Origin of the sequence: Proteus sp. NMG38-2 (assembly GCF_020640995.1) — a bacterium.
GTDB lineage: Bacteria > Pseudomonadota > Gammaproteobacteria > Enterobacterales > Enterobacteriaceae > Proteus.
In genome coordinates this window covers 4,263,486-4,321,156 of record NZ_CP085481.1, presented here as the reverse complement: position 1 = coordinate 4,321,156, position 57,671 = coordinate 4,263,486, and the positions used below count along the sequence as shown (strand labels likewise).

Here is a 57,671-nt window from a genome sequence, read left to right as displayed (position 1 = left end):
GTAATGGGATAGCTTCTTTCACCTAATGTGACAGTGATTTTTTCCATAACAGTGGCCTTCTTCTTATTGTCTTTACTTAACCTTATAAATAGTTGAATTAGTTTTGTTCTAATAATTCAATTATTTGATTGGCTACAATTTTTGCACTCTGATCATCAGTATGAATTGTGATGTCAGCAATCTCTTCATAAAGAGGATTACGTTCTTCAGCTAATGTCTCTAGGACATCACGCACAGGTTCAACACCTTGCAATAAAGGACGTTTTTTATCACGTTGGGTACGAGCGAGTTGCTTTTCAATGTTTGTTTCTAAATAAACAACCACACCACGTGCAGATAGTCTGTTACGGGTTTCTCGCGATTTCACCGAACCGCCACCTGTAGCAAGTACAATGCCTTGCTTTTCAGTGAGTTCGTTGATTATTTTCTCTTCTCGTTGACGGAAGCCTTCTTCGCCTTCTACATCAAATACCCAACCTACATCCGCACCTGTACGCCGCTCAATTTCCTGATCGGAATCATAAAACTCCATACTAAGTTGTTGAGCTAACTGACGACCAATAGTGCTTTTGCCGGCACCCATAGGCCCAACCAGAAAGATATTACGTTTCTCTGCCATGTTTTTGGTATTACTAAGATATTCGTTAATGATAACCCGCCCCGCCAAATTCATTCAGCGACGGGACCTAAACTGAAATTTATGAGTGTTTATCTAATTCACACCTGATAACATTTGTTATCTACTCTCATAATAAGACTGAGTTCTTTCAGTAGATCGCTATAAAATAACCACATGCTGTTGCAAACAACAACATAGGATAAAAATCCCTTTGCCTACAGTACATAACAAAAACTACTAAAAAAAGTAATCATCTTTGTTGGCAACGCGAAGATTCTAACACAATTTAGTCGGAAAACCGCATCTGATAATATTGTCTTTTTCGTCATCAAGCGATCAATATTACATATAAAAAGCCCTACCTCCAAGAATAGAGGAAGTGCATAAAATGTATCCGTATTATCATTGTGATGTTTCAGGTCCACTCAAATTAGCTAACCCTTGTAAGCTAAATCGTCCTCATCGTCAAATCTATAAATACTGATTATAAGAAAAAACAATGAATAACTCTCAGTTTAATCCTAGTAATAAATGGGTAACTCTTTGTATTTTGATGAAAAAATTTTTATCACATAAAAAGTTAGATTAATTTGGGTGTAATAAAAATAACCAATTCATGGCGACTGTGCTGATCTCTTTTATGGCTAAAAAGTACCCCTAATAATGGGATAGATGATAATAAAGGGATTTTTGCTGTATGCTCTTGCTGCTTTTGTTGAAATATTCCTCCTAACATAATGGTTTCTCCATCATTAATCGTGACTTCTGTACTGATCTCTTGCTTGTCGATAGAAAGGTGTTCACTACCACCTTGAACAAGGGCGATACCAGGTGTGTTTTGACTGATTTTAAGTATTAACCTTATTTTTTTATTTCTCTGAATAATTGGGGTGACTTCCATCCCTAATACAGCCTCCTTAAATTGAACACGAGTGGTTTCATTATCTCGGCTGACATAGGGAATTTCCGTTCCTTGTTTTATTGAGGCCGTTTTCTCATGAGCCGCTGTTAGTCTTGGACTTGCAATAATTGATAGCTGTTTTTCTTGTTCTAATGCACTTAACTCAAGTTCTAATAGGCGACCATTAATCCTAGCGATATTAAAGGCAATATAGTGAAGTGGGTTTTTGGTATTTTGATGAAGTGATAATGCAGACAGTGAAGGTATTGATAAAGCAGAGTTAGGAGATGTCGGCGTAGTATTAGGTATTGTTGATATTGCTTCAGTATTTGTAGTTTTTAATGCTTGCAAGCCCCATTGGGTACCTAATTCATTTAACGCTTCTTGACTGCTGCTGACGATATGCGCCGTGATATGAACTTGTTGTTGTGGAGTATCTTTTAATTTTAGCCAATCTGCGATTTCAGAAAGTGCTTTGTCATTATCGACAATTGAAAGACTATTAGAGTCACTATCAGCAATAACCCGGCCTTGTTTACTCAATAATGGGATTGCATAAGTGCTAAGTTGCTTCGCTAATGTATCTGCATCAGCATAATTTAACGGATAAAGTCGATGGTGTAATTGTTCAGTTTGCTGTGTGTCTGTCCATGGTTCTTCAGTGGGTGTTGGTAGTGTCTTTTCATGATTAATGACATCAGGAACGTCAGGGAAGAATGGATCTCTCAAGTGAGCAAAAACACAAGTTGTCATGCATAGCATCATAAAGAAAACCAATATTTTCATGATATGCCACCTTGTTCTAATGAGAGTCCTTTTAGTGCCATCAATGTGATTTGAACAGAAAGTAACTCTGTTTTTATTGGAATAATATTGAGCGAGATAAGTAATAATCCGGTTTGATTAAGGTGTTCGAGTAAAGTTAATAAGCGAGTATAAGACAAATTAAAAGTGAGCTTATATAACGAATTAGGGGCGTTTTCCCAAGTTTCAGGGATGAAATGATAAGTAATAAGTAGGTGTTGTAGTTGCTCAGGGGTTGATGGATTATTTAATGAAATATGATAATCAGCTTGTTGTGCAATAAGTGATTCAAGTGATGGTGGCGTCTCTAATATCTTTTGATAATGATGAATACGAGAGAGCCTTTGGGTTGTTTCCACTTGTTGTTGAGTTATTTCTTGCTGATAACCAGTATAAATAAAGAAGTAGTAAAGTAGAAAAATAGTAAAAGGGATTGTTAAGCTCAGTAATGTTATTTGCCACATTGCGAGAGAAACTACAAATTGTAACCATTGCACATTTATCTTCATGGTACTTCCTCGACATCTTTTTTATTCCACGGTTCGTCGATTTCCCATTTTCCTGTTAAATGCACTTCAGTATAGGACGGGGAGATTTTGCTTTGTTGTAAATAATCCAATGATAGGGTGGCAAGAATGGGATGGTGTTTAAAATGGGTTATAAAAGAGAGCGATTGTGTTTTGGGTAAAATAAGATCCAAAGAGTGGCGATTATCAGTATCAGAATAATGACTTATCCATACAGAAGCAGGGAGATAAGCTTCAATAGCCTGAAAAAAACGTATGTAATGTAAATAACGTAACCAATTTTTATAATAAAGCGAATAGCGCTGAGAGTATAAGTTGGTTTGTTTTTTCTGTTGTTGATAAATGTTGAATTGTTCGAACAAATCCTGTTCTTGTTGCTGTATTTGAATGTGTAATGCTGAGGTGGTATCTCGCTTTTGCACTAAGTGATAGGTGTAATAACCGCAAATTATCAGTGTGATAGTGATAAAAGCTAATGTTTGATAACCCCATATTGCGATTTTTTTTCTAAATAAATTGTGGCGCCAAGGTAGATAATTTACTTGATACATGATTTCTCCCAAGGGCGTAATGCTAAACCAAGAGCGATCAAAGAAAGTGTATTTTCTCTTGTGTTTGGTTGAAATAAATAATGGGAAAAGTCAGGCCAAAGAGGCATTGAATGGCTAAAATGTGTCGCATTATCGCCAGCAAAATAGCACTGTTCTTTAGACCAATTGTATTTCTCTATTAACTGATAAATAGCGGTTTGTTGTTCTTGCTGGTCTTGATAAGGAAGCGTGCCGTAATGGGGCATTTCATCATCAGATGAAACCCAAAATAGCGAGTTGTTTTTACAGTAAATAAGTTTGTTTTTAGGTGAGATATTAAGGTAAGTGGCTAAATAGCGTAGTGCACACGCGGGCAAATCTATCGCAGAGAGTGTTAAGTTTATTTGGGAAAATAAGGTTATGTACTTATCTAATACGATCTTATGACACAAATGAATAGCGAGTTTGCCGTTATTTTGCCGATAGTCAAAATTAACAGGGTTTTTTGTATTTTGTGTGTAAGATGTGGCTCGTAATTGTGCTAACCGATAACATGCTGCCGATGTAAGGGAAATAAGCGGTGGTAGTGGGATAGTCTGATAGCTTTCATAAATATCGGGTAATGAGAGAGTAATATTGTTAATAAAAGGGAGATCCTTGCGCCAGTTTATTAAGATATTTCTTAATTTTGTATCATCTGCATCGTCATTGAGAGGTAAAGGGAATTGCCAAAATGCGCTGATCTTCCATTGTTTATTCTGCTGAAATACCAAAACAGCATTGATATGATGAGTGTTAATTTCAATACCAATCTGGTAATTGTGTGTTTCCATAAATGATATCCATATCTATTGATGAGTAATTGCCTATTTTCAAAGAGGCGTTACCTTTATACTACGCACTGTTTGTTTATAAACCGCCCAATTCACACTACATGGGAAATTTAAGGTGAAGTTCTTAAAATATTTTTTCATCTTCGTTTTTGCTTGCATAATTTTGGGAGCAGCCTCGATATACGGTATGTATAAGTATGTTGAGCCTCAGTTACCCGATGTCGCGACATTAAAAGATGTTCGTTTACAAACCCCTATGCAGGTTTTGAGTGCAGACGGAGAATTAATCGCGCAATACGGTGAAAAACGTCGTTTACCGCTAACACTAGAGGAAATGCCTCCTCAATTAATTAATGCTTTTATCGCAACCGAAGATACCCGTTTTCGTGAGCATCACGGTATCGACCCCATTGGGATCTCGCGTGCGGTAGTTGTCGCATTAACATCAGGACAAGCTTCTCAAGGTGCAAGTACCATTACGCAACAGTTAGCACGAAATTTCTTTTTAACACCTGAGAAGAAATTAATGCGAAAAGTTAAAGAAGCCTTTTTGGCTATTCGCATTGAAAAAGAGTTAACCAAAGATGAAATTTTAGCGCTGTATTTAAATAAAATTTATCTGGGTAACCGTGCTTATGGTGTGGGGGCTGCGGCTTATGTTTACTTTGGTAAAAGTGTGCATGATCTTAGCCTTAATGAAATGGCAGTCATTGCTGGTTTGCCTAAAGCACCTTCTACACTAAATCCACTCTATTCTTACGATCGTGCCTTAAAACGCCGTAATGTTGTTTTACTGCGTATGTATGAAGAGAATTACATCACTCGTGCACAATATGAAAGTGCTAGAGCTGAGCCTATTGTGGCGAAATATCATGCACCTCAAATTGATTTTTCCGCCCCATACCTCACTGAAATGGTGAGAATGGAGATGTATGAGCGCTATGGTGAAAATGCTTATACTGATGGCTATAAAATTTACACTACTGTTATTCGTAAAGATCAATTAGCAGCAGAAAAAGCCTTACGCGACAATGTGATTGATTATGATATGCGCCATGGCTATCGCGGTGCTCAAGAAGTTCTTTGGAGTGAAGGGCAAACGCCTTGGGATAATGATGCGATCAGTAAGAAATTAAAAGAAATTCAAACTTATGGGCCATTGATTCCAGCCGTTGTGTTATCTGCAGATGCTAAAGAAGCGAAAGTGGTTTTAAAGAATGGCGATAACATTACCTTAGATTTAAAAGCAGTTCGTTGGGCTCGTAAGTTTATTTCAGATACTGCTCAAGGTGCGACACCAACAAAAGTTGATGCAGTAGTTAATGTTGGTGAGCAAATCTGGGTTCGTCAAAATAATGATAACAATTGGGTATTAGCGCAGCTTCCAGGTGTTAATGCAGCATTTGTTGCATTGAATCCTCTAAATGGTGGGATTATTGCCCTTGTCGGGGGATTTGATTTTGAAATCAGTAAATTTAATCGTGTTTCGCAATCATTACGCCAAGTAGGTTCGAATATTAAACCTTTCTTGTATGCTGCCGCATTAGATAAAGGCTTAACTTTGTCTACCTTACTTAATGACTTACCTATTAGTCGTTGGGATGCGGGGGCTGGTACTGATTGGCGACCTAAAAATTCACCACCAACTTACGCAGGTCCTATCCGTTTACGTCAAGGATTAGGTCAATCTAAAAACGTGGTGATGGTACGTGCAATGCGCGCAATGGGTGTGGATTATGCTGCTGATTATCTCTTACGTTTTGGTTTCCCTAATCAAAATATCGATAGAACAGAATCTTTAGCATTAGGATCACCATCATTTACACCAATGCAAATGGTACGTGGTTTTGCTGTAATGGCGAATGGTGGATATTTAATTGAACCTTACTATATCCAACGTATTGAAAATGCAGAAGGTGAAGTGCTGTTTACTGCAGAGCCAAAAGTAGCATGTCCAGACTGTACAGATATACCGGTTATTTACGGCGACACCATGCGTTCTATCGCTCTATCTGATGACTATTATATGGAAAACGTTGCTCAATCTAATAAATCACAGCCTGTGGATGCAGCTCCTGAAATTGAATTAGAACAAGCTCCGTTAGCAGAGACTGTTAAAGAAAGCCCTTACGCACCACACGTTATCAGCACACCACTGGCTTACTTAATGCATGATGCATTAAGAACAAACCTTGTGGGTGAGCCCGGATGGTCTGGTACAGGTTGGCGAGCCGTTCGTGATCTAAAACGCCAAGATATTGGTGGTAAAACAGGAACAACCAACAGTTCTAAAGATGCATGGTTCTCGGGTTATGGTGCGAATATTGTTGGTACCGCTTGGATTGGCTTTGATGATAGTAGCCGTAACTTAGGACGTACCGCGGCCAGTGGTGGTGAAGCAGGTGCTAAAACAGCGCAACCTATTTGGAATGACTTTATGAAAGTCGCACTTGATGGTGTGCCTGTGAATATGATGCCAGCACCAAAAGGTGTTGTTGCTGTTCAAATAGATAGAAGAACGGGCAAACTCGCCGGTGATGGTCCTTCAATGAAAGAGTATTTTATTGAGGGTACACAACCTACAGAAAGAGCAAAAAGCGAAGTGGGAACACAGATTTTTGAGGATAATGGCGAATCTAACGAATTATTCTAATTAATCGATAAAAACCGGATGTAAAAATCCGGTTTTTATTATCTATTTATTTACTCAGTAAATAGCGCTGCGCGAGAAAGAGGGCACTGACACTACGTGCTTCAGTAAAATCGGGATGATCCAGTAAGTCCATCATTTTAGCGATAGGCCAACGTACTTGAATTAGTGGTTCAGGTTCATCGCCTTCCAGTTGTTCAGGGTAAAGATCATGGGCAATGACGATATTCATTTTGCTGGAAAAATAAGAAGGAGCCATAGAAAGCTTTGCTATTTCTGTTAAAGAGTGGGCACCATAACCAATTTCTTCTTTGAGTTCTCGGTTTGCTGCTTGTAAAGCATTTTCGCCAGGATCAATGGCGCCTTTAGGAAAACCGAAGTCATAATTTTCGATACCGACAGCGTATTCACGAATAAGGATAAGGTTGTCATCAATGATCGGAACAATCATAACGGCTTCACGGTTCGCCGGTTTCATGCGTTCATAAATGCGTTTTTCCCCGTTACTGAACTCCAGATTAACGGATTGGATCTGAAATAATCGAGAACGGGCGATGTTATCAATGTTTAATATATTGGGTTTTTTAAGTTCTTTCATAACAGCCCCTGGCAGAATAGAGATTAACCTGAATTTAACACATTAATGACAAAATAAATCTAACAATTAGATTTAGCTTTTAAGTGAAAATTGAGTACACTCCGCTACTAAACCTAGTTATTTATTGATTTTTTGAGAATATTATTATTTATTGATCCGCTATTTTACCTGAAGATAGCGTTGTTAGTGGATATAAAATTGATAAGATAAATAAATTATAACGCGCCGACAAAAATATAATCTATTGTATTTAAATAAAAAATAGAACAAAAGAATAGGAATTGCCTTATGTTAGGCAGGGTTTTAAATTTGGTATTGTTACTACGCAGCATCAGTATAAGCATGGGGAAAAAATGAGATTATCAGTCATTATATTGGCTATCTTGATGATAAGCCTATTTATAATGGCCGCCTTTCTATTCTTTAAAAGAAGGCGGCTTGATGACTCACATCATCTCCCATCTCTTGCCAAACCAACGTATCGTAAGCTCACTTCAGATGACTATGGGCTTATTAGTGATTATTTATCTTATTTTGGTACGTCTGATTTTTCTTCTGGATATTCATTACAAAACTTCCCCGAAATGCCAATTAAAGGCGAAGTCGTTACGACATTAAGAAATATCGTTAACCGTTTTGCTGGCTCATCGGAAGGGTTAAATCATTGGCGTTACTATATTGATGCTGTAGAAATTCATATTCCCCCGCTGCTTGTTCCTTATCTTCAACAAGAAAATGTCCTCGATGTTGTGTGTACGCCATCTATTCCCATCGTAATTGGTGTTAATGGACATTTTTTAAAAGATGAAAAAATTCATTTTTCTGCGCTGAGTTTAAAGCAACTTTCTGAACCTATCTTGGCAAATGGTTCATCCACGATCCAAAAGAATGAAGGTGATGCTGCTCACCTCCTGCAAATTAGAGAAGAGACTAACGAAGAATACCGATTACATAACTCATCTGGCTTTTGGGATGGTTCTTTTGTTTGTATAGGGCTTACATTATGGTTAACGGCCCTAATGATGCCTCAGGTTTTTCTTCCTTGGATCTTAGCGATAGGAAGCTCATTTCTTGCCATCGGTATTTTCCTTATTCACAATCCTTTGATTAAACCTCGTAAGCAAGAAGTCCATTGTTTTAAAGGACGTTTAAAACGCTGGGGGCTTTTCGGCAATTTTGATCATGGGCAGGTGAAAAATGTTTCTTTAGGGGGTATTGATCTTATTTATCCACCTCATTGGGAGCCTTATATTCAAGGTGATATTGATAAAGTCACCTATTTAGAAATGTATCCTAGTCATCATGTTATAAAGCAAGGAAGTTATCTTTCATTACATGACGAAGAAAAAAATTATCCTTATAAACGGTACATTAAAAATATTATTTTCGTTTTTTGGAGCTTATTTATTATTGGCATGTTGTATCTTTATCAGCCACTTTCTCTTTCAATGAAACTCAGTTTTTCATGGCTTAAAGATACAGAACCTCATTTAGTCACTAATTTTACCGAATTGGAAACAACCGATTTGCATGTTGGAGATATTATTCAGGCGAAAGGGGTGGGTATGTGTTATATGCCACCTAATCTATCAAGTAAGAATAATAAAACCATTTTTGCACCTTTTGATTGTTCGGGCATTTACTGGAATAACAGCAATCCAATGCCAATGCCTGAGTCGAGCACAATCGAAAAAGCAGCTGCTTTATTACATATGGTTGAAGAGCAGCTTCATCCCGTTTCTAATAACCGAGTTAACCCAAGTTTAGGTCAAGCCATTACTAAATCAGGAATGAATCTTTTAGATAATTTCGATGGTATTGTGTTGAAAACACAGGATTTATGCCCACGAGAAAATGAATGCATCCGCTTGAAAATGGCGTTAGTTAACTTGAGTAACGTTAATGACTGGAGTGCATTAGTTCAACGTGCTGAGAGTGGTAAACTAACAGGCACCAATGTTTTATTACGTGCAGTAAGTGCGGAGGCCTTGGAAAAGCTTATCGACACCACCACATCTTCTTTTATCTATCGAGAAATAGATAAAGCCGCAATACTGTTAAATAGTCCGCCACCAGGTGGCGTGCTATTAATCAGTGATGAAAGAAAACAGCTCGTTGATTACGCGTCAAACTCAAACTCAGTGTTTGAACCCACGCCGTTAGAACAGTGGCGGGAGTTACAACGTTTATCCGATATTTTATTGCATACCCCTTTTGATACGGGTGGAGTAATAACAGGCATGGTTGTTGATGCTAATGGTACGTTACAGATATTTTTACATAGCCTACCTGATTCAATGACAATGTTATATTACATCGGTAATACGTTATTATTGTTTCTTGCTATCGGGTTCTTAGTATTGAACCTCTTTCTTATCATCCGGCGTCGGCGACAAAACAACCAACGCATGAATAAAATCAGTCTCTATTATGAGCACTGTTTTTATCGCCCTCCTCAGTAAGTCCCTTGTTGTGGAAGGCTATGTGTTTTCACTATCGCCTTCATAAAAGAAGTTGAAGTTAAGGAGAAAGGGATGAGTCAACCATCACCAGAAAGTGGTGTCCGCTTAGATAAATGGCTCTGGGCTGCGCGTTTTTATAAAACGCGTGCCATTGCTCGCACAATGATTGAAGGTGGCAAAGTTCATTACAATGGTGTGAGAGGCAAGCCAAGTAAAATCGTTGAAGAAGGCGCAGAAATACGTCTACGACAAGGTAATGATGAACGGACAGTAACCATTCTAATGGTGAGTTCACAGCGACAAGGTGCTACACAAGCACAAACACTCTATTGTGAAACACCAGAGAGTATTGCGAAAAGAGAAAAAATTGCTCTTGCGAGAAAAATGAATGCGTTAACAATGCCTCATCCTGAACGTCGCCCTGATAAAAAGGAAAGACGCACCTTACTTCGCTTCAAACAGACAAATTTACAAGAATCGGATTAACCGATTCCCTGAAATGAGAGAACGTTATGTCTAAAAAAGACTCTTTATCACGTTTTTTATTTGAAAAAAACGCGGTACGTGGTGAATTGGTCAATGTGACTGAAACCTATCAATCAATGCTTGAAAATCACCATTATCCTGAGCCAGTTCAATGTCTTCTAGGTGATTTGCTGGTGGCAACGAGTTTGTTAACAGCAACGCTTAAATTTGAAGGAGATATTACTGTTCAAATACAAGGCGATGGCCCAGTACGATTGGCTGTTATCAATGGTAATAACAATCAACAAATGCGCGGTGTTGCGCGTGTGGATGATGATGTAAAGGCTGGAAGTACATTAAAAGAGATGATCGGGAATGGTTTTATGGTCATCACAGTAACACCAGAGAAAGGTGAACGTTATCAAGGTATTGTTGCCCTTGATGGTGAAACTATTGAAGCTTGTATTGATAACTATTTTAAGCAATCAGAACAGTTACCAACTCGCGTATTTATTCGTAGTGGTATGCAAGCGGGTAAGCCTGCGGCTGCAGGAATGTTATTACAAGTATTACCAGCATCAGAAGAGTTCACGGCAGAACATACGGCGGAACATTTTGAATTACTTACACAATTAACTCACACCATTAAGGCTGAAGAGTTATTTACGCTGGATACTAAAGAGATCTTACATCGTTTATATCACGAAGAAGATGTTACTCTTTATGAGCCTCAAGCTGTTGAATTTCATTGTACTTGTTCGCGTGAACGCTGTGAAAATACATTAGTAACATTGTCTAAAGAAGATGTGAACCACCTGTTGCAAGAACAGGGCAATATCGATATGGAATGTGAGTATTGTGGAACTCATTATATCTTTACAGAGAATGATGTTAATAATATCAATAAGTTAAATGAATCAGAATTGCACTGATTCGATTTAGCAAGGTGACTTTATCAAAAGGACGCTATTTTGCGTCCTTTTTTATTCAACAATTTTTCTGTAGTTTTGTGCATTAGCTCTCGTTCTTAACATAAAAAAATTATAAATTTTCAAAATATTGATAACAATCGCTGTTAATTACTCGTAACACCCTAATATTGCTCGTAGAAAGGTCTATTTATCAGGAGCGAAACTATGAGCGTTAAAGGTCTTACCCCTAAGGATCTCCAGCAGTACGGTATTAAGGACACAAGTGAAATCATTTATAACCCAAGCTATGAGCTGTTATTTAATGAAGAAACCCAGCCTGGATTAACAGGTTATGAACGAGGCACATTAACCTCGTTAGGCGCTATTGCCGTTGATACAGGTATATTTACTGGACGTTCTCCGAAAGATAAATACATTGTTCGTGATGATGTTACTCGTGACACGGTATGGTGGGCTGATCAGGGAAAAGGTAAAAATGATAATAAGCCACTCTCACAAGAAGTGTGGTCTGACTTAAAATCGTTGGTAACCAATCAGCTATCAGGCAAACGTTTGTTTGTTGTTGATGCATTTTGTGGTGCGAATGCGGACACACGTTTAAAAGTACGTTTTATTACGGAAGTTGCTTGGCAAGCCCATTTTGTTAAAAATATGTTTATTCGTCCTGAACAAGAAGAGCTGGAAAATTTCACACCAGACTTCATTGTGATGAACGGAGCGAAATGTACAAATCCAAATTGGAAGGAACAAGGACTTAATTCTGAGAACTTCGTTGCTTTCAATTTAACTGAACGCATTCAGTTAATCGGGGGTACTTGGTATGGTGGCGAGATGAAGAAAGGTATGTTCTCTATGATGAACTACTTCCTTCCTCTTAAAGGTATGGCTTCTATGCACTGCTCCGCAAACGTTGGCGAAAGTGGTGATGTGGCTATTTTCTTTGGCTTATCCGGTACAGGTAAAACAACCCTTTCAACAGATCCTAAGCGTAAGCTAATTGGTGATGATGAGCATGGTTGGGACGATGACGGTGTGTTTAACTTTGAAGGGGGTTGTTATGCGAAAACGATCCACTTATCAAAAGAAGCAGAGCCTGATATCTATGGTGCAATTAAACGTGATGCACTATTAGAAAACGTGGTTGTGTTATCGGATGGTTCTGTTGATTTCGACGATGGCTCAAAAACAGAAAATACCCGTGTTTCTTACCCGATTTATCATATCGATAATATTGTTAAACCTGTTTCTAAAGCGGGTCACGCTAAGAAAGTGATTTTCTTAACAGCAGATGCTTTTGGTGTGTTGCCTCCTGTTTCACGTTTAACGCCAGAACAAACGCAATATCACTTCTTATCTGGTTTTACCGCTAAGCTTGCAGGAACAGAACGTGGTGTAACAGAGCCAACACCTACATTCTCAGCTTGTTTTGGTGCGGCATTCTTATCTCTGCACCCAACACAATACGCTGAAGTATTAGTAAAACGTATGCAAGCATCTGGTGCAAAAGCCTATCTGGTTAATACCGGTTGGAACGGCACAGGTAAACGTATCTCAATTAAAGATACTCGCGCTATTATTGATGCGATCTTAAATGGTGACATTGATAAAGCACCAATGAAAACATTACCTGTGTTTGATTTGGAGATCCCAACAGCACTACCAGGCGTTAACAGTGAAATTTTAGATCCTCGTGATACTTATGCTGATAAAGCGCAATGGGATGTAAAAGCAGACGATCTCGCTGATCGTTTTGTGAAGAACTTCGATAAATATACAGATACTCCAGCAGGTCAAGCACTGACAAAAGTTGGACCAAAACGTTAATTTTTTAAAGCATTAATAAAAACACCAAATTCATAGGATATGATTTTGGTGTTTTTTTATTTGAGATATTAGAGATAAAAAAATCCCTGAAATGCGAGAATATTTCAGGGAGTAAAAAGGAAATAAAGTGAAACTATCTATTAGAGAAAAAGTGGCTTTAGAGGGTGATAACCCAACTATGCTTTTACAGGAGGCAAATCAAACAATAAAACCTCACTGTCTTCATCACCAACAAAATGGATCATATCTTCATCAGCAATAGCTACACCATCACTGGTGGTCGCAATTATGTCATTAATGGCTATTTTTCCTTTTACAACTTGCAGCCAAATATTGCGTCCCGCTTCTACTTGATATTGTGCTTCTTCGCCTTTTTTCAGGTTCCAACGCCATAAGGTCATGTCTTGGAATACTTTTAAAGAGCCATCACGGGCATCTGGCGACAAAATAAGCTGTTTACTTACAGTTGTATCAAAACGACGTTGATCGTAACGTGGTGTGATACCGACAGTATTTGGCATAATCCAAATTTGGTAGAAATGCAGCCCTTGATCACTATTTGGATTATATTCTGAATGGGTGATCCCTGTACCTGCACTCATTATCTGAAACTCACCCGCAGGAACATTTTCTTTATTACCCATACTGTCTTTGTGCTCGATATTACCTTCAAGCACATAGGTTAAAATTTCCATGTCTTTATGAGGGTGGGTACCAAAGCCTTCACCAGGTATTACGCGATCTTCATTAATCACACGTAATGCAGAAAATCCCATAAAATCACGATCGTAATAGTTTGCGAAAGAGAAGGTATGCCAGCTATCTAGCCAACCATGATTAGCGTGTCCTCTTTCATTTGCTTTGCGTAGATAAATCATTATGTGTTTCCTTCTCATCAGTTGTTGAACACAGTTTACGCAATAGCACAAAGTAGAAAAGCGGAGGAATTTAACCTGAAGATCCAAATAATTTGAATAAAGGGAAACAAAAACATCGAATAAGTTTTTGAAAAGAAAAAAGCCAGCACCCGGCTGGCTAAATAAAACACTGGAAGCAATGTGAGCAATGTCGTTCTTTCATATCACCCTGAAGGTGGTGCGTCTGAAAGTGTTATTGATGATAATAGTTCTCAGTATCATTTGTAAAGCCTTTTTTTTAAGCAATATCGAAAAAAGCAATGAAAAGCTTTTAACTTACTGATTAACGAATCGTTTTATTTTAATAATTTTTTAAAATAGTAATATAACCAAATAGTTAACAATATTTTTTATAAGGTTATTCATAGAAAAAAGAACAAGAAATGCGTTATAAAACCAGAGTAAAAGAAGGGATATGAATCATTTTGAGTGGCTATTAAGCGATAAAACAAAATCCAGCTATCATAGATTGATGATAACTGGGTTTTGTTATGTATGACTTATAAGTTTATAGAATTATAAAATCAATATTTATAACTTTAACATTGGCACGTTTATTTATTATCACTCAGCAAAAGTTGATTTCGGTATTGAAATAAGGCTCTGAGCACAGGCATACGCTGAGCTCCATGCCCATTGGAAGTTATATCCACCTAACCAACCTGTTACATCCACGACTTCACCAATGAAATAGAGCCCTTTTACTTTGGTGGCTTCCATCGTTTTAGAGGAAAGGGCACGAGTATCTACGCCACCTAGAGTGACTTCCGCAGTACGATATCCTTCCGTGCCATTAGGCTGAACTTGCCATTCTTGTAGCAACACTACAATTTGAGTAATACGTTCGTTGCTAAGTTGAGTGAGGGAAATATCAGGTAACTGTTTATTTTCTATCATTATTTCAATAAAACGCTTTGGTAATAAGCGAGATAATGTATTTTTTAATGATTGATTTGGGTGTTCTTGGCGTTTTTCTTGTAGAAGGCTTTCAAGGTCAATATTTGGAAGTAAGTTAATACTTACATACTCTCCAGATTGCCAATAACTAGAGATTTGCAGAATAGCAGGGCCTGAAAGACCTCTATGAGTAAAAAGAATATTTTCTTTAAAACTTATTCCACTTTTTGCCGTCACAATAGCAGGTACAGCCACGCCGGATAGTTGACTAAATTGCTCAAGCTGAGGTTTATGTAGTGTAAAAGGCACTAAGCCCGCGCGAGTGGGTAATACCGGAAGGCCAAATTGTTCTGCGACTTTATAGCCAAAAGGAGTAGCACCTAAACCAGGCATAGAAAGCCCACCGCTGGCAATGACAACAGAAGGGGTAACAATCGCTTTCCCATCAACAAAAACAGTGAAACCTTCCTCTGTTTTCTCGATTAACGTTACCTCGCTACGTAAGCGAACACTTACTTTCCCTTTTTGACACTCAGCAAGTAATAAATCCACAATTTGCTGTGCTGAATCATCACAAAAGAGCTGGCCTAATGTTTTCTCATGATAGGCAATGTTATGTTTTTGCACTAATTCAAGAAAATCCCATTGTGTATAGCGAGCAAGTGCTGACTTACAAAAATGAGGATTCTCTGATAAATAGGCTGAAGGCTCAATATACATATTGGTAAAATTGCAACGACCGCCTCCTGACATAAGAATTTTTCGACCTGCTTTTTTACCGTTATCTAGCACTAAAACAGATAATCCTGCTTGTCCTGCTAAAGACGCACAAAAAAGCCCCGCGGCACCTGCACCTATAATTACTGTATCGTATGATCCCACAATGATGTCTCGTTCTTGGTTTTCTCTGACTATTTAATCAATGATTTTCGCGTAAGATCAGAGTATTTTTGTAAAATTATATGGAGAAATCTGCATTTTTCACCTAAATTCGTATTAGCAAGGAAAAAAATTGTCAGAAATTTACTTTTTTTTTATTTTTATTAATTAAATGATATATAAGGAATTATCTTAAAAAGACTCTAATTTTCTTGGTTATCAAATCAAAAAAAGGTTAAATTTCGCTTCCACCGTTCGCATTTGTCGCTGATAATGCGCCGCGTTCATGTCCAACTAACTGGCTTAACGTCTATGCTACATTTGTTTACTGACCTAGAATTTCATACAGGTTTAATGTTGGTTTTAGCACTGCTTTTTGTGCTATTTTATGAAGCTATTAACGGCTTCCATGATACCGCAAATGCGGTAGCAACTGTTATCTATACTCGTGCTATGCGTGCGCAATTTGCGGTCGTGATGGCGGGTGTATTTAACTTCCTTGGAGTTTTGCTCGGTGGTTTGAGTGTAGCTTATGCTATCGTTCACTTGTTACCGACAGATCTTCTGCTGAATGTGAGCTCAGGTCATGGCCTTGCTATGGTCTTCTCGTTGCTGTTAGCCGCTATTATCTGGAACTTAGGTACATGGTATTTCGGCATCCCAGCATCAAGTTCACATACGCTGATAGGTGCTATCATTGGTATTGGTTTAACAAATGCTATCGTGACAGATTCGTCTATCGTTGATGCGTTAAACATTCCAAAAATGATCAGTATCTTCCTATCTCTCATTCTTTCTCCGATTATCGGCTTGGTTATTGCAGGCGCGATGATTTTCTTACTACGCCGTTACTGGAGTGGTACGAAAAAACGTCGTCGTATTCACCTGACACCAGCTGAACGTGAAAAACAAGATGGTAAGCGTAAGCCACCATTTTGGACTCGTACTGCACTGATTTTATCTGCGGTTGGGGTTAGTTTTTCTCATGGTGCAAATGATGGGCAGAAAGGTATCGGTCTTATCATGTTGGTATTAATTGGCGTGGCGCCTGCGGGCTTTGTCGTCAATATGAGTGCTAGCGGATACGATATCACCAAAACACATGATGCCGTTGTGCACTTACAGCAGTATTATGAGAAGCATCAGCCAGCATTACAGCATGCTATCGAAAATACACCAGCAGTGTCAGCACAAACTGATCCTAGTGATACTGATTTCCATTGTAACAGCGCGAGAACGCCAATTGTTCTGAATCAAACAGAACAAATGCTGGCAAATATTAGTTCTTATGATGAACTAACAGCAGACCAGCGTGCTCAAATGCGTCGATTACTAATGTGTATCGCTGATACCGCAACAGAAGTGGCTAAATTACCTGAAACTAGCGCCCAAGATGCACGGTTCTTAAAAACATTGAGTCGTGACCTGCTAAACACTGTGGAATATGCACCGATTTGGATCATTGTTGCAGTGGCATTAGCGCTCTCTATTGGGACAATGGTAGGTTGGAAACGTGTTGCAGTAACGATTGGTGAGAAAATTGGTAAAAAAGGTATGACTTATGCTCAAGGGGTTTCTGCTCAGGTAACAGCAGCAGTGTCCATTGGTGTTGCAAGTTATACGGGTATGCCTGTATCAACAACACAAGTTTTATCATCTGCAGTTGCAGGTACAATGATTGTTGATGGTGGAGGGGTTCAAACGAAGACGGTGAAAAATATTGCACTGGCTTGGATCTTAACATTACCAGTTAGCATTGGTTTATCAGGTTTACTTTATTGGATATCACTGACATTCATTGTGAATGGCTGATAAGCAATAAACTACCCAAGTTTGTTTATAAACGGTGACTAAAAGTCACCGTTTTTTTGTTTTTGTCACCTACCAAATAAGCATCGCAATTAAGCTTGCTACAGCCAAAATACAAAAACGGCTAACAAGATAAAATTGCCGATAAATTCGCTCACAACGCATAATCACTTCAGGATTATGATGGTTGGTATATTGGCGTTGGTTGATGTAGCGGATAAGTCGCAATTGTTTTGAAAATTGCCCATGCATAGTAAAAAATCCATTACCATCTACTGATTGATAGAGTAACGGATCAGATTGGCGCAGTATTGTGAGTAATACCCGAATAGATGAAAAATAACGCATCATATTAATCAGGCAAAGAATACAGAGCGCCCAAAAGATAACAATGACATTAAACATAATCCCCTCCCTAGAATAATAGATTCAGAGATGAGAAAACCTTTACCCATAGAGGTTATTTTTTCTCTTATTTAAGTTTAGGTGAAATTAAGCAATAAACAAAAGTGACGTGTTCAAGTTGTTTCCTTTTTCAAAAAAATGGATAAAAAATAACTCTAAAAGGGTGTTTTTGTTGTTTTTTATACTCAATTCTCATTATTATGATGATATTGTCGGTGAATGACATCGTGATAATCTAAAATGGTGTATATTGTTATTTATCGATAGATGCTTTCTTGATGAATTTGACATAAGTTGTGATCAAGGCGACATCTAACTTTCATCTTAAAACGTTATATTTAATACATAGGATTTAGGCTTAACCGCCTTTCCAACCGATTAATCAGCTTATGGAAGGAGTTCACGATGGCTTATAAGCATATTCTAGTGGCAGTTGATTTATCCCCTGAGAGTAACGTCTTAGTACAGAAAGCTGTATCTATGGCAAAACCCTATAATGCCAAAGTTTCCTTAATTCACGTTGATGTTAACTATTCTGATCTTTATACCGGTCTAATTGATGTCAACCTCGGTGATATGCAACAACGTATTACTGATGAAACCCGTAACGCGTTAAAAGACCTCTCAGATAAATCAGGTTATGAAATTCAGGAAACCTTGAGTGGTAGCGGTGATTTAGGCCAAGTTCTGGTTGATGCGATTAAAAAATACGATATGGATTTAGTTGTTTGCGGTCATCACCAAGACTTCTGGAGCAAATTGATGTCATCAGCACGTCAATTAATTAATACTGTGCATGTTGATATGTTAATTGTTCCTCTGAAAGATGATGAAGAATAATCGCTTGCTTGTTTAAGCAAAAAAAATGCCTGCTTATGCAGGTATTTTTTTACCTAAAATTCCTATTTTTCCTGCTGTTAAGTAGAGTCAACCTTTTTTTTTTGTCTAATTATGAAAAAAATGTCTTGAAGTGTGAATGTATTTTAATGATATATTCAAGAAGCAAAACAACATCAACCTCACAAAACCCAAAAATATTCCGAATAAATGAGGTTATGCCAACATCACATTACACAAAAAAGGAATAGCGGAATGAATATATCTGGCTCATTGTCTTCGTTTTTAGAAGGGGTAGAAAAATATAACGCTCATCAACCTGAGTATCATCAGGCGGTTCGTGAAGTTTTTACCACTTTGTGGCCTTTTTTAGAAAAAAATCCACAATATCGTGAACAATCATTACTTGAGCGCTTAGTTGAGCCTGAACGTATTATTCAGTTTCGCGTTTGTTGGTTAGATGATAAAGGGCAAGTGCAAGTTAACCGTGCATGGCGTATCCAATTTAACTCAGCTATCGGGCCTTACAAAGGTGGTATGCGTTTTCATCCTTCTGTGAATCTCTCTATCCTAAAATTCTTAGGTTTTGAGCAAACATTTAAAAATGCCTTAACGACATTACCAATGGGTGGCGCGAAAGGTGGCTCTGACTTTAATCCTAAAGGTAAAAGTCATGGGGAAGTCATGCGTTTTTGTCAGGCTTTAATGACTGAACTTTATCGTCATTTAGGGGCTAACACAGATGTTCCAGCAGGAGATATTGGTGTAGGTGCGCGAGAAGTTGGCTTTATGGCAGGCATGATGAAAAAACTGTCTAATAGCAATGAATGTGTATTTACAGGAAAAGGTCTTTCATTCGGGGGCAGTTTAATCCGCCCAGAAGCCACTGGATATGGTTTAGTTTACTTTACTAATGCGATGCTTAAACGTCATGGTATGTCTCTTGAGGGGATGCGTGTGGCGGTTTCTGGAGCAGGTAATGTTGCACAGTTTACTATCGAAAAATGTTTAGAATTAGGCGCTAAAGTCATAACTGCATCGGATTCAGGTGGTACTGTGGTTGATGAAGCCGGATTTACTACTGAAAAACTCACACGCCTAACTGAAATTAAAAATAATTACGGTCGTGTTGAAGAGTATGCCAAAGAGTTTGGTTTAACCTATCTTGAAGGGCAACAACCTTGGGCTATTCCTGTTGATATTGCTCTACCTTGTGCAACACAAAATGAATTAGATCTAGAGGCTGCAAAAGTCTTGATCAAAAATGGTGTTAAAGCCGTTGCTGAAGGTGCGAATATGCCCACAACGATTGCAGCAACAGATGCTTTTATCGAAGCAGGTGTCCTTTTTGCACCAGGTAAAGCAGCTAATGCGGGCGGTGTTGCAACCTCTGGTTTAGAGATGGCGCAGAATGCAGCACGTTTAAGCTGGAAAGCAGAGAAAGTGGATGCTCGTTTACATCACATCATGTTAGATATTCACCATGCTTGTGTGAATTACGGTGGTGAAGGTAAGCAGACTAATTATATTCAAGGTGCGAACATTGCGGGCTTTGTCAAAGTTGCGGATGCAATGCTGGCTCAAGGCGTGCTGTAAATCTTACTGATTCTGAACGGGTGTTTAACACCCGTCAGATTTCAAATCAATTTTTTACCCTTATATGTCAGTGTTTACACACAAGGGTAAATATCAAAACGGTGATTTTTTGTTGTTACATTGGCGTGTGCAGGCTGATTATTTAATGGCTCAGCATAATCAGGACGTTTTACGACAACACGTTTTTTTGCCAAAGTGATTGCCGGTTCTAGTAGCGCATCTGCATCTTCATCTGCACCGACTAAAGATTGGAACACTCGCATCTCTTTTTTGACTAATGCACTTTTTGTTTTATGTGGGTACATCGGATCAAGATAGACAACATCAGGAGGAGGCGTGATCTCAGTGAGTGCTTGGGCAGAAGAGGCATGAATTAACGTCATTCTTTCTTGCATCCATTCACCAATGTCAGCATCAAGATAAGCACGTTTTAACCCATCTTCAAGTAATGCTGCAACTACGGGGTGACGCTCTACCATTCTGACTTTGCAACCAATAGATGCTAAGACAAATGCATCACGGCCAAGTCCTGCTGTTGCATCAACAACATCAGGCAGATAGTCTTTTTTGATCCCAACTGCTTTTGCCACCGCTTCACCTCGACCACCGCCAAATTTACGACGATGTGCCATGGTGCCTTCTACGAAATCCACATAGATGCCACCTAATTTAGGTTCATCTTGTTTGCGTAATTCAAGGTGAGTCGGCGTTAACACTAAAGCCATTGTTTGCGTTTCGTCGTGAACTAATCCCCAACGTTGCGCTAAATCTGATAAGGCGCTGTTATCAGCGCCTTCTTCACAAAGTAAACAGATATTCACATATCATCCTTTAATGCCGTAGCCTTTAAGCATAGCATCAAGTTTTGGCTCACGACCACGGAAGCGTTTAAACAGTTCCATTGGCTCTTCAGAACCGCCACGAGTTAAAATATTATCTAGGAATGATTGGCCTGTTTCGCGGTTAAAAATTCCTTCTTCGGAGAAACGAGAGAAGGCATCAGCTGCAAGCACATCAGCCCATAAATAGCTGTAATAACCTGCGGCATAACCACCTGCAAATATATGGCTAAAGGCATGAGGGAAACGAGCCCAAGGTGTTGAAGGAACAACAGATACTTGATCTTTCACACTGGTTAAGGTTTCCATTACACGAGCCCCTTTTGTGGGGTCATATTCTGCATGTAAACGGAAGTCAAATAGACCAAATTCTAGTTGGCGTAACACAAACATTGCGGACTGATAATTTTTTGCTTTAAGCATATTATCAAGCATTGCCTGTGGTAATGGTTCGCCAGTTTCATAATGGCCAGAAATAAAGGCTAATGCTTCAGGCTCCCAACACCAGTTTTCCATAAATTGGCTTGGTAATTCAACAGCATCCCATGGTACACCGTTAATGCCTGCAACATCGGCAGTATCAATTTGCGTTAACATATGATGTAAGCCATGGCCAAACTCATGGAAAAGTGTGGTGACTTCGTTATGAGTAAACAGTGCTGGTTTATCACCTATAGGCTTATTGAAGTTACAGGTGAGATAAGCAACAGGGTTTTGTAGCTTGCCATCGGCATGACGCATTCTTCCCATGCAGTCATCCATCCAAGCACCACCACGTTTGTGTTCACGCGCATACAAATCAAGATAGAAGCTACCACGCAAGGTGTTACTGTCATCGTAAAGCTCAAAGAAACGAACATCATCATGCCAAGTGTCTATGTCGTTACGTTCTTTAGCTGTTAAACCATAGATACGATGAACAACTTCAAATAAGCCACTTAAAGCACGTTGTTCAGGGAAGTAAGGACGCAGTTGCTCATCATCGATTGAGAACAGATGTTGTTTCTGTTTTTCGCTATAGTAAGCCAAATCCCATGATTCTAATTTATCAACGCCATAGTGCTCTTTTGCAAATTGTGTGAGTTCAGCTAACTCTTCTTTACCTTGTGGGTGAGCGTGTTGTGCTAAGTCAGTTAAAAAACTAAGGACTTGTTCTGGAAACTCTGCCATTTTAGTGGCGAGTGACTTTTCAGCATAATTTTTGAAACCAAGGAGTTGAGCGAGTTCGTGGCGTAATGCAAGGATTTCAGCGATAATTTCGCTATTATCCCACTGACCTGCATTTGGGCCTTGATCGGAGGCTCGCGTACTATAAGCGATACTCATCTCTTTTCTTAGTTCACGATTATCAGCATATGTCATGACAGGCAGATAGCTTGGCATATCAAGCGTTAATAGGTAGCCTTCTTGCTCTTTGGCTTGTGCAATAGCTTTTGCAGCATCAATAGCACTTTGAGGCATACCGGATAAATCTTCTACATCAGTAATTAGTTTAGACCAACCCATTGTTGCATCTAATACATTATTTCCATATTTAGCGCCTAACTCAGACATACGCGCGCTGATTTCACCAAAACGCTGCTGTTTCTCTTTGGGTAAACCGATACCTGACAATTCAAAGTCACGTAATGCGTTTTCAATTGCTTTTTTTTGTGGTTGAGTTAATGCATTAAAATCAGCACTTTCTTTAATTGATTTATAAGCTTGATATAAGCCTTCATGTTGCCCCATCCACGTACTGAACTCAGACAGCAATGGTAAACTTTGTTCATACGCTTCACGTAGTTCAGTGCTATTTTTGACAGAATTCAAATGACTGACTGGAGACCAAACACGAGAAAGTTTATCGCCTGCTTCTGCTAATGGCTGACAAAGGTTATCCCAGTTAAATTGGGTATTTTCAGCCAGTAATCTTTCAACTGTTTCACGGTAAGTTGTTAATACTTCTTTTAATGCAGGAACAACATGTTCTGGTTTGATCTGGGAAAATGCAGGTAATCCCGTTGTGCTAAGTAATGGATTTGACATAAAAAACATCCTGTATTTTGGTTTGCAGTGATGTAAAACACACCACTGAGTTTATTCGTTATAGATAGTAAGATGAGGATGAAACTGTATAAGTTCAATAGTATCGCGGTAATTATCCGAAGTTTTACTCAAAAACGGGATTATTTTATTTGAAAGGAGTTTTATTGATTTGATGCACTTGGGATTAAAAATAATTCAGCGTATAATCATCTCGTTATTTCCTTTTGACCCATTCAAAAATGGAAGATCATCGTCCCCGGTGGGGCGGCTGGACTTCAAATCCAGATGGGGCCGCCAGCGGTCCTTGGCAGGTTCGACTCCTGTGATCTTCCGCCATCTTTGGTTTCATCACTTTCCAATAAATTATCTAATTAATGTTTTCTTTGAAGGAAAACTTGTACAAAACTCAACTTGTAAACCTTTCTTACAAGTTCGAAAAGAAGGCAACCGGCAGGTTAATCGTAATACTCTACATTACAACTTTTCAATGATTGCGAGGTATTACAATATACAGGGGGTAGTAAGAAAACTGCGGATAACTGACGGTTCATAACAACGAAAAGTATATTAAGAACCTTTCAGTATTAGTCGATCATTACAGGTTTTAGTTGGATTAATTATCTAACTAGAAATCAGTCTTAGAAAAACCGGTCATTCCCTCTAGCTCCATTTCACGGCCTAATGCCGTCATTGGATGGACAATAACCAAGCCTCGCACGGCTTTCTTTAGCTTACCAATATCAGCCTGTTCTTTCTTAGTGATGAGGCGTTTGAATGGCATATCCTCTAATTTCTGCGCTTCTTTACTTAGTTTATTGTTACGTACTGCTTTCAGATGAGCAATTTCAGCTTCCAGTTCTACTTTTTCTTTCTCAAACTCTGCGTATTTCTCCGCTTTTTCTACTTCATCTGACGGAGAGATATTTGCCATCTTGTGACGAATAAGGTCTAAACGGTCGCTAAGGAGTTTAATTTTTGCTTTTTCGATTTCTTTCATTATTAATTAACCATGAACAAATTTCTTGTTGGTAAGTATACACCATTGTGCATAGGAGCGTGAAAATAGGATAGATTGTCTGCTTTGCACTAAAGCAGACATTGCATTCACTATTTCTTCTTATTGAGCATCGACTTTAAATCAGCAAAAGGATTATAGGTTGCTGCACCGACATCGTCTTGCGCATCTTCACCAGCGACAACCGTTGTGCCGTATTGGTCTGCTTCTGTGTATTTAGAGTGTTCGTGATCATGGCAAAACAGACACAATAACTCCCAGTTACTACCGTCTTCTGGGTTATTGGTATGGTCGTGATCAATATGATGAACGGTTAGTTCACGTAAATTTGAATAAACAAACTCACGAGCACAACGTCCACATACCCACGGGTAGATTTTCAGTGCTTTTTCACGGTAGCCACTTTCCAACCGTGCATAGTTTTTTGGGATCAGAGCCATTGTTAGTATTACCTGTTATAAGAGAAAGTTTGATAATAGTTTTTCCAATATACTCTGAATGCAAGGATAGGTTCAAATGTTGCTAAAACTACTCATCATGTGATTGCGAATACTTAAATATTTTATATTTATTTTCAAATCGAAAATTAGATATAAATATTTTCTCAAGTAGCAGAATTTTTAAATCAGTTTTCTTCAACATCTTTCCAATCTAATGCACTCTTAGAAATTACAGGTATAATTTCAAAAATTATTTAGCAGATTTAGGCATAAAAATGGCAAAACTTACCTTACAAGAGCAAATGTTAAAAGCAGGGCTTGTGACCAGTAAAAAAATGGCAAAAGTCCAAAGAACGGCAAAAAAATCACGTGTTCAAGCGCGAGAAGCGAGAGAAGCCGTAGAAGAAAATAAAAAAGCTCAACTTGAGCGCGATAAACTGCTTAGTGAACAACAAAAACAAGCGACTTTATCTAAAGAATATAAAGCGCAAGTTAAGCAACTTATTGAGATGAATAGAATTATGCCAGCAAAAGGCGATATTGATTTTAATTTCACTGACAATAATGTGATTAAAAAAATTGTGGTGGATAAACTGACGCAATCTCAATTAATTAGTGGGCGTCTTGCTATTGCTCGTCTGGATAATGCAGATAAAACGGAATACGCGATTATTCCAGCCAGTGTTGCGGATAAAATCACACAAAGAGACGTGGACTGTATCTTGTTGAATAATGCACTGAGCGAGACAGAACAAGATGAAGACGATCCTTATGCTGATTTTAAAATTCCAGATGATTTGATGTGGTAATGCAAAGTAGCTTATTAGCTCAAAGGCATAGTCTGTATAAGCATTGTGCTTTATACTGTATCTGGAAATTTTTGTAGATAAACGATTAAGTAGGCGATAATGGCAATGAACGGAATAATCACAAAGTGGTTTGAAGATAAAGGTTTTGGATTTATTAAAGATGAAAACGGGGATAACCGTTATTTTCATGTGATTAAAGTTGCCAACCCTGCTTTGATAAAGACAGATGCAAATGTCACGTTTGAGCCGACCACCAATACCAAAGGTCTGTCTGCGTATGCGGTTAAAGTGATCCCAGATAGCAAATATGTTTATATTGCAGGTGAGCGAGTTAAACTGACATCTATTAAATCATTTCGAATTTATAGTGAAGATGTGCCTGCAGACACGCATATTAACAAAGAAAATACCGTACTTTCTGTTGGTACGTTAATGAATAGTATCAGACCAAAATCAGCGGATGGTGCTAATAATATGCGCCCGTTGAGAAAGCTTGCGATCACCACAATGCACGGAACTGAAATAATTTTCACTGAAGATGAACTTGATATCGATGAAACAGTAAAAGCACTTAAACTGTAAATATCGACATTTAAAACGGGCTCTTGCAGTGTGCTTTTATTGGCACTTGGCTAATAGGGTGAACAAAATGAAGTTCACTCGCATGAAGCATAAGTCGCGGAGTCCCTTCAGTTCTTACCATTCCTTCAATTAAGCCTCCCTCGTACCCACCATATAAATCACAACCTAAAATAGGATGCCCTATAAACTGGCTGTGAATACGAAGTTGATGCGTTCTTCCTGTTTCAGGCGTAAATTGTATCCGTGTTAAAGGTAACAACGTTCCATCTTCTAACGTATGATAAAAACGCTCAATAACGTGATAACCAGAGCGAGCCGGTTTACCATTAATAGGGCAAATCGACATGCGTGGAAACAGAGCGGGATCTTTTGCAATCGGTGCATCAATCACTCCTTCATTCTCTTTCAAATGACCACATAGTAGTGCGTTGTATACCTTGGTGACACTGCGCTGGCTAAATTGCTGACACAAAAGGGCATTGATTGCTTTATTACGCGCAATAACCATCAATCCAGATGTCCCAAAATCAAGTCGATGAACGAGAGTACATCCCGGAAATAGCTTCACTAATCGATAATGTACCGAGTCTATATTTTGTGGATTTTTTCCTGATAAACTCAATAGCCCTGTGGGTTTATTGATAAGGACTAAATGTTCGTCTTGATAGAGGATCTCGATTTCATCATGGCAAGGTGGGGCAATAAAAGTATCGATAATCGTAGACATCAGCTTATCCGCAAAAAAGAAGAAAGTGGATGATAGCGAATTTTAGGTTAACTGGCGAATGTAGAGATATACTCTTAGTCATTCGAATACGACGAGTATTAACGTTAATCCTTGGGGAGAATTTATGAACAATGAAATCCACTTTAAATATTATGACATGGTAGAAGAGTATTCACTGGAATCAACCGATCCTGTTGCTGAGACCGAAGAAGATGCGCTTGCTCTTTACTTCCAGTTATTACTCACTAAATTAATGAATAATGAAGAAATTAGCGAATCGGCACAGCAAGAGATGGCAAAAGAAGCGGGTATTGATAAAAAACGCATTGATGATATCGCCATGTTTCTTAATCGCTGGGGTAACGAATAACACCTATTGGGCTCATTAAAAGATGGGCTCAATATTATGCTAATTCACAAAATATCACTCTGATCCTACATAACTGTATGATTTAACGTATACTCGTTATCTATTTTATTGCACATAAGCGCGCGAAAAGAACGGGCGTGCTTTTGGGATGTTCGCTCCTTTATCGGGGGTTTTATATTCAATTGGTTGGGTGAGATATGCTGGATTTCCTAAAGAATTATGACAATTTAACCATCAGCGAAAAAAAAGTATTAAAATATCTCACCGATAATATTGCAGATATACCCTATTTAAATATTAATGATTTAGTTGCCAAAACGTTTGTGTCAAAAACGGTGATCATTAATTTATCGCAAAAGTTAGGATTTAGTGGATTTAAAGAGCTTAAATTCCAAATTAATAATTATATTTTGACTCAAAATAAAGTTGAGAAAACGAGCACAGCATCTTATAAAAAGCAATTAGAAAAAAATATTAATAAAACATTTACCTTAATTAATGAAGAACAAATTCGAGAATGTGCGAAAACCTTACGTCATTCTAGGAATATTTTTATTGTGGCAAGGGGTACGAGTAAAGCAGTCGGTTATTACCTTGAACACCTTTTGTTTGCTTTAGGACTACATTGCTTTTTTATTAATGATTACAACTTATCTGACTCGTTTACTCGTCTTGTTAATGAAGATGACACAGTTATCTTTATTTCCCTTTCTGGTGGCACAAAAAAAATTATAGAAACAGCAAAAATTGTACAGTTAAAAGAAGCTAACATTATTAGCATGACAGCATTTAACACCAATGAATTAACCAGTTATGCAAGCCATGCCCTGTTTTGTTTTGCCGATAATCACGATACAAAAAAAGATGACACTAAATCACGCATTGGCTTTTTTATGCTGGTGGATTTACTGATAAATGAGCTAGAAATACTACTTTAAGTTCTAATAAACTGATAACCCTATTAATTAAATATTCTTTCTATTCTTAATGTTTAAAAATCATTAATCTATCTGATTAAAATAATCATAAGCTATTATTTAAATAACCTTCTTTTTCAATATTAATATTAAATTATAGGATCAATCTTCATTACTAAAATAAAAAATTGTTTATTATTATTAATTGAAGTATTCATTAAAAAGACCTAGGTCATAAAAAATGACTTGAGATAATATTTAAAACCGCCACGTCATTCATTTCCTATAATCCCTAAGCTAGAGTACCTCGGTAATTCTTTTATATTCGAGAAGTCATAAGGAAAAAAATATGGCCAGGAAAAAGTTCAGCGAATCTATTCAGCGCTTTGGTAGAACCCTACTTCTACCAATCGGTGTATTAGCACCTATCGGTATGATCTTGGGGATCAGTGGTGCTTTAGTTCAGTCTTATATGATTGCACGCTTTCCTTTCTTAGGAAATGAAACAGTCAATGCTTTATTAGTCAGTATCCGTTCTATTGCAGGTGTGGTGTTTGACAATATTCCACTTCTATTTGCAATGGGGGTGGCGTATGGAATGAGCCATAAAGATAAGGGGATCGCGGTCTTTGCCTCTGTGGTGGGCTATTTAACTTTGATAAGTACAATCAATATCTGGTTGGTATTGACTGGAAAACTGGCTGATCCTGCCATTATGACGCAGGTTGGGCAAATTAAGGTTCTGGGTATACAAACCATGAATATCAGTGCCGCAGGGGGGATTATCACAGGATTAATCGCTGCATGGGCTACCGATAAATTCTATAACCTTGAATTGCCAACGGCATTTGCCTTCTTCTCAGGAAAAAAATCTGTCGCCATTATTATGGTCGGATTAATGATTGGCGTAGGTGCATTGCTGCCATTTATTTGGGAAGTATTAGTCATGGGCTTAACTAAGCTCTCAGCTGTCTTCTTAAGTCCTGTTGGACCTTTCTTTACCGCAGGTGGTGAGCGTCTATTTATTCCATTTGGTTTACACCACGTCTGGAACGTTCTGTTTAGATTTACTGAAGCCGGTGGTTCTTATGTGATTGATGGGCAAACCTATGTGGGCGTTGTTCCAGCAATGACAGAAGTATTATTTAACCAAGGGCCAAGTAGTGAATATTGGGCAATGATGCCAAGTCTGACGCGTTTTATGGCTCAGCAACAAATGTTGGTTACGTTGTTCTTATTCCCTGCGATTGCATTAGCAATTTATAAAACCTCGAAAAAAGAGAACCGTGCTGAAGTTAAATCGATGCTGGTGACGATGGTCTTAACTGCAATGTTAGGTAACGTGACTGAACCTCTTGAATTCACCTTCGTCTTTATCGCACCACTACTCTATTTAATTTACGCGATTATCGTGGGTATTGGCGCGGTTCTGCTCTCTTTTGCTGGTGTTGCAATTGGTTATATCCGAGGCACCGTCTTTGACTTTACTATCTTTGGTTTACTGTACGAACACACTAACTGGATCTTCTTAGTGCTGATTGGGAGTGTGCTTGCGGTTGTGACCTACTTCATTTTCTACTGGGCTATCGTCAAATTTGATATCAAAACACCGGGTAGAGAAGAATCAAGCAATATGAAAAATACGTTAATCAAAGAAAAACGTTATGGCGAAATTGCAGAGATTTTAATCCAAGCGTTAGGTGGTAAACAAAATATTCGTAATGTTGATAACTGTATTACACGACTGCGTATCGACATTAATGAAGTTAATCAAATAGATAAAGAATTAATGTTGGAGTCTGGATGTACAGCATTCTTCTTTCCAGCAGCAAACCATGTCCATGTCGTTTATGGCCCTAAAGTCGAATTTGTTCGCAATGCTGTTGATGAAGCAATGAAGAAATAAAAGGATACATGATGAGAGCGTTATACGATTCTAAAAGTAAAACAATTGACGATCGCGGTATTAAAAATCTGCTGTCCAATGAAGCTAAATACTCAACTTGGTTGATGTTTGAAGCAATGTTAGCGCAAGCACAAGCTGAATACGGTTTTATTCCACAGTCTGCCGCAGATGAAATTAAAGAAAAGGCGATTATAGAGAATATCGATTTTGAAGAGATGAACCGTATTTATCAAAAAATCGGTCATGGCTTTGTACCTTTCTTAAAAGTACTGGTGAATGCATGCTCTGAAGAGAGCGGTAAATATGTGCATTACGGTATTACTACACAAAACATACAGCAAAGTTCACAGCTGTATATGATGAAAACAGTACACGATAAGTTCATGTTATTGTTGAGCGAAATTATTGAAAATTTATCAAATCTCGCTGAAAAAACAAAACACATGGTAATGGCGGGGAGAACGCACGGTCGCCATGCTATTCCTATCACTTATGGGTATAAAGTATCAGTGTGGATCAGCGATTTTATTGATTGCTACCAGCGCATGAAAGAGAGTGAGAAACGTGTATTCACCATTATGATGGGTGGCGCAGTAGGTGCTTTTAACTCAATGCCAGAAGTGGGGATGAAAGTACAAAAACGCGTTGCTGAATTAGTGGGTATGCAAGCAATGGAAGTACCATCACGTAATCTAAGTACGCATAAATTAGAGTACATGATGAACTTGGCACTGATGGCAAATATTTGCCATAAAATTGGTGAAGAAGTTTATAGCACTACATTAGAAGAAATTGCTGAGGTTTCTGAAGGATTTACAAAAGGTACTGTGGGTAGTAGCACGATGCCTCATAAAATTAATCCAAAATTAGCGAAAGGTATTATTGCTAACTCACAGAAACTGTACTCGTTACCTAATATAGGGATGTACTCTGCGGTAAGACCTTATGAAGGTGATAGCAGTTCTTATATGTTATTCGATGGCTTAATTGAAGAAGCATTAGAATTAACAACAGAAATTTTATTAAGAACAGAAGAGCTTTCAAGAACCATCGTTCCTCATGAAGAGAGAATGCTACATAACGTGATGAGAAATAAGGGTTTAGATAATACCGAATACGTTATGATGAAAATGGCAGAAAAATTAGGTAAAGATAAAGCGCATTCACTGTTATATGAAGAAGCCATTAAAACGGCGGCAGATGGTGAAGATTTTTATACTAACCTAATGAAGAATGAAACTATTACAGCCGCTTTTAATGCAGATGAAATTAAGGCAATGCTTGATCCTCGCTCTTATATCGGTCTATCCGTTGAACTTGCTGAGAAAGAAGCGAAACGTGGATTAGCGATTTCTAAAGAAATTAAACAAAGCTATAAATAAAGTCATCAAGTATCCATAAATAAATCATTATCAGTTAAGTCGAGAGCCACTCATTTGAGTGGCTCTTTTTCGTTGATAATTAGCCAATCAATCCATGAATTAAAATAATTCCGATACAAATTGGACCAATATAACGCCAAACCAATAATAAGCATTGGCGTTTTACTCCTGAGATATTTTCAGGGATCAAGGCATTTGCTCTACGTGACCAACCAAAGATTAAACACATTGCGATACCGAACAGTGGCATCAAAATATTAGAAGTCAGGTAATCCAACAAATCAAAGACCGTTTTACCTGCGAATGTCACATCACTCATAGGGCCGAAAGATAATGAAACAGGAATACCCATCAGCATAATAGAGGCTGTAACCACTAACCCTGCACGACGACGAGTCCATTGAAAACGCATCTGTACATAAGCCACGATATGTTCAAGTAATGAAATTGCAGAGGTTAACGCCGCCATTAATAACAAGACAAAGAAAGTCACTGCTAAAATATTACCGCCGGGTAAGTTGGCAAAATAGACTGGCATAGTCATAAAGGTTAAACCAGGGCCAGCATTAGGCTCTAAGCCTGCGGCAGATAATGCAGGGAAAATCATTAATCCGGCAAGCACACACACCATACAAGATAAAATAACCACCCACATACTGGAGTTAGCAATACCTTTATTATCTGCTAAATAAGCACTGTAAGTGATATGAATGCCTAAACCGATAGACAGTGAGAAGAAGGCTAATCCTAATGCATCTAATACGCCTTGAGGGGTTAACTTACTAAAATCAGGGTATAAAAATAATTTTAAACCTTCAGAAGAACCGGGTAAGCTGATACCAACAATAATCAATAAAATCATAATGATAAATAACATTGGCATCATGATTTTGACGGCTTTTTCTAATCCACGTTGTACACCCGCTAAAACTACAAAACAGGTTAATCCAGCAAAGGCAAGGTGAGCCAAAATAGGCCATAAAGGATCACTAATAAAGCGGGTAAAAATACCAGTTAATTCAGCGCTATCTGTAATATTCAACTGGCCTGTTGCTGCCATAACGGTATAGCCAATTGTCCAACCACCTACAACACTATAAAAGCTATAAATACACCAAGAGCTGAATACACCAATAACGCCAATGATGACCCAATTGCGTCCCATCATTTTTTTAAAGGCATTAACGGCTTCTGCGTGTGTGCTACTGCCTAAGATATTCTCAGCCAGTAATACAGCAAGCCCAATAATGAAACTAAATAACAAAAAGACAATTAAAAATGCACCGCCACCATTATTGGCTGCGACATAAGAAAACTTCCAGATTGCGCCAATACCGATTGCCGATCCTGCGGCTGCTAAGATATGGCCGACTCTTGATGTCCATTGTTGACTCATTTTGCCCCCTGCTTCATTTGGTCTGTTATGGAAGGCATTGCCATACAATTGTTTATTGAGAAGACGTTGTCACTCATCATCCTTATGGTAAAACTCAACATCATAGAAACTCCCCTAAAAATAATTTCACCAGTAGGGGGCACAACAAAAAAGCCACCTGACTGGTGGCTTTTGCAAAAAAATGAACGCGCTTGGCCACCTAACGAAGGAGTAGTAGGTTTAGGCCTAGGAGTCGGTTATTGGTGTTCATATTCATCTTTTTGCTCTTTATTGAAATGGATATAATCGCAATGCAATATGAAATATTGTTTTTCAAAATGCGTATTTATTATTTATATCATAAATTCAAACTAAAGAAATAAATTTTATTAGAATCCAGTATTAATTTTTATTTCAAAGTGTTTCTCTGATGCTAATAACTGAATTCTGTAATGAATTATGATATTTAACTCTATTTGTGTAAGGTGAGCATCGGCAAAAATGTCGAAACAGTAATTAAATATTAATTTATTTTTGTATATTATTGATTAAATAGTAAAAATTAATTGGCATAATTCCTGCTTAGATAAAAGTTCTTTATGACTCTTTTACTCCCTAGTTAGGGGAAAGGATATCAAATGAACAAAATCAACTCCGTCTGTCCTTATTGTGGCGCTGGCTGCAAAATCAATCTCTGTGTCGAAAATGGTCGCATAATCAAAGCTGAAGGTGCCAATGGTGTCACCAATCAAGGAGAACTTTGCTTAAAAGGACTCTATGGTTGGGATTTTCTTAATGACAATAAACTGCTGACAGCCAGAATACATGAACCCATGATCCGCCGACAAAAAGGGGCTGATTTTGAAATTGTGAGTTGGAATGAAGCGATTCAATATACGGCAAAAAAATTACTGGAAATAAAAGAAAAATACGGTGCGAAATCCATCATGTGTACAGGATCTTCTCGTGGTACAGGGAATGAAACCAACTTTGTGATGCAGAAATTTGTTCGTGCAGTATTAGGTAATAATAATGTCGATTGTTGTGCTCGTGTGTGTCATGGGCCTTCTGTTGCTGGTTTACAAGAAACATTAGGCAATGGTGCCATGAGCAACTCTATTGCTGATATTGAAGATTCAGATTGCTTATTAGTCTTTGGTTATAACTGTGCCGACTCTCATCCCATTGTGGCGCGCCGTGTAGTTAAAGCAAAACAAAAGGGTGCTAAAATCATTGTTTGTGATCCTCGAAAAATAGAAACTGCCAAAATTGCTAACCAATATTTACCATTAAAAAATGGTACAAATATGGCGTTAGTGAATGCATTCGCATATACGCTAATTGATGAAGATCTTTATGATAAGGATTACGTCAGTCGCTATACCGAAGGTTTTGAAGAATATAAAAAACAACTCGCCGACTATAGCCCAGAAGCAGTACAAGATATTGTCGGTATCCCTGCAATTGAAATTCGTAAGGCAATGCGTACTTATGCGGGCGCTAAAACAGCCACCATTATGTGGGGAATGGGCGTTACACAATTTGGCCAAGCAGTTGATGTGGTTAAAGGCTTATCTGGTCTTGCATTATTAACGGGTAATTTAGGTAAACCGCATGTTGGTGTTGCACCGGTTCGTGGGCAAAATAATGTTCAGGGTGCCTGTGATATGGGGGTTTTACCTAACATGTTCCCAGGATATCAATACGTCACTGACGAAAATACGCGTGAAAAATTTGCCAAAGCCTGGAATATCCCTGTTGAACAACTTGATCCTGAAGTGGGATATCGTATTACCGAAGTGCCGCATTTAGCCATTGAAGGCAAAGTAAAAGCGTATTACATCATGGGTGAAGATCCGCTTCAAACCGAAGCCGATTTAGGCCTAGTAAGAAAAGGCTTTGAAGCGCTCGATTTTGTCGTGGTTCAAGATATCTTTATGACTAAAACCGCCAAGCAAGCTGATGTGATTTTACCGTCAACCAGTTGGGGTGAACATGCAGGTATCTTTACCTGTGCAGATAGAGGTTTTCAGCGCTTTGAAAAAGCCATTGAGCCACGTGGCAATGTAAAACGAGATTGGGAAATCATTAGCTTACTCGCTACTGAAATGGGCTACCCGATGTCTTATGAAAATAATGAAGAGATCTGGAATGAAGTCCGAGCTTTATGTCCGCTATTTTTTGGTGTCACTTATGAAAAATTGGCGGGTTTAGCGCATATTCAATGGCCTTGTACTAATATCGAAGATGCAGGAACACCTTATTTATATTCAGGTAATCAATTCACCACACCATCAGGAAAAGGGCAGCTATTTGCTACACCATGGCGAGCACCGGCTGAATTGCCGGATGCAGACTATCCAATGATTTTATCTACAGTACGTGAAGTGGGGCATTACTCCTGTCGCTCAATGACAGGTAACTGTAAAGCATTGGCTTCACTTGCAGATGAACCCGGTTATGTTCAAGTTCACCCTGATGTTGCCAAAGAAGCGGGTATTCGTGATCAAGAGATTGTTTGGGTTGAATCTCGTCGAGGTAAGGTTATGTCTCGTTGTAATGTGAATGAGACAATCAATAAGCAAGCGATTTATATGACCTATCAATGGTGGATTGGGGCATGCAATGAGTTGACTCAAGATAATCTTGATCCTGTATCAAAAACACCTGAAACAAAATATTGTGCAGCTAAAGTGATTAAAATAGCCGATCAAAAATGGGCAGAAAGCCAAGTTTCTCAGCACTATCATACAATGCGAAGCCGTTTGATTAACTTAGTAGAGCAAGCAAAAACAGCAGCACATTAAGTTGAGTGTTTATTCAAAATAGAAATGGAGACGATTAAGTCTCCATTTTTTTCTCACATCTATTTTATAAAAACAAAAGCAGTTGATTATTTTTGGTTTAATTTGCTTTCTGCTTCTTTTTTCTCTTCTTCTAAGATCTCACGATACCAACGTGGATGGTGCTTTTTCGCCCAACCACGAGTTACCCAACCTTCAATCATGCTACGGATCGAACCTTTCACCCAAAACGCAGCATAAGCATGAACAAATACCGTAATGATAAGCAAAATAGCGGACACTGAGTGAGCCAATAAGGCAATGCGAATAACCGGGATAGAGAAATAGTCCGCGAAATAAGGACGCCAAATCATGATACCGCTAATGGTAAGCACGATAAGGCTGATACTTAGTGTCCAATAAATTCCTTTTTGACCCAAGTTATAATGCCCGATATCGCCGGCTTCTTCGTTTTGTAGCACTTTATGGATATTTTTCGCCCATACTAAGTCGTCTTTATCAACAAAATTATGTTTTAAGTATCTAAAAAACATAAAGATAAAGAAGAACACCATCGCAACACCTGCAAAAGGATGCAGTAAGCGTGAAAGCTGTGGTGTACCTAAAATATTCATAAACCAGTTTAGAGATGGAAAGAAAAAGCCCAATCCACTAAAGGTAGTAAAGATAAAGAAAATCGCCACAACCCAGTGATTAATACGTTCTGAGGCAGTATGACGAAGGATTTTATCGCTTTTCTTCTTCATTATTTCTGCTCCTCTTTATTCACTGAATTTTGTGATGCTTCCATCTCTTTTTGTGCCTCTTTTTCATCTTCTTCTGTGGTGTGGTTAGGGCCAATACCTAAGTAATGGAATATTGCACCTGCAAAGGTGGCTGCAAAACCAACTGCCGCTAATGGTTTCCAAATACCTTTCCAGAATTTAACCGTTGAGCTAATTTCTGGGTTTTCTGGTAAGCCATGATACAAATTAGGTCTATCCGCGTGATGAAGTACATACATAACGTGAGTTCCACCAACCCCTTGAGGGTCATATAAACCCGCATTGTCATAACCGCGTGTATTCAGCTCTGCGACTCGCTCGTTTGCAAGGTGGGTCATTGCTTCTTTAGAGCCAAAATGAATTGCCCCTGTTGGACAGGTTTTTACGCAAGCTGGCTCTTGACCGACTTCAACACGATCAACACACAGCGTGCATTTATAAGCGCGATTATCTTCTTCATTAATGCGAGGAACATCGAAAGGACAGCCCGCAATACAATAACCACAACCAATACAGTGCTCTGATTGGAAATCAACAATACCGTTAGCGTATTGAATGATGGCACCTTCTGCTGGGCAGGCTTTTAAACAACCCGGATCAGCGCAGTGCATACAGCCATCTTTACGAATTAGCCACTCTAATTTGCCGTTTTCTTCAACTTCAGAAAATCGCATCACGGTCCATGATTTAGCGGTTAAATCAATCGGGTTATCATAAACACCGACGTTAAGACCCACTTTATCGCGAATATCGTTCCATTCTGAACAGGCAACCTGACAGGCTTTACAGCCAATACAGGTAGTAACATCAATCAGTTTTGCCACTTCTTCTTTAAAATCACGTACCTGTGGTGCTGGCGTGAGGGAATTAGTAGCAGAACGACGAATAATATCTTGAGATTGCAATGACATCAGTTTCCCCTTATGCCTTTTCGATATTGACTAAAAACGCCTTATATTCAGGTGTGAATGAGTTTGCATCACCCACAGATGGCGTTAATGTATTGGCAAGGAAACCTTTACGTGTTGCTCCCTCAAAGCCCCAGTGACAAGGAATACCGATAGTATCAACAACTTTGCCATTTATCGTTAGAGGTCTAATACGCTTAGTCACCACGGCTTTAGCTTTGATATAGCCACGCTTAGCGCTGACTTTAACTTCATCACCTTGAACAATGCCTTTACGTGAAGCAAGTTGTTCACCAATTTCAATAAATTGATCCGGTTGTGCAATGGCATTAATTAATGAGTGTTTTGTCCAGTGACGGAACAACTCAGTAATTGAGTAGGTTGTTGCCACATAAGGGAATTCATCTGCTTTACCTAAATGTTCAGCATCGTAGCTGTATAAGCGAGCAACAGGGTTACGAGAAACTTTCGGGTGCAGAATATTATCTTCTGTTGGCGATTCAAACGGTTCGTAGAATTCAGGGAATGGACCATCAGCCATTTTATCAACCGCAAACAAGCGTCCCATACCTTCGGGTTGCATAATAAAGGGACCTACACCACTATTAGGCGCGGCATTACTATAATCTGGTACATCAGGGCCAACCCATTGATTACCATTCCATTTGATAAGCTGACGTTTTTCATCCCAAGGCTGACCTTGTGGATCAACCGATGCGCGGTTATATAACACTCGACGGTTTTGTGGCCATGCAAAAGCCCAACCCGGGGTACAACCTAATCCGGATGGATCAGCGTTATCGCGGTTCGCCATTTGGTTGCCTTTTTCGGTCCAGCAACCGGAATAAACCCAACAGAAACTTGCCGTTGAGCCGTCTGATTTCAGTTGATGGAAACCATCAAGTTGTTGTCCTTTTTTAAACAACAATTTGCCTGTTTCATCATAGATATCTTGCAGAGCTTGACCATTTGCTTCTTTCGCCACTTCTTCTGGCTGTGGATCGTAAGGGTCAACGTAGTTCCAAGAGAGATTCATGATAGGCTCAGGACATACGCCACCTTCTTCACGATAAAGTTCGCGCAGACGCATTAATAAATGCCCTAAAATTTTACCATCATGCCATGCTTGTGCAGGTGGTTTAGCACCAGCCCAGTGCCATTGTAGCCAGCGGCCTGAGTTTGCAATCGAGCCATTTTCTTCAGCAAAACATGAAGAAGGTAAACGGAAAATTTCAGTTTGAATATCTTTTGATGAAACTTCATTCATCTCGCCGTGGTTTTGCCAAAAATTAGAAGATTCAGTCACGAGTGGATCAATGACAACCATATATTTCAGCTTGGCTAATGCGGCACTACATTTATTCTTGTCGGCAAAAGCGGCTAATGGGTTAAAGCCTTGAACGATATAACCATTCATTTTGCCATCAATCATTAATTGGGTTTGTGCCATGATGTCATAGCTTTTATCCCATTTTGGTAACCAGTGATAACCCCACTCGTTTTGTGCTGTTGCATGTTCACCCCAGAAGCTTTTTAGCAAGCTAATAAAGAAATCAGGCGTTCTTTTCCAGTAGTTAACTTGGTCTGCAACCACGGTTTTTGGTGTGACTTGGGATAAATAAGTTTCTAATGATGTCTGTTTTTCATTAGGAAGAGGCATATAACCTGGTAGGTTTAATGATAATAAGCCCAGATCACTATAACCTTGAATATTCGAGTGCCCACGTAACGCATTCACACCACCACCCGGCATACCCACGTTACCTAATAATAACTGGATCATACCTGCTGCACGGATAGTTTGAGCGCCACCTGTATGGTGTGTCCAACCTAGGGCATACAAAATAGTTGAGGTTCTGTCTTTTACACTGGTAGACGCAAGCGCTTCACAGATATAGGTGAAATCTTCTAAAGGTGTGCCACAAAGAGTGGTAACAATCTCAGGGGTATAACGTGAAACGTGCTGTTTTAAAAGATTCCACACACAACGAGGATGTTGCAGTGAATTATCTCTTAATGCTAAACCATTCTCATCAAGTTCATAGTGCCATGAGGTTTTATCATAGTTTTGATTTTCTTTATCAAACCCACTGAAAAGGCCTTCATCAAAGCTAAAATCTTCACGCACAATTAAAGAAGCATTGGTATAGGCTTTCACATATTCATGCTGAATTTTATTGTGTTCGATAAGGTAATGAATAACACCTAATAAGAATGCAGTATCAGAGCCTGCACGAATAGGTGAATAGAGATCGGCTACGGCAGCACTACGGTTAAAACGGGGATCGACAACGATAACCTTCGCATTGTTCTTAATTTTAGCTTCGATAACCCATTTAAAACCGACAGGGTGCGCTTCAGCAGGGTTACCGCCCATGATCAGTACAACGTTAGCGTTTTTAATATCAACCCAGTTATTGGTCATTGCGCCACGACCAAAAGTTGGCGCTAATGCTGCGACGGTTGGCGCATGGCAAAGTCTTGCCTGACAATCAATAGCTATCATGCCTAATGAACGAGAAAATTTATTATCTAAAATTCCTGTTTCATTACTAGCAGCAGAAGAACAGAGCATACCGGTAGTAAGCCAGCGGTTAACTTCTTGCCCTTTTTCATTATGGGTAACAAAGTTTTCATCACGGTCTTTTTTCATCAAACGGGCGATTTTATCAATCGCTTCATTCCATGAAATGCGCTCCCACTTATCAGAGCCAGGTCTACGATATTCAGGATATTTCAGGCGATTTTCACTATGGATATAATCGACAAGCCCAGCACCTTTCGGACATAAAGAGCCACGGCTAACAGGATGGTCAGGATCGCCTTCAATGTGATAAATACTTTTATCGACATTCTTTGCGCCATCTCCAAGGCTATACATCAAAATACCGCAACCTACAGAGCAATAAGTGCAGTTATTACGAGTCTCGACTGAACGTAATAATTTATATTGGCGAGCATTCGCAATAGATACTTCAGGTGCCAAGCCGAGTAATGCAGCAGATGTGCCTGCCATACCGCCAGCACAGATCTTAAAGAAAGACCTACGACTGATTTGCATCAGTGTCTCCTTGATAAATTGATAAATAACATCCGTCCCGGGCGTTTAAAAAACGTCCAGTAAAGATACGATTTCATTTTTCAATCATTCAAGACAGACCTGAGTATCGTTTTGTGAACTCAATGTGATGAACTACTACTTAAAATGACGAGGAAATTATAACGAGTAAAAAAAATAAATCCATAGTAACAATATGGATAAATAATTGTATAAAAAATAACAAGATGAGGTGAAATTACCGAAGAGCCATAACCTTTGATTCTTTTATGTACAGATTATCTGAAATGGGATTTTTATATAAAAAATAAGGTACTTCTAATGTGGATTAATTGGCTATTTTATTTTGCACCTTTATTGACTAAATAATAACTAAAATTAAATATTTTTTGTTTTATCTATCTTTATTTGAGCTTCTAAATAAAAACACATATACGGCATCGCTTTCTCACTAAGAATAATTACTTAAAATAAATTTACTTATTTTAAGTGTAATTAATAAGATGATATTGCCGTTTGTCACTAATTTAATGATTACTTCTCAATGTTATTTATTTGGTTTTTAATATAACTAATTGATATTATTAAATTAATATTAATCTCGCCTTTGAGTGGTAACGATAAGGACATTTATTTTTAAGAAAAATGACATTGATTAATTTAAATACTAATATTAAATTTAATTAAACAAACTTGGCGGGATATTAGAAAGACTTTTATTATTGAGCTTTATAAAGGGAATATTTATGAGCGTAATAGATATAGCAAAAGTAAATTTATCACATAATCGCTATCAGCTAGCCATAAAAGGCAATAATATTCCTATGGATGTGGAGTATTTTTTTGGCGATGAAGCAATTAGTGAAATTTACTCTTATCATGTTACTTTTACTTGCCAAGAACATGATTTACAGCCCTTAAATTTATTACGCAAAAGTACAACGCTTACTTTTTTACCTCCTCTTAACATAGACATTAGCACACTAACTCAATCACCTTTTTCCAAACGTATTCATGGTGTAATAACAGACTTTCAGCGTTTATCAGGCTCTAAAGACGAAGCGCGATATCAGTTAATTATTCAGCCTCGGTTTTCTTTATTGCGGCATCAAATTAGAACTCATCGCTTTTTTATTAATCTTTCAATACCAGACGTGATTAAAAAAATTCTTGAAGAACATGGTTTTGAAAACTGGGAATATGAATTTGCTCTTAAGCATGAATATCCTAAGCGTGAGCAAATAAATCAAATTAACGAAAGCGACTTACAATTTATTGAGCGATTATTAAGTGAGATTGGTGTTTTTTATACTTTTCAACTTCATGAAGAAACGCAAACGGAAGTGATTCACTTTGGGGATAAACAAAGCCAATATCAATTTGAAAAACAACTTCCTCTTAATAGCCCCTCAGGGATGAGTGATAGTGGTGTTGAAAGTGTTTGGGGATTATCTTTACGCCATCAAGTGGTTGAACACAGCGTAATAACCAAAGACTACAACCCTCGTTTATCACAAGATACGTTACTTTCTGCTGTTAGTGATATGACAAGAGACGAAGGTGATGGGAGTAACTATGGTGATGTCTATCATTATCGTGCGCGTCATTTAACGCGAGGGGATAAGCTTATTCCTGAAGCTGAAACTGCCAACTTTTGGGCGCGTTTAGATCATGAACGTTTTTTATCGCAACAGATACAATTAAAAGGTAAAAGTAGTGCATCAGATTTATCACCATTACTGGTGCTAAATATTAAAGACAATCAACAACCCTCAACACTTCCTCTGATATTTCAATCATCTATTTTATTAACTCAACTGCATTTTGCTGGTGGGCGTGATAAAGCCTTACAAGTCTCTTTTGATGCAGTACCTTACAGTGAAACCTTGTGTTGGCGTCCCAAACTCAAACCTCGTCCTGTGATCGCGGGCACTATGATGGCTCGGGTATCAAGTGTGAAAGACAATGATATTTATGCCCATCAAAACGAGGATGGATATTATTGGGTTTGCTTCGATGCTGACCGTGATAATCATGAAAAGAAAACAGGCTATGAAAGTATGCCCGTTCGTTTGGCGAAACCTTATGCTGGTGATACCTATGGAATACATTTCCCTTTAATTCAAGGCACTGAAGTTGCCATTGCTTTCCATGAAGGTGATCCCGATCGTCCTTATATTGCCCATGCATTACACGACTCTCGTCATCCTGATCATATTACTGATAAAAATAACACTCGAAATATTATTCGCACGCCAACAAATAACAAATTGCGAATGGAAGATAAACGGGGTGAAGAACATATTAAATTAAGTACAGAATATGGTGGAAAAACTCAACTTAATTTAGGTCATCTTGTTAATAGTGGACGTGAAAAACGGGGTGATGGTTTTGAGCTACGTACAGATAGTTGGGGCGCAATCCGTGCAGGTAAAGGGTTGTTTATTAGTACAGATTTGCGGGCTAAAGCTTCATCAGAGCAACTTGATATTCGTGAAGCACAGCAGCAATTAGAAGATGCGTTACATTTAGTTTCGTCCTTAAAAGAAGCTGCTGAAATTGCTAAAGCGGAATTAGCCGATCTTGCGGCACAGCAAAAATTATTAAGCCAGTCGATTGATGAAATGAAGCAAGCGGCGATGGTATTAAGCTCACCTATGGGTATTGCACTTACATCACCCAAAACGGTGCAATTAAGCAGTAATGAAAATATTACGATATCAGCACAAAGGCAGACAGATATTTCTGTTGGTAAAAAAATTACTTTAGCAGCAGGTGAGGTGATTAGCTTATTTGCCCAACGAATGGGCATTAAGGCTTTTGCGGCACAAGGGAAAGTCGAGTTACAAGCGCAAGGGGATGAGATGCATTTATCTTCCTTAAAAGATATGACTGTGACAAGTCACGCAGGTAAAACCATTATTGCGGCAAAAGAAGAGTTATTATTGACCTGTGGTGGTGCATTTATTCGTTTAAAAGGAGGGCAAATTGAATACGGTAGCCCGGGTAATCAAACCGTTAAAGCGAGTAATTGGATTGTTGATGGCCCCGACCGTATGGATATTAATCACCCTCATTTTCCTCAATCGATACCCAAACAATCCCTTCGTTTCCAATTAAGTTCTTCACCATTAAGCCCAACTAAAGTCCGTGCATTCGAGCCTTATACGCTCTATGCCAATGGTGCGTTATTAACCAAAGGGCTAACGGATAAAAACGGTAATATTTTTATTGAACATGAAATTACCACTGAAAAATACCGTATTGAATTAATTGATGGCGAATGCTTTGACATCAATATCGTTAATGATGGGGAAGAGCGTGAACAAGATGAAATCTCAAAACAAGGATTTAGAACCCTAGCGCCATCCTCTCAGATGATAGATAAGCAATATGCGGGCAGCACACATCAAAATATATTTCATCAATTACTCAATGAACTCCGATCAGGGAAGAGTAAAAAATAATTAAGGTGATGATATGACAAAAGAGACTACGCCACTAAAAACACCACAAATCATTAACTTGGTACCTTCTCAAGGTGCTTGTTCTATCATCACAAATGAATGGTTTATTCGTAAAGGATATCCCCCAGTGGCTGCAGGATTTGCGCCTCTTATTAATGGTGAAAGAACGTTTAAAGCATTAGCCAATGCGATAAAGGGAGCCAATAAAAGTATTAATATTGCGATATGGGGATTTCAAGCCTCAATGTATTTTACCCGAGTAGGAACAGAAAAGGGTTCTGAACGAATTGGAGAACTACTGAAAGATGCAGCCGAACGTGGGGTAACTGTGCGACTTTTAGTCTGGTTTAGTGAACTAGGAAACCGATTTGATCCTCAATTCCCTGGTTGGGACGCATACAGTACAACTTGCACGGATAAAAATATTTTTGGTGAGTATGTTGATGGTTATGGCGCACAAGGAAAACGAGTTTCTTATGAAACTAAAAAAGATTATGAATATGATAAAAAATGGCATTTTGACGTCAAACACCAAAATATAGGTTTAGATAAAAAAACAGGTCAGAAAAAACTATTTGTTGAACGTCGAGCTTTTAATTGGGGGAATGATAGGGCATCAGCTCAAGCCCAATTAGAAGAAAACTCGTTTAAAACATCAGGGATACATGAGTTTTTACTTTCTAATTTTCCTACGCATCACCAAAAGTTCGTTATTATTGATTATGAAGAAGCTGAAAATGCCGTTGGTTTTATTCTGGGGCACAATATGGTCTCAGGCTATTGGGATAATGATGCGCATGATGGTGTACGCAAAGAAGCATATGTAGGGCGAGATGGAGATAGACCGTGGCAAGATACATCATCGTGTGTTTGTGGCGGGGTGCTTGCTCATCTTTATCATAGTTTTGAGCACGCATGGATAAAAGATGTTGGTGCTGATTATGACTTAATGCAAGGTTGTGCAATTACAGCAGAAGATCATCAATTGAATTTGGCTCGAATGGAGGTGCTAAATAAAAAATTAGAATTAGACAGCCAATTTCCATTACAACCCACCATGGGACAAATATCCCGCACTCAACCTCAGTATCAAATATTTGAAGTTGAAGAAGTTTATAATAACGCTGTAGCTTTAGCGCGAAATTATATTTATATGGAAAACCAATATTTTCGTTATCCCCCTTTGGCTAAGAAACTAAAAAAAGCGGTTGAAGAAAGGCGAACGGCTGGCTGTAAAGATACTCTTTATTTATTTGTGGTTACTAATACGACAGCCCTAAAAGAAATGGAAGTGGGAAGTTTTAATACTTACCGAATGCTAGATGAGTTAGGACGACCCGATTTAACGCCTAATTTCCATAGAAAAAGTAAAGGTCTTTCTAAAAAAGCTGAAGTAAAAGCAAAAAAAATAGAAGGATTAGAAACGGTGATTTGTACATTGGTTTCACCCAATCCAGATATAACACAAACATCTCTTTGGCAACCGACTTATGTTCATAGCAAAGTCTTAATGGTAGACGATGTTTTTATGACAATCGGTTCAAGCAATATTAATTATCGCAGTATGCGATTTGATAGTGAATTAAATATTAATTTACAAGATACCGATTCAGTCGGATTTATTAAATCAATGCGGGAGTTTTTATGGCAACTCCATTCTGGAGGTATATTTGATAATATAAAAAGAGAGTTTACAAAGTGGAATTTAATTATTTCAAGAAATAAACTAGATAAAAAAACCGAGTCATATATAAAACCATTTCAGCCATTAATTCAATTTTTAGATGAGAATAGATCATGGTCAAAGAAAGAATAATAAATCATTATCAGTTTATTTTTATGTTAATAATTACTCTAAGTTTATTATTTATTTCTGGCTGTGGAGCGAAAAATAAAATGCATGAAAACCTGAAAAATTTCCAATTTACGTGTCTCCATGAGGCAGATGTTTTTCCGCCATTAGATCCTGAAGCCGATACATGGTTTAAACAAGCCGTACAACTAAGCCGACAAGATAATCCCGATTTAAAACGTATTGCTCAACTCTATCGCCAAGCCGCGGAAAAAGATCACTATATAGCGATAGGTAATTTACAGGTAATGATTTCCGAAGGCGATGCAGAGCCGGTTGCAGGTAAATTACCACAAGAAGAAGTCATTGATTTAGTAGAACGTTTAATCAACATGGAGATCCCTTTTGGTTACTACATTATGGGGACCTATTTACAAGAGGGATATGGGGTCGAACAAGATGAAAATGCGGCATTTAGTTATATGTTAAAAGCCGCCATTATGGGTAATCCTGAAGGACAATATGTGATTGGAGATAAATTTATGGATGCCCAAGTACCTGAGCTTTATCGCTTAGATTTAGGGCGAGCAATGCTAGATTGCGCTTCCAAGCAAGGATTTAGTAAAGCTTCTTTTGAGTTAGGATTACACTATGTAGCTGCCGAAAATAATTATACCAAAGCATTATTTTATTTACAGGAAGGTGCTAAACAAGGAAACACATTGAGTTTGTTTTTATTATCACAGTCTTTTAAAACTACAGATATAAATAATAGGCTCTATTATTTAGGACAAAAAATTGATTTAGAACGTGTAAGACGTTATGACCTAATTAGTGATGAAATAGATAATAATCCCCGCGCTAAATTCCCTGATATCGATAAAATTGTTCCTTTACCTCCTGCGCCTTTACCGGAATGGGATGGCACCTTTGAATATAAAAAACAGGCGCAATAATCATGAAGAGTAATGGGCTAAATATAAACAGGACGCAGAAGAGAATAAATAAAATTATCATCGTTAGTGTGGCCTTTTTATTTAGCCTTTTATTATTTGGTTGCCAGTCTGTTCATCAGAACCTTAAAAATTTCCAATTTACTTGCCTTCATGAAGCGGATATTTTCCCGCCATTAGATCCTGAAGCCGATACATGGTTTAAACAAGCTGTACAACTGGATAGACAAGATAATCCTGATTTAAAACGTATTGCTCAACTCTATCGCCAAGCCGCGGCAAAAGATCACTATAAAGCGATAGGCAACTTGCAACTGATGGTGTCAATTGGTAAGGCTGAGCCTGTTGCAGGCAAGTTACCACAAGAGGAAGTGATTGATTTAGTAGAACGTTTAATCAACATGGAAATTCCTTTTGGTTACTACATTATGGGGACCTATTTACAAGAAGGCTATGGGGTCGAACAAGATGAAAGTGCCGCATTTAGCTATATGTTAAAGGCTGCCGTGATGGGTAACCCTGAGGGGCAATATGTGATTGGGGATAAATTTATGGATGCCCAAGTACCTGAGCTTTATCGTTTAGATTTAGGGCGAGCAATGCTAGATTGCGCTTCCAAGCAAGGGTTTAGTAAAGCTTCTTTTGAATTAGGTCTCAATTATGCGTTGGCTGAAGGCAATTATACAAGAGCTTTATTTTATTTACAGGAAGGTGTTAAACAAGGGCATACATTAAGTTCATTTCGATTATCTCAAGCTTTTAGAACTCAAGATATTAATGATCGAGCCAATTATTTAGGGCAGCAACTAGATTTAGAACGTGTTAGACGTTATGATTTAATTAGTGATGAAATAGATAATAATCCCCGCGCTAAATTCCCTGATATCGATAAAATTGTTCCTTTACCTCCTGCGCCTTTACCGGAATGGGATGGCACCTTTGAATATAAAAAACAGGCTCAGAAATAAGTAAAAATATGTTGTTTGATTAGTGTTTGATTATTATTGAGGATAAACATATGCGAGCATTTATACGATTAGGCGATAAAACATCACATGGTGGTGAAGTTATTTCGGCATCAGGTTCTATTGTGTATGGTAAGGCAGTAGCTTTAGTCGGTGATAAAGTTAATTGCCCTAAAACAGGACACGGTATAAATGCTATCTTGCCGGGTAAGACAAGAATAACGATGATTGGTAGAGAAGTTGCATTAGATGGATTTATCACTGAATGTGGTTGTCGGTTAATTTCAAGTCTATCCTCTGCAGGAGAAAAATAGATGATAAGCTGGAATGTACCCAAAATAGAGTATCCCGAAGAGCCTAAAATGCTCAATATTTTATTATGGATATTAATCTGTGGTATTGTCGCATGTAGTGGTTTTTTTATCGGAATTTCTTTATCTACAAATGACTATTTAGATCCATCTTGGGGAAATATTAAACTTATTCTTCTATTCTCTATTATCCCCATGTTCTTTGTTGTACTTATTCGACTACTTGTTCATTTTATTGTTTTATTTAAATATCAATCTATCTGTGAAGAGTTAAATAACTGTTTTTATCAATGGACGGTTTGGGCTGAGAAAAATATTATTTTACTGACATCATCGAGAGTTTCAGAAATTGATGAACAAAATAAAAATATTATTCTTTCTAAATTAACACCAAATAAAAATAATCAATTATTATCTGAACTTCTTAAATCTCGCCCTTTATGGGAAAAAAGTGAAGAAATTACTAAAGCATTATTAACGCCTATATCCAAATATTACCAAGAACATCGTCTCTCAACTCCTATTAATATTCTTTGGCATGTAAATACAGAAAATAGTGATGTTATTGAAATAGATTGGGCTCACGTTATTCAAGAACAAGTCGCCAATTTAGCGTTTAATGTTGCTAAAGTTGAACCATTACCTCAAACACATCTAACTAAATGGCTATCCACTTTATATGATGAGGCGCTAACTGATGAACTCTATATTGTTTTATCCATTCAGTTTGATGTGAACAACGCCAGTGAAGAGGCTTGTTGTTTATTATTATCTTCTCCTTCATTTCCAGAATTAAAAGAGATCTCAAGATATAGTAAATTACTTCGCCCAATTGTATGTGATACAGGTTCTTTATCAGAAGCTTTAGAGACACAATCTGAATTGCAGTTTAAGGGTAAGAATGCACAAGCATTATGGTGCTGCGATTTAAATGAAAAGAATAAAGAAGAAGTCATCATCAATTTTATTAAGCAGAATACAGATTTCTCATTAGAGAGAATTTTTGATACAGAAATGATGTTAGGTAATGCAGGTGTGGCACGATATGCCATGGCAATTTCTTTATCATCACTTGATTTACCTGATCGGCTTTTAGTTTCTCAGTTAGGGAGTAAACTCTATCTTCAGCGGATCAGTTCAAAGTAATCGTGGCGCTATTTATTCAGATAATCTGAGGTACTGTTGTTATCTTAATAGCTAAATGGCGATAATAAATAATGAGAGTTTAAAGACTTTAAGAGGGGCGGAGTGAGTTATTCTTTCTTAACACAAGCAACACTCAAAAAACTGGCAACGGGCAAAATTTGGCAACGACAAGTTAATGATGAAAGTATTATTGATGTCAGCTTAAATGCAGGGCAATTAATGATTTCTCAGCCTGAAATTGAGGAAAGCTTTATTCCTTTTAGTCAGAAACTAATAGCTTATTGTGAACAGCTTGCGCTTAAATTTCCATTTATTGAATTTACTCAGCAACAAGAATTTCACTCCACATTATTAACAATTTTTAATCAACAAAATGAGCAGTTTAAACTGCAACGACCCGTATTATTATCGTGGTGTCATGAGATTGCAAAAATCTTTAATCAAATAAAAAGTATCGAAATTTTATTTAATAATGTTGTACTCACATCCAATGGCAGTTTGATATTAACGGGTATCTCAGAGGAATTAACACTTTTTAGGCAGCAAATTTATCAGCAAATCCCAATTGAGAGTGTGCTTCATAAAGACATTATTCATATCACGCTTGGGCGATTATGTGAAAATACATCATCAGCAGAAATGAAGCAGCTTTATGATGAGCTAGAGCAAAACCGATCATCATTAATACATCATGCGATTAATACCCCAATTATTATTCGACATCCAAAATTTGTGGTAAGCAAAGGTTCACTTTCAACTGAAGTACAGATGGGTTTAACGATGGAATTTAATCAATTATGGCCATTTCGGTGCTATTAATATTAAGTATTAAATGGCTATCCATCTTTTTGTGACTAAAGTGATATGGTTAATTAGTATATAATCCAGCGATTCTTTTTATTCGGATTATGTGTTTGGATTATGAATGTAAAATATCGTGCTGATGTAGATGGTTTAAGAGCGGTCGCTGTTATTCTGGTTATCCTTTTCCATTTGGATAATCGCTTAATTCCTTCAGGGTTTATTGGTGTTGATATTTTCTTTGTGATCTCTGGTTTTTTGATTTCACTGATAATTAAAACTTCATTGTCACAAGGTAATTTTTCATTTCGTGATTTTTATAATCGTCGATTATGGCGATTACAACCACTTTATCTTGTTGTATTAATTTCAGTTCTAGTGATTTCTGGGCTTTTTTACCTACCTAGTGATTATTTAGATATTACAAATAGCGAGAAATATGCCTCCGCCTTTCTCTCTAATAAATATTTTGCGAGAGCGACAACCAGCTATGCTGCGCAAGATGCACTCTTTTTACCGTTATTGCATACATGGTCTTTAGCGATAGAGTGGCAATGGTATCTTTTTTTACCTTTTGCACTTTATTTTCTAAATAAAATCAATGCAAAAGAAAGGGTTAATCATTTTTATCCGGTGGTGTTAGTCACAGCTATTTCATTTGTTCTGGTGTTTTATTACCAAAAAGATCAACCGAAAAATTACTATTATTTTAGTACGCGGATCTTCGAATTTATGTTGGGAGCTTGTGTTGCCTACTTCCCAATAAAGATAAAACTTAATCGAAGAATAAATGATGTTATTAGCTTAATTGCGCTAGGTGTTATTCTTTGGATCGCATTCCAAAACGATATTATTGCAGGTTATCCGAACCTTAATACGCTGTATGTTTGTCTTGGTGCGGCACTAATTATTTATACCGGACAACATGGAAGTATTATTGAAAAAATACTCTCGTTAAAGCCAATTGTGATCGTTGGGTTATTATCTTACTCACTCTATTTATGGCACTGGCCATTATTTGCTGTTGCACGCTATGTTGGTGTGTTTAATACAGAACTGCAAAAGGGATCGATGTTAGCATTAACCTTATTGCTATCGATTAGCTCTTATTTTCTGATTGAAAAACCGTTTAGAAGAAAGCGCTTAGCCTTTAAATATTCCATCACTCTCTTATTAATTATTCCTATTTTATTCGCTTTTGGGCTAAATGCATTGAATGAAAAATATCAAGGTATTGGAGCAAGGCTTGGTCAAAATTACGTTAATTTAGAAGCTAAGTTGAATCAGTTTGATTATCCCAATCGAACTAAATGTATGAATTTTGAAGCCACTGATCCAGATAAAATGTGCCATATTGGTGAAGTAGGAAGTCAGAAAAAAGCCTTTTTATTTGGTGATTCTCATGCAAATCATTATTGGGGCTTTATGGATATTTTGGGTAAAGACGCCAAGATAGATGTATATGCACAAGCAACTTCATCGTGTATTACGCTTCCTAATATTTATCTTTATGACTGGTCTAATCATAAAAATACAGTTTATCAACGTTGTTACGATCAAACGGCGAAATATTATCAACTTATCAAAAATAGCCACTTCGATTATGTAATATTTGGGCAAGTTTGGAATAACTACGCGTCAAATCATGTCATTAATAAGATAGGCGATGTTAGAACCGTTGAAGAGTCTCGCAAACGCGTTGAGAAAGCGATGCGTGAAGCGCTTGATATAATTATTGCCACAGGGGCTAAGCCTGTTTTTATTAAAACAGTTAATTCTATGCCAAGTGGTTTTATGACCTGTTTTTATGAAAATGCAAAATTAAGAAAAGATTTTGCAGATAATAACTGTAACCCTAAAAACTATAAAGGTGAGGGAAACACATGGATGAATCAGTTATTTGTTAAGTTAAAAAAGGATTATCCAACTTTAATTATCATCGATCCTAAAGATGTGCAGTGTGATAAAAATATCTGTCTAACCGATATAGAAGGTGTGCCAGTGTATCGTGATGTGGGACATATTACAGACTATGCTTCAACAATTTTTGGCATGATGTATTTAGAACGTTTTGGTAATCCGTTAAAATATAAAGAGTAATAACTAAATTTCTGTTAAGGCAATGCCCGATAAAATAAACGATTTTATCAGGCGTTGCCTTATGATCATGATAATAGGTTTAGAAAATTGAGATATGGTATTTAAATTTCAATATTATTAGCTTTTATCCAAGCGCTAGTTTTATTTGTTGTGCAATGCGTTCAATTACAGGTACTACAACACTATTCCCTGCTTGTTTATATAAATTAGCATTACTCATCTCTTTGGGTAATTTATAGTCAGCAGGGTAACCTTGAAAGTTAAAGCACTCTCTTGGTGTGAGCTTTCTGATGGTGTTCAAGTCACAATATGTATGAATTTTTTATATATTTCGCTATCTTATTTTGATAATTGATGAATTATGGCTAATATAATTAGCCATGTGAATTAACTAATCAGGCTTTATGATGCAGCGAAAAGATGAAGTATTTGATTACATAAATCTAGTTGTTGGAAATGCATATAGTAAAAATGAAGCTCTAGTAACAGCTAATGTAAGACCTCTGAATAAAAAAAATAATAAAGAAATAACAGGAGTTACTAGTTTTAATAATTGTATTGTTCTGTTTGTTACTTTGGATAAAAGAAGTAAAGAAAATAGTCATAAATATAATGATATATTTCTTGATAATGGAAAGAAGCTTCATTGGGAATCACAGAATACAAACACCATCACAACACCTCATATGAAAAGAATTTTCTCGGGTGAAAACGTTATTTTATTTGTTCGGATACATGAAAAAATAAAAAGTAGTAGTCAGCCTTTTATTTATATTGGTCGCCTATCTTATATAGAACATTATGGGAACAAGCCAGTTCAGGTTTTGTATAATGTTCTCGATTATCAGGAAAAACCAAATAAGGCGTTAAGTGCTATTTATGCTTGGGAAAAGATAGACACTTTAGATATTGATACTGAATTACCTCAGATATTGAAAAAAGAAAAGTCAAGCTATCAGGGGCGAGTTACTGACATTAAAAAGAAAAAGACAATTGAGCTTTATGCAATGAATAAAGCAAAAGAAGATTACCAACAGCAGGGATTTGAGGTATTAGATACATCTTCTAATAGCCCTTATGATTTAGAATGCCATAAAAATGGTATCTTTAGGCGTGTTGAAGTTAAAGGTACAACGACAGAAGGTAACGCAGTTTATGTTACTAGTAATGAAGTGGTATCAGCACATTCAGATGAGTGTGAAACAGATTTATATATTGTAAATAATATAAATATTTTTTTACAAGAAGATGGTAATTACTATGCTGATGGTGGTTTAGTTAATATCATTGAAAACTGGAAACCAGAAGAAAAATGTTTAGAAGCTACAGTCTATCGTTATCATCTTAATAAAAAATAATCCCATAGTTTATGACACAATAAATAGTAAGAAAATTAGCTATAGATGAAATGTAATTATAACCGAGTAATGGTAAGAATCTTATCAAGATTATACTAATTAATTGACAATTTATGTGTTTTTGTTTTGTGGTGTTTGAGTTGGCGTCCAACTGATAAAAAAGTGCGCAGTTATCTTAGATAAAGCGCACTTTTAATTTTTGAATATATTAATGATCCAAAGAAACAGAATGAACATGTTCAAGCTGTTTTAATGAGCAATAAAATTCGGGTAAGGTAATTTTTTGCCGAACTAACAGTTTCAAGTTCACTTCAACGCGCTCTTTTTTAATATCACGAATAGTCAGGTTTTCAATCACATCTTTATGGCTTTTTAAATACTCAATTAAAAGAGGAACACCGCTTTCATGAGTAAATAACATGCGCACTTTAATCTTACCTAAGCGTTGGTTTTTCATCTGAAATAGCACCACTTGTGGGCTAAGTTGAATAGCCATAAAAAAGAGAACAGTCACAATCATGGCATGCCAATAAAAACCTGATCCACAAGCAATACCAACACCGGCAGAAGCCCATACGATAGCTGCGGTCGTCAGACCTGAAATTGCATCATCACGTCGATGCAATATAACACCAGCACCAAGAAAGCCGACACCACTGATAATTTGTGCCGCTAATCTCATTGGATCACTACGAATATTATCGGAGATATTGGCGTAATATTCTGCAGATTGAATAGAAACAATAGTTAATAAACAACTGGCAACGGCAATAATGACACAAGTTTTAAAACCGACAGGTTTTCCCTTTGATTCACGCTCTAAGCCAATAAAGCCGCCCAAAATAAAGGCGGCCAGTAATTTAGCGATACTTGATAGTGATAAAGGGCCAATGCTGTCAACAAACTGAATTAATGCGTCCATGGTTTGCTCCTAACGTTGGCTTATTCCTTTACTTTAAGACTATGGTGTTGCAATGCCTTCCTGGGCTTTTTTATCTTCATTATTTTTCTTTTTCGTTACATCATCTTTAAAGAAGAAGATAAAGAATATGGTTACAACGGCAGCGACGATTGCTGGATATATCCAGAATGTTGACCACTGTGGTAATGCAGCATCACCTGTTTCTGTTACGGTTGAATTAAAGATTTGACCACAAATAGTGGAAGCAAATAATAGGCCGAAACCATTAGAGACAATAAAGCGTAAGCCTTGTGCTTGAGCACGAATTTCCGGTTTGGCTTTGCGGTCAACATAGATATCACCAGCAGTAAAGAAGAAGTCCCAACATAATCCCTGCAACATTAATCCGATAACGATAAAATAAAACTCTGTATTTACCGCGGCATAAGAGAAGAATATTGAGCGAATGATCCAGCTAACAGCACCTAAAAGTAATGTAATTTTGAAGCCAAACTTCATTAAGAAGAATGACAATACGAACATAAACAGAACTTCACAGGCTATACCTATTTGCATAATAGACGCTGCGTTATTAAAACCTAACGCTTTAATAAAAACAGGAATATAAGCGGAATAAGCTGTTTTTGGGATCATTAAAATAAAAATACTAAACATTAAGATAGCGAAATATCGATCTTTAAATAATGAAAGCGCATCTAAACATAAAATATCACGAGCAGAGAATGGTTTACCTTTCGCTTTAGGTGGCGTATTAGGTAAGGTAAAACAGTAGAAACCAAGTAAAACACCCACAGCAGAAGCGATATACCAAGTCATCGTACTACCAGAGAAGCCCATTTCACCTAATATAAATCCGATAGCCATAAAACCAAACGTACCGAATACACGAATAATAGGGAAATATTTCACACCATTAATATGAGAGAAACTAATACTATTTGAAAGCGCAGTTGTTGGATAAAACAATAATCCAATAATGAAAATTAAGAATAATGTCATGCCACTGTTTTGTGCTTCAATAAATTGAGGAACACAAATAATGACTGCCGCATTAATTAAATGAAGGATGCCCATGACTTTTTGCGAAGCAAAGAAACGGTCAGCCACCATACCTATAAATAATGGGGAGATAATTGTTGCGACGCCTAATAAAGCGTAGGCATTACCAATAATGCTTGCCATACCATAGCTACTTAATACCAGTCCCATGGTCATATTCCACGCACCTTGCATGAAATATTGCACAAACATCATAATCAGTAAGCGAGAGGTTATTTTCATATCCATCATTATTCTCCTCTTAATTTGTTTCTAACGTTAATCCGTCGTAGGCAACACGGATATTGTGAGGAGCACAAACAGCTTCTAATTCGTGGTGAAGCAATTTACCACTATGTGAAATATGCGAAACGGCAATTTGTGTATTTTGATGTAAACAACCTTGTTGTTGCAGTTTTTCTTTTGCTGCAAATACAGTTTCTAGGCTCATATGATTGTCGGTACGATCTTTACCATTGAGTCCATAAGTACATTCAAAAACAACGATATCTAGTGGTTTGTTCTCTAGCCATTTCCACGTTAATTCAGGGAACCAACCAGAATCATGACCATAGAAAATAACCTTGCCATCTTTCTCAATATGATAAACATAGCAAAGTTCCCATTTCGCATGATTAGCGAGTAATGGCGTAATTTTATAACCGTTTCTTTCGACGGTAACAAAAGGAATTAAGCAGTGAAAAGCAAAACGCTCTTTGCTGTAACCAGGTAAAACTTCGATACAGCCATTAATTGCGCGATCATTACCAAAAATATGAAGGGGATGGTTAATTTCAAAACCATAACCTTCCATTCGGCTAAACAGATCGCCAACATTGAAATGATCAGGATGAGTGTGAGTGAATAGAAGACTTTCAAAATTGGTAGCATCCATTCCATCACGCATTAGCTGGTAGCTAAATGTAGGTGATACGTCGATTAACATAATGTCATCGACAATAGCAGAAGAGTGAGTTCTGATATCTTTCCCACCAAGTTCTCTTGCTTTCAGACAGTGTTCACAGCGGCAAAAGGGATTGGGTATACCTTCGGAGGCTGCCGTCCCTAAAAAATGAAGTTTCATAAGAAATCCCCTTATCCTATTGTTTTATTATGATTTTATTAATTATCTGGTGTTGTCTATCTATAAATCATAGATTAATTTGAACGTTCCAATGATAAAATGATGATAGTCATTTGCCAATAAATGAAGATCAGATCAGTGATCTCATTCAAATTAAATTTTCTATCTAATTGATTAATATGATCATATGTTTTTATTGATATTGATAATCATTTATTTGTGATAAAAGGTATTAGATTGTTTTATAAGCTATTTTAAAATGGAACGTTCAAATCAATTATCAGTAGTCGCGATAAATAATTCAGGTATGCTAGTGAAAGCGGAAATTGAGATGGAAAAAGGCCGATGGCAACGATTAAAGATATTGCAAAACTAGCAGGTGTTTCTCATGGGACAGTTTCTAACGTACTGAATAAACGTGGAAATGTGAGTGTTGAGAAAATTGAAGCTGTGTATCAAGCCGCCAAACAAATGGGCTATCAATTAAATACGCAGGCTCAACTGTTAAGAACCAATAAAAGCCATAAAATTGCCATACTTTTACCTCAATTAGTTTCTGAAAAATATGCGGTTTTATTTAACTCCTTAAGACAGTCTATTGCTCATTTTCCTGAGGTCACTTACGATCTTTTTTTAACAGATGATCTGGAAACCACAGAATTAGAGGCATTACAGAAAATTGCAGCGGGTAGCTATAAACAAGTGATCACTGTAAGTTGTCTCAAAGATGCAAATATTTATTTTGACACGTTAAAATTACCGCCTTCTCAAGTTGCATTTATTTATCGCCAGCCACTTAATACTCAACGATTTTTCACGCTCGATTTTGCTCAAGCAGCAGAAGCTATTTGCCAACAGATTGCAAAAACCACAGGTAAATTAGTGGGCATCTTTATGGGGAGTAGCGACTATTTAAATAATCAAAACTTCGCCAATGAATTACAAAATCGACTTTTAGAGTATGGGCCCAATAAAAAAAATGTGGTGCTTTGTGCATCAGATGAAGAGAGCTATAAAATTGCGTTTGATTTCTTTTCTATGGAGCAAATCCCAGACATATTTATTGCCCAAGATATCGAAAAGGCTCGTTATTTAACACAAGCCAGTTATTTTGGTAGTCATAATGATTGCCCGCCTATTTTTGCATTGAGCGACAATATTCCGCCTGTATTAAAAGGGTTGTATTACTTTCCAATGAATTACGCTCAACTTGGATTGGAAGTCATGGATGCATTAATGCAAGAAGAGGATGAAAGTGAAATAACTGAAAAGAATGTGATTTGTGTACGTAATCAAAGTGACCATCTTTATACTTTAACTCCGGC

At 37.6% G+C, this 57,671-nt stretch carries 48 protein-coding genes and 1 tRNA gene (2 of these 49 cut by a window edge); 26 read left to right on the top strand and 23 right to left on the bottom strand.

The genetic code is table 11. The features are described 5' to 3' along the window. The 6 genes from aroB to LG402_RS20115 form a co-directional block, all read right to left on the bottom strand. Positions 1 to 47, bottom strand: partial view of a 3-dehydroquinate synthase gene (aroB, locus tag LG402_RS20140; protein ID WP_166540437.1) — the start only. It extends 1,048 nt beyond the left edge of the window; only the first 47 of its 1,095 coding nucleotides appear in the window; it begins with the start codon at positions 45 to 47; its stop codon lies off the left edge, out of view. Positions 48 to 97: 50 nt separating this feature from the next. Next, positions 98 to 619 carry a shikimate kinase AroK gene (gene aroK / locus LG402_RS20135; RefSeq protein ID WP_036914409.1) on the bottom strand — a complete coding sequence of 174 codons (522 nt, stop codon included), beginning with the start codon at positions 617 to 619 and terminating at the stop codon, positions 98 to 100. A 580-nt stretch (positions 620 to 1,199) separates the two neighbouring features. After that, the gene (gene pilQ / locus LG402_RS20130; RefSeq protein ID WP_227336204.1) at positions 1,200 to 2,306 is read right to left on the bottom strand and encodes a type IV pilus secretin PilQ; all 1,107 of its coding nucleotides are present in this window, start codon (positions 2,304 to 2,306) and stop codon (positions 1,200 to 1,202) included. Beyond that, a complete protein-coding gene (locus LG402_RS20125; RefSeq protein ID WP_227336203.1) occupies positions 2,303 to 2,833 on the bottom strand; it encodes a hypothetical protein in 531 nt (176 codons plus the stop codon). The genes pilQ and LG402_RS20125 overlap by 4 nt, the downstream gene beginning before the upstream one ends. Further along, complete coding sequence (locus LG402_RS20120) at positions 2,830 to 3,402, bottom strand: fimbrial assembly protein (protein ID WP_227336202.1); 573 nt, start codon at positions 3,400 to 3,402, stop codon at positions 2,830 to 2,832. The genes LG402_RS20125 and LG402_RS20120 overlap by 4 nt, the downstream gene beginning before the upstream one ends. Further along, the gene (locus LG402_RS20115; RefSeq protein WP_109409943.1) at positions 3,390 to 4,214 is read right to left on the bottom strand and encodes a hypothetical protein; all 825 of its coding nucleotides are present in this window, start codon (positions 4,212 to 4,214) and stop codon (positions 3,390 to 3,392) included. Before LG402_RS20115 ends, LG402_RS20120 begins: the two co-directional genes overlap by 13 nt. Before the next feature lie 115 nt (positions 4,215 to 4,329). Here LG402_RS20115 and mrcA point away from each other — a divergent pair, with 115 nt between their 5' ends. Then, positions 4,330 to 6,867: a peptidoglycan glycosyltransferase/peptidoglycan DD-transpeptidase MrcA gene (gene mrcA, locus LG402_RS20110; RefSeq protein WP_227336201.1), complete on the top strand. Its 2,538-nt coding sequence runs from the start codon at positions 4,330 to 4,332 to the stop codon at positions 6,865 to 6,867. Positions 6,868 to 6,913: 46 nt separating this feature from the next. Here mrcA and nudE read toward each other — a convergent pair whose 3' ends face one another. Then, positions 6,914 to 7,462 (bottom strand): ADP compounds hydrolase NudE, encoded by a 549-nt coding sequence (gene nudE / locus LG402_RS20105; RefSeq protein WP_166540443.1) that lies wholly within the window; start codon positions 7,460 to 7,462, stop codon positions 6,914 to 6,916. A 353-nt stretch (positions 7,463 to 7,815) separates the two neighbouring features. Between nudE and umoB the strand changes: the two genes are divergently transcribed. From umoB to pckA, 4 genes are all read left to right on the top strand, one after another. Then, positions 7,816 to 9,924 (top strand): flagellar biogenesis regulator UmoB, encoded by a 2,109-nt coding sequence (gene umoB / locus LG402_RS20100; protein WP_109409946.1) that lies wholly within the window; start codon positions 7,816 to 7,818, stop codon positions 9,922 to 9,924. Positions 9,925 to 9,996: 72 nt separating this feature from the next. Then, positions 9,997 to 10,410 (top strand): ribosome-associated heat shock protein Hsp15, encoded by a 414-nt coding sequence (gene hslR / locus LG402_RS20095; RefSeq protein WP_109409947.1) that lies wholly within the window; start codon positions 9,997 to 9,999, stop codon positions 10,408 to 10,410. A 26-nt stretch (positions 10,411 to 10,436) separates the two neighbouring features. Next, the gene (gene hslO / locus LG402_RS20090) at positions 10,437 to 11,321 is read left to right on the top strand and encodes an Hsp33 family molecular chaperone HslO (RefSeq protein WP_227336200.1); all 885 of its coding nucleotides are present in this window, start codon (positions 10,437 to 10,439) and stop codon (positions 11,319 to 11,321) included. Between the two features lie 204 nt (positions 11,322 to 11,525). Further along, the gene (gene pckA, locus LG402_RS20085) at positions 11,526 to 13,145 is read left to right on the top strand and encodes a phosphoenolpyruvate carboxykinase (ATP) (RefSeq protein WP_109409949.1); all 1,620 of its coding nucleotides are present in this window, start codon (positions 11,526 to 11,528) and stop codon (positions 13,143 to 13,145) included. A 176-nt stretch (positions 13,146 to 13,321) separates the two neighbouring features. Here the strand turns inward: pckA and LG402_RS20080 are convergent, their stop codons facing one another. Together LG402_RS20080 and LG402_RS20075 are read right to left on the bottom strand one after the other, a co-directional pair. Next, the gene (locus tag LG402_RS20080; protein ID WP_166540447.1) at positions 13,322 to 14,023 is read right to left on the bottom strand and encodes a pirin family protein; all 702 of its coding nucleotides are present in this window, start codon (positions 14,021 to 14,023) and stop codon (positions 13,322 to 13,324) included. Between the two features lie 603 nt (positions 14,024 to 14,626). Next, the gene (locus LG402_RS20075; protein ID WP_227336199.1) at positions 14,627 to 15,841 is read right to left on the bottom strand and encodes an NAD(P)/FAD-dependent oxidoreductase; all 1,215 of its coding nucleotides are present in this window, start codon (positions 15,839 to 15,841) and stop codon (positions 14,627 to 14,629) included. Positions 15,842 to 16,150: 309 nt separating this feature from the next. Between LG402_RS20075 and pitA the strand changes: the two genes are divergently transcribed. Then, entirely contained in the window at positions 16,151 to 17,650 is a 1,500-nt protein-coding gene (gene pitA, locus LG402_RS20070) for an inorganic phosphate transporter PitA (protein WP_109409952.1), read from the top strand. A gap of 69 nt (positions 17,651 to 17,719) precedes the next feature. Here pitA and uspB read toward each other — a convergent pair whose 3' ends face one another. Continuing rightward, complete coding sequence (gene uspB / locus LG402_RS20065) at positions 17,720 to 18,052, bottom strand: universal stress protein UspB (RefSeq protein ID WP_072068946.1); 333 nt, start codon at positions 18,050 to 18,052, stop codon at positions 17,720 to 17,722. 405 nt (positions 18,053 to 18,457) lie between these two features. Here uspB and uspA point away from each other — a divergent pair, with 405 nt between their 5' ends. Then, positions 18,458 to 18,892, top strand: coding sequence for a universal stress protein UspA (gene uspA / locus LG402_RS20060; RefSeq protein WP_072068945.1), 435 nt, complete (start codon positions 18,458 to 18,460; stop codon positions 18,890 to 18,892). 252 nt (positions 18,893 to 19,144) lie between these two features. Then, positions 19,145 to 20,485, top strand: a complete 1,341-nt coding sequence (gene gdhA, locus LG402_RS20055; RefSeq protein WP_166540449.1) for an NADP-specific glutamate dehydrogenase — start codon at positions 19,145 to 19,147, stop codon at positions 20,483 to 20,485. Between the two features lie 74 nt (positions 20,486 to 20,559). Here the strand turns inward: gdhA and rsmJ are convergent, their stop codons facing one another. Both rsmJ and prlC read right to left on the bottom strand, forming a co-directional pair. Next, a complete protein-coding gene (rsmJ, locus tag LG402_RS20050; protein WP_166540450.1) occupies positions 20,560 to 21,306 on the bottom strand; it encodes a 16S rRNA (guanine(1516)-N(2))-methyltransferase RsmJ in 747 nt (248 codons plus the stop codon). 3 nt (positions 21,307 to 21,309) lie between these two features. Next, complete coding sequence (gene prlC, locus LG402_RS20045) at positions 21,310 to 23,352, bottom strand: oligopeptidase A (protein ID WP_227336198.1); 2,043 nt, start codon at positions 23,350 to 23,352, stop codon at positions 21,310 to 21,312. A gap of 241 nt (positions 23,353 to 23,593) precedes the next feature. Here prlC and LG402_RS20040 point away from each other — a divergent pair. After that, positions 23,594 to 23,688: transfer RNA gene (locus LG402_RS20040), tRNA-Sec, on the top strand. 289 nt (positions 23,689 to 23,977) lie between these two features. Here the strand turns inward: LG402_RS20040 and LG402_RS20035 are convergent. Both LG402_RS20035 and yajD read right to left on the bottom strand, forming a co-directional pair. Continuing rightward, on the bottom strand, positions 23,978 to 24,349 hold the full coding sequence (locus tag LG402_RS20035) for a YibL family ribosome-associated protein (protein WP_166540452.1): 372 nt from the start codon (positions 24,347 to 24,349) through the stop codon (positions 23,978 to 23,980). A gap of 110 nt (positions 24,350 to 24,459) precedes the next feature. Continuing rightward, on the bottom strand, positions 24,460 to 24,807 hold the full coding sequence (gene yajD, locus LG402_RS20030; RefSeq protein WP_006534437.1) for an HNH nuclease YajD: 348 nt from the start codon (positions 24,805 to 24,807) through the stop codon (positions 24,460 to 24,462). A 275-nt stretch (positions 24,808 to 25,082) separates the two neighbouring features. On the opposite strand from yajD, the gene LG402_RS20025 reads away from it, so the two are divergent. Further along, a complete protein-coding gene (locus tag LG402_RS20025; protein WP_166540453.1) occupies positions 25,083 to 25,616 on the top strand; it encodes a DUF2058 domain-containing protein in 534 nt (177 codons plus the stop codon). 99 nt (positions 25,617 to 25,715) lie between these two features. Continuing rightward, on the top strand, positions 25,716 to 26,198 hold the full coding sequence (locus tag LG402_RS20020) for a cold-shock protein (RefSeq protein WP_166540454.1): 483 nt from the start codon (positions 25,716 to 25,718) through the stop codon (positions 26,196 to 26,198). Positions 26,199 to 26,208: 10 nt separating this feature from the next. Here LG402_RS20020 and LG402_RS20015 read toward each other — a convergent pair whose 3' ends face one another. Continuing rightward, positions 26,209 to 26,925, bottom strand: coding sequence for an RluA family pseudouridine synthase (locus LG402_RS20015; RefSeq protein WP_166540455.1), 717 nt, complete (start codon positions 26,923 to 26,925; stop codon positions 26,209 to 26,211). A 124-nt stretch (positions 26,926 to 27,049) separates the two neighbouring features. Here LG402_RS20015 and LG402_RS20010 point away from each other — a divergent pair, with 124 nt between their 5' ends. The 4 genes from LG402_RS20010 (at position 27,050) to LG402_RS19995 (ending at position 31,500) form a co-directional block, all read left to right on the top strand. Next, positions 27,050 to 27,295, top strand: coding sequence for a DUF2543 family protein (locus LG402_RS20010; protein WP_166540456.1), 246 nt, complete (start codon positions 27,050 to 27,052; stop codon positions 27,293 to 27,295). 197 nt (positions 27,296 to 27,492) lie between these two features. After that, positions 27,493 to 28,233 (top strand): MurR/RpiR family transcriptional regulator, encoded by a 741-nt coding sequence (locus LG402_RS20005; RefSeq protein WP_166540457.1) that lies wholly within the window; start codon positions 27,493 to 27,495, stop codon positions 28,231 to 28,233. 328 nt (positions 28,234 to 28,561) lie between these two features. Then, entirely contained in the window at positions 28,562 to 30,118 is a 1,557-nt protein-coding gene (locus LG402_RS20000; protein ID WP_109409962.1) for a PTS transporter subunit EIIC, read from the top strand. Positions 30,119 to 30,129: 11 nt separating this feature from the next. Further along, a complete protein-coding gene (locus LG402_RS19995) occupies positions 30,130 to 31,500 on the top strand; it encodes an adenylosuccinate lyase family protein (RefSeq protein ID WP_227336197.1) in 1,371 nt (456 codons plus the stop codon). A 79-nt stretch (positions 31,501 to 31,579) separates the two neighbouring features. Here the strand turns inward: LG402_RS19995 and LG402_RS19990 are convergent, their stop codons facing one another. Next, positions 31,580 to 32,896, bottom strand: coding sequence for a sodium-dependent transporter (locus tag LG402_RS19990; RefSeq protein WP_166540466.1), 1,317 nt, complete (start codon positions 32,894 to 32,896; stop codon positions 31,580 to 31,582). Between the two features lie 617 nt (positions 32,897 to 33,513). Between LG402_RS19990 and fdhF the strand changes: the two genes are divergently transcribed. Beyond that, positions 33,514 to 35,682: a formate dehydrogenase subunit alpha gene (fdhF, locus tag LG402_RS19985; RefSeq protein WP_227336196.1), complete on the top strand. Its 2,169-nt coding sequence runs from the start codon at positions 33,514 to 33,516 to the stop codon at positions 35,680 to 35,682. Between the two features lie 86 nt (positions 35,683 to 35,768). On the opposite strand, the gene fdoI is transcribed toward fdhF, so the two are convergent. From fdoI to fdnG, 3 genes are read right to left on the bottom strand one after another with little or no spacing between them, the layout of a single operon-like run. Next, complete coding sequence (gene fdoI, locus LG402_RS19980) at positions 35,769 to 36,428, bottom strand: formate dehydrogenase cytochrome b556 subunit (RefSeq protein WP_227336986.1); 660 nt, start codon at positions 36,426 to 36,428, stop codon at positions 35,769 to 35,771. After that, positions 36,425 to 37,354 (bottom strand): formate dehydrogenase subunit beta, encoded by a 930-nt coding sequence (fdxH, locus tag LG402_RS19975; protein ID WP_227336195.1) that lies wholly within the window; start codon positions 37,352 to 37,354, stop codon positions 36,425 to 36,427. The genes fdoI and fdxH overlap by 4 nt, the downstream gene beginning before the upstream one ends. Before the next feature lie 10 nt (positions 37,355 to 37,364). Further along, positions 37,365 to 40,412, bottom strand: coding sequence for a formate dehydrogenase-N subunit alpha (gene fdnG / locus LG402_RS19970; RefSeq protein ID WP_227336194.1), 3,048 nt, complete (start codon positions 40,410 to 40,412; stop codon positions 37,365 to 37,367). A gap of 743 nt (positions 40,413 to 41,155) precedes the next feature. On the opposite strand from fdnG, the gene LG402_RS19965 reads away from it, so the two are divergent. The 8 genes from LG402_RS19965 to LG402_RS19930 all read left to right on the top strand — a co-directional run bounded on the left by LG402_RS19965 (position 41,156) and on the right by LG402_RS19930 (position 51,944). Next, complete coding sequence (locus LG402_RS19965; RefSeq protein WP_227336193.1) at positions 41,156 to 43,876, top strand: DUF2345 domain-containing protein; 2,721 nt, start codon at positions 41,156 to 41,158, stop codon at positions 43,874 to 43,876. Positions 43,877 to 43,889: 13 nt separating this feature from the next. Continuing rightward, positions 43,890 to 45,692 (top strand): phospholipase D-like domain-containing protein, encoded by a 1,803-nt coding sequence (locus LG402_RS19960; RefSeq protein WP_227336192.1) that lies wholly within the window; start codon positions 43,890 to 43,892, stop codon positions 45,690 to 45,692. A 23-nt stretch (positions 45,693 to 45,715) separates the two neighbouring features. Continuing rightward, positions 45,716 to 46,624 carry a DUF6396 domain-containing protein gene (locus LG402_RS19955; protein WP_227336191.1) on the top strand — a complete coding sequence of 303 codons (909 nt, stop codon included), beginning with the start codon at positions 45,716 to 45,718 and terminating at the stop codon, positions 46,622 to 46,624. Between the two features lie 2 nt (positions 46,625 to 46,626). Beyond that, positions 46,627 to 47,589 (top strand): DUF6396 domain-containing protein, encoded by a 963-nt coding sequence (locus tag LG402_RS19950; protein ID WP_227336190.1) that lies wholly within the window; start codon positions 46,627 to 46,629, stop codon positions 47,587 to 47,589. Between the two features lie 50 nt (positions 47,590 to 47,639). Then, complete coding sequence (locus LG402_RS19945; protein ID WP_227336189.1) at positions 47,640 to 47,900, top strand: PAAR domain-containing protein; 261 nt, start codon at positions 47,640 to 47,642, stop codon at positions 47,898 to 47,900. Beyond that, complete coding sequence (locus LG402_RS19940; protein ID WP_227336188.1) at positions 47,901 to 49,043, top strand: hypothetical protein; 1,143 nt, start codon at positions 47,901 to 47,903, stop codon at positions 49,041 to 49,043. A 102-nt stretch (positions 49,044 to 49,145) separates the two neighbouring features. Beyond that, positions 49,146 to 49,862, top strand: coding sequence for a hypothetical protein (locus LG402_RS19935; RefSeq protein WP_227336187.1), 717 nt, complete (start codon positions 49,146 to 49,148; stop codon positions 49,860 to 49,862). 102 nt (positions 49,863 to 49,964) lie between these two features. Further along, positions 49,965 to 51,944: an acyltransferase family protein gene (locus LG402_RS19930; protein WP_227336186.1), complete on the top strand. Its 1,980-nt coding sequence runs from the start codon at positions 49,965 to 49,967 to the stop codon at positions 51,942 to 51,944. 124 nt (positions 51,945 to 52,068) lie between these two features. Here the strand turns inward: LG402_RS19930 and LG402_RS19925 are convergent, their stop codons facing one another. Beyond that, positions 52,069 to 52,245, bottom strand: coding sequence for a DNA cytosine methyltransferase (locus LG402_RS19925; protein ID WP_227336185.1), 177 nt, complete (start codon positions 52,243 to 52,245; stop codon positions 52,069 to 52,071). Positions 52,246 to 52,351: 106 nt separating this feature from the next. Between LG402_RS19925 and LG402_RS19920 the strand changes: the two genes are divergently transcribed. Beyond that, positions 52,352 to 53,302 carry a DUF3427 domain-containing protein gene (locus tag LG402_RS19920; protein ID WP_227336184.1) on the top strand — a complete coding sequence of 317 codons (951 nt, stop codon included), beginning with the start codon at positions 52,352 to 52,354 and terminating at the stop codon, positions 53,300 to 53,302. 208 nt (positions 53,303 to 53,510) lie between these two features. Here LG402_RS19920 and LG402_RS19915 read toward each other — a convergent pair whose 3' ends face one another. The 3 genes from LG402_RS19915 to LG402_RS19905 are packed head-to-tail and all read right to left on the bottom strand — an operon-like array spanning position 53,511 to position 56,346. Beyond that, positions 53,511 to 54,224 (bottom strand): MgtC/SapB family protein, encoded by a 714-nt coding sequence (locus LG402_RS19915; RefSeq protein WP_166540478.1) that lies wholly within the window; start codon positions 54,222 to 54,224, stop codon positions 53,511 to 53,513. 39 nt (positions 54,225 to 54,263) lie between these two features. Further along, positions 54,264 to 55,511, bottom strand: coding sequence for an MFS transporter (locus tag LG402_RS19910; RefSeq protein ID WP_166540479.1), 1,248 nt, complete (start codon positions 55,509 to 55,511; stop codon positions 54,264 to 54,266). A 13-nt stretch (positions 55,512 to 55,524) separates the two neighbouring features. Beyond that, a complete protein-coding gene (locus tag LG402_RS19905; protein WP_109409988.1) occupies positions 55,525 to 56,346 on the bottom strand; it encodes an MBL fold metallo-hydrolase in 822 nt (273 codons plus the stop codon). A 345-nt stretch (positions 56,347 to 56,691) separates the two neighbouring features. On the opposite strand from LG402_RS19905, the gene LG402_RS19900 reads away from it, so the two are divergent. Beyond that, positions 56,692 to 57,671 carry the 5' end (the start) of an extracellular solute-binding protein gene (locus tag LG402_RS19900; protein WP_166540480.1) on the top strand. The gene runs 1,228 nt beyond the window's last position, so the window shows 980 of its 2,208 coding nt (coding positions 1-980); it begins with the start codon at positions 56,692 to 56,694; the stop codon falls past the right edge of the window.

Coding starts and splice junctions, on each gene's coding strand:
- aroK (WP_036914409.1), bottom strand. CDS start 619: ATGGCAGAGAAACGTAATATCTTTCTGGTTGGGCCTATGGGTGCCGGC.
- pilQ (WP_227336204.1), bottom strand. CDS start 2,306: ATGAAAATATTGGTTTTCTTTATGATGCTATGCATGACAACTTGTGTT.
- LG402_RS20125 (WP_227336203.1), bottom strand. CDS start 2,833: ATGAAGATAAATGTGCAATGGTTACAATTTGTAGTTTCTCTCGCAATG.
- LG402_RS20120 (WP_227336202.1), bottom strand. CDS start 3,402: ATGTATCAAGTAAATTATCTACCTTGGCGCCACAATTTATTTAGAAAA.
- LG402_RS20115 (WP_109409943.1), bottom strand. CDS start 4,214: ATGGAAACACACAATTACCAGATTGGTATTGAAATTAACACTCATCAT.
- nudE (WP_166540443.1), bottom strand. CDS start 7,462: ATGAAAGAACTTAAAAAACCCAATATATTAAACATTGATAACATCGCC.
- umoB (WP_109409946.1), top strand. CDS start 7,816: ATGAGATTATCAGTCATTATATTGGCTATCTTGATGATAAGCCTATTT.
- hslR (WP_109409947.1), top strand. CDS start 9,997: ATGAGTCAACCATCACCAGAAAGTGGTGTCCGCTTAGATAAATGGCTC.
- hslO (WP_227336200.1), top strand. CDS start 10,437: ATGTCTAAAAAAGACTCTTTATCACGTTTTTTATTTGAAAAAAACGCG.
- pckA (WP_109409949.1), top strand. CDS start 11,526: ATGAGCGTTAAAGGTCTTACCCCTAAGGATCTCCAGCAGTACGGTATT.
- LG402_RS20080 (WP_166540447.1), bottom strand. CDS start 14,023: ATGATTTATCTACGCAAAGCAAATGAAAGAGGACACGCTAATCATGGT.
- pitA (WP_109409952.1), top strand. CDS start 16,151: ATGCTACATTTGTTTACTGACCTAGAATTTCATACAGGTTTAATGTTG.
- uspB (WP_072068946.1), bottom strand. CDS start 18,052: ATGTTTAATGTCATTGTTATCTTTTGGGCGCTCTGTATTCTTTGCCTG.
- uspA (WP_072068945.1), top strand. CDS start 18,458: ATGGCTTATAAGCATATTCTAGTGGCAGTTGATTTATCCCCTGAGAGT.
- gdhA (WP_166540449.1), top strand. CDS start 19,145: ATGAATATATCTGGCTCATTGTCTTCGTTTTTAGAAGGGGTAGAAAAA.
- prlC (WP_227336198.1), bottom strand. CDS start 23,352: ATGTCAAATCCATTACTTAGCACAACGGGATTACCTGCATTTTCCCAG.
- LG402_RS20035 (WP_166540452.1), bottom strand. CDS start 24,349: ATGAAAGAAATCGAAAAAGCAAAAATTAAACTCCTTAGCGACCGTTTA.
- yajD (WP_006534437.1), bottom strand. CDS start 24,807: ATGGCTCTGATCCCAAAAAACTATGCACGGTTGGAAAGTGGCTACCGT.
- LG402_RS20025 (WP_166540453.1), top strand. CDS start 25,083: ATGGCAAAACTTACCTTACAAGAGCAAATGTTAAAAGCAGGGCTTGTG.
- LG402_RS20020 (WP_166540454.1), top strand. CDS start 25,716: ATGGCAATGAACGGAATAATCACAAAGTGGTTTGAAGATAAAGGTTTT.
- LG402_RS20015 (WP_166540455.1), bottom strand. CDS start 26,925: ATGTCTACGATTATCGATACTTTTATTGCCCCACCTTGCCATGATGAA.
- LG402_RS20010 (WP_166540456.1), top strand. CDS start 27,050: ATGAACAATGAAATCCACTTTAAATATTATGACATGGTAGAAGAGTAT.
- LG402_RS20005 (WP_166540457.1), top strand. CDS start 27,493: ATGCTGGATTTCCTAAAGAATTATGACAATTTAACCATCAGCGAAAAA.
- LG402_RS20000 (WP_109409962.1), top strand. CDS start 28,562: ATGGCCAGGAAAAAGTTCAGCGAATCTATTCAGCGCTTTGGTAGAACC.
- LG402_RS19995 (WP_227336197.1), top strand. CDS start 30,130: ATGAGAGCGTTATACGATTCTAAAAGTAAAACAATTGACGATCGCGGT.
- LG402_RS19990 (WP_166540466.1), bottom strand. CDS start 32,896: ATGAGTCAACAATGGACATCAAGAGTCGGCCATATCTTAGCAGCCGCA.
- fdhF (WP_227336196.1), top strand. CDS start 33,514: ATGAACAAAATCAACTCCGTCTGTCCTTATTGTGGCGCTGGCTGCAAA.
- fdxH (WP_227336195.1), bottom strand. CDS start 37,354: ATGTCATTGCAATCTCAAGATATTATTCGTCGTTCTGCTACTAATTCC.
- fdnG (WP_227336194.1), bottom strand. CDS start 40,412: ATGCAAATCAGTCGTAGGTCTTTCTTTAAGATCTGTGCTGGCGGTATG.
- LG402_RS19965 (WP_227336193.1), top strand. CDS start 41,156: ATGAGCGTAATAGATATAGCAAAAGTAAATTTATCACATAATCGCTAT.
- LG402_RS19960 (WP_227336192.1), top strand. CDS start 43,890: ATGACAAAAGAGACTACGCCACTAAAAACACCACAAATCATTAACTTG.
- LG402_RS19955 (WP_227336191.1), top strand. CDS start 45,716: ATGTTAATAATTACTCTAAGTTTATTATTTATTTCTGGCTGTGGAGCG.
- LG402_RS19950 (WP_227336190.1), top strand. CDS start 46,627: ATGAAGAGTAATGGGCTAAATATAAACAGGACGCAGAAGAGAATAAAT.
- LG402_RS19945 (WP_227336189.1), top strand. CDS start 47,640: ATGCGAGCATTTATACGATTAGGCGATAAAACATCACATGGTGGTGAA.
- LG402_RS19940 (WP_227336188.1), top strand. CDS start 47,901: ATGATAAGCTGGAATGTACCCAAAATAGAGTATCCCGAAGAGCCTAAA.
- LG402_RS19930 (WP_227336186.1), top strand. CDS start 49,965: ATGAATGTAAAATATCGTGCTGATGTAGATGGTTTAAGAGCGGTCGCT.
- LG402_RS19920 (WP_227336184.1), top strand. CDS start 52,352: ATGCAGCGAAAAGATGAAGTATTTGATTACATAAATCTAGTTGTTGGA.
- LG402_RS19915 (WP_166540478.1), bottom strand. CDS start 54,224: ATGGACGCATTAATTCAGTTTGTTGACAGCATTGGCCCTTTATCACTA.
- LG402_RS19910 (WP_166540479.1), bottom strand. CDS start 55,511: ATGGATATGAAAATAACCTCTCGCTTACTGATTATGATGTTTGTGCAA.
- LG402_RS19905 (WP_109409988.1), bottom strand. CDS start 56,346: ATGAAACTTCATTTTTTAGGGACGGCAGCCTCCGAAGGTATACCCAAT.